The organism is Candidatus Kapaibacterium thiocyanatum (genome assembly GCA_001899175.1).
GTDB classification, from domain to species: domain Bacteria; phylum Bacteroidota; class Ignavibacteria; order Kapaibacteriales; family Kapaibacteriaceae; genus Kapaibacterium; species Kapaibacterium thiocyanatum.
In genome coordinates this window covers 193,319-250,989 of sequence record MKVH01000003.1, presented here as the reverse complement: position 1 = coordinate 250,989, position 57,671 = coordinate 193,319, and the positions used below count along the sequence as shown (strand labels likewise).

The following is a 57,671-nucleotide window of genomic DNA, read 5'->3' as shown; positions in this document are numbered from 1 at the left end:
TAGCAAAAAGATCTATAACGGATTACCATATTAACTATTTTATTCTATGGATAATACACTAATGTTGTCGACAAGTATGCCAACATCCCGTCCCATAATGGGTTAGCACGTCATTCACTCAACATGGTTAGAATTGCACTGGACTATTCTCCTCTCCATTCACTATTTTCGCGGCATGGACTTCATTCTCGACGACGCCACGGTACGGCACGGCGACATTCCCGCCCTTCAGAACGTATCGTGTTCCATTCCCGGCGGATCGTGTACGCTCCTCACGGGCCCTACGGGCTCCGGCAAGACGACGCTCCTGCGCCTGCTCTATGCCGACCTGCTGCCGAGTTCGGGCCACGTCGTCATCGACGGCGTCCCCACGACATCCATGAAACCTCCGGCCGTACGCGCCCTACGCCGCACGATCGGCATCGTGCAACAAGGCTGCCGTATGGTCGACGACTATACGGTGCACGACAACGTCCTCATGGCTCTGGCCATTCACGGCCATGACAAGGCTGACGCCAACCGGCGCTGCCTGGAAGTCCTTGCCGATCTCGACGTGAGCTATATCCGCAACAAGTTCCCAGGACAGCTCTCCGAAGGTGAACGGCACCTCGCAGCTCTTGCACGAGCCATCGCCGCACGTCCGGCCGTCCTCATCGCCGACGAACCGACGGGAGCGATGGACCGGGCCACGGCACTCGCCGTGTCCGCCAGACTGCGCACCCTCCACGAACAGGGCATCACCCTCGTCCTTTCGACGCACGGCATGGCCCTGACCGAGACGTTTCCCGATGCACGCCACCTCGCGCTGTCCGAAGGAATCCTGACAGTAAAAGAACCGTCCGCCGCTTGATATGTTGCGGCGCATGGGGATATTTGCCCCATGCCTACACCAACCCGGATCGCACTCGTCGGACATGGAGCGATGGGCCGTGAGATAGAACGGCTCGCTCCTCAGACGCCCTGTGCCATCACCCGTATCTACGACGAAGCGCGTCCCTTCGACGCCGCAACGGTCAATGATGACATCGACGTCGTCATCGACTTCACGCAACCCGATGCCGTACTCGCCACAGTGGAGACGGCAGCCCGACATGGCATCGACGTCGTCATCGGAACGACAGGATGGATGCAGCACATGGATAGGGTAAAGGGCATCTGCGACCGTCACGGCGTCGGCCTGATCCATGGTTCCAATTTCAGCGTCGGTGTGCAACTGTTCTTCCGTCTTGTTCGCGCGGCCTCCATCCTGGTGCAGGACGTGACCGAATACGACGTGATGATCCACGAATGGCATCACCGCCGCAAGAAGGACAGTCCGAGCGGTACGGCCCTCACGATGGCGGGCATCGTCCTCGACGAACTGGACAGGAAGACACGCATCGTGACCGATGCCATCAACGACACACCGATCGCAGCCGACATGCTGCACGTATCGTCGACACGCGGTGGCGAGATCGTCGGCAGGCACGTGCTGACGCTCGACTCGGCGGCGGACAGGATAGAACTCACCCACGACGCCAGGAACCGCAGCGGCTTCGCCCTCGGTGCGCTGCTGGCGGCCGAATGGATACACGGAAAAACCGGCGTATACGACTTTACCGACGTATTCCCCGAGATCATGAGCCAACGATGACACGACCTGCCCTTCTCCTCCCCCTCCTGCTCATCTGCCTGACGGCCGTGGCCGCCATTCCCCAGGAAGATCCGCCCGTGCTGAAGCTCGACCCTCCCGCCCTCGTCGTCGATGCCGACTCGGCCGGCTTCGTGGTGACGCGGGTGAGGTTCGTGAATACGGGCGGGGGTACCGCCACCGTGTCCAGCGTCACGGGCTCGTGCGGCTGCGCCTCGGCATCCGTCCAGCGCAATCATGCATCGGGCATCACCTATGGCGAACTGCGTCTCGGCATCAACGCACAGTCCTTCAAGGACTCGCTGAACAACGTCGACTTCACCGTCCACAGCAACGCCAGGAATTCACCCTCCGTCATACGCGTCGTCGTACGCAAGCACATCGCTGCAAAGGATACAACGCAATGAAACACTGGCTCGTGAAGACCGAACCCGAGACCTATTCCTGGGATCAGCTCGTGGCGGACAAGAAGACGCACTGGGATGGCGTACGGAACTATGCCGCGCGCAACAACCTGCGCGCCATGGAGAAGGGCGATTCCGTCCTGGTCTACCATTCCGGCGACGAACGTCAGGTAGTGGGCATCGCCACGGTCGTGAAGACGGCCTATCAGGATCCGACCACGGACGAGGATGCATGGGTGGCCGTGGATCTCAAGGCCGACAAGGCTCTGAAGGCACCGGTGACGCTGAAGGATATCAAGGCCGAGAAGCGTCTGGCCGACATCGCCCTGGTACGTCTCGGACGTCTGAGCGTCGTCGAGCTCACGAAGGCCGAATACGAGACGATCCTGCAGATGGGATCGTAGGGAGATCATGAATGGCACAAGGCCGACTCCCGCATGCGGGAGTCGGCCTTGTGCAGACAGTGTCTATGTCCGGTGCCGGAGCTTCACCCGCACCTATCGTTGCAATGCCTTCCTCAGATGCTCCACGTCCTGACGGATCTTCTTGTCCGTATCGATGTAGTTCAGGATCGTCTGGCACGAGTGCAGGACGGTCGTGTGATCACGCCCGCCGAAGTGCATCCCGATGCTCTTGAGGCTCATCTGCGTGAGCTGCTTGGCGAGATACATGCACATCTGGCGCGCGAGCACCACTTCATGTTTCCGTGTCTTCGCCGAGAGCAGGGCTACGTCCTGGTTGTAGAAACCGGCCACTTCCTGCTTGATGTCTTCGATCGTCAGCGTACGTGACGACGGCGAGTTCGTGACGCCGCGCACCACTTCCTTCGCCAGTTCGAGCGTCAGCTCACGTGAATCGAGCGACACCTTCGCGAGCAGGGAGATGAGGCAGCCTTCGAGTTCGCGGACGCTGCTGGAGACGTGGCGCGCCACGTATTCCAGGATATCGCCCGGCATGTCCATGCCCTCTTCCATGCTCTTCTGCTGGAGGATGGCCATGCGCGTCTCGAAGTCCGGCGGCTGGATGTCTGCCGTGAGGCCCCACTGGAAGCGGGAGATCAGGCGCTCGTCGACGTCCGCGAGGTCCTTCGGCTGCTTGTCGCTCGTGAGGATGAGCTGCTTGCCGGCCTGGTGCAGGGCGTTGAACGTATGGAAGAACATGTCCTGCGTCTTTTCCTTGCCGCCGAGGAACTGGATATCGTCCACGATCAGCACGTCGACGCTGCGGTAGAAGTTCGTGAAGTCCGCCACCTTGTTGGTCTGGATGGCGTTGATGTACTCCATCGTGAACTTCTCGGAATTCGTGTAGAGTACCTTGGCATTGCGGTTGCGTTGCAGGACCCTGTTTCCGATGGCCTGGACGAGGTGGGTCTTGCCCAGTCCCGTCGGACCGTAGATCACGAGCGGATTGTAGCGTGTCTTGCCTGGATTGTCGGCTACGGCCATGCCGGCCGACGTAGCGAGCTGGTTGTTCTCGCCGCGGATGAAGTTGTCGAACGTATAGCGCGGATTGAAGAACGTGGGATAGTGGGCGGCGTTGGCCGGCTGCCTGGCCGGTGCCGCCGCTCCTGCTGCATGCTGTTGCTCGCCGAAGGGCAGCGCGGGCTGTGACGGCGTGGCACGGAAGGCCGGAAGCTTGATCGTACGTTGTTCCGGCGAACCTTCACCATCGTCGACGATGACCTGATACTGCAACTTCGCCTTGGCACCCAGAACCTTCTGGATGGTCTTCTTCAGCAGCGAAGCATAGTGTTCCTCGATCCATTCGAAGAAGAACTGACTCGGTACTTCGACGGTGAGCTGCACTCCATCCCACTTCGCCGGGCGGATCTGCTCGAACCATGTCTTGAAAACCTGCTGGGAGACGTTGTCGCGGATGATCTGCAAACACTGAGCCCAGAGGGTCTCTGCGTTGTTCGACCCTCCGGTGGACGCTGCACGAGGCATGTCCTGCGCCGGTGTTTGTTGAACGTTCGGTGTCGATGTGGCGAACAAGTTAAGCGTCTCGGTCTTTTTCACCCAACCATACCCTCCGAGGAATCGCTTCCACAATAATCGTTGTTTTCGGATGCCGTGACGTCGACGTTCCCCTCATGTGCGAACACCGATCCTGCTACGGCTTCCCCGTGTATCAGGGGGTGCAAATTTGTCCACCCATGGAGGTTATCCACAAGGGAAAAAGTTGGTCGATGTGAAATTATTTCGCTTGCTTTTTTGTCATGCATCGTAACAAAAATGAATTCCAACGAGTTCGGGGATTTTGCGAGACTGGGCATGTGGTAGGGTCCTTCGATAGCCGCATCATTCCGTATCTTCGCGGCCCGGCAGTATACGATGATTCAGCATGAATGACACCGTTGAAGAGACGCGAAGCAGCGCGGCGGAGATGAGTTTCTTCGGCCACCTCGAAGAGTTGCGTTCGCGACTGTTCAAGACGGTGGCAGGGATTCTCGTTGCCTGTATCGGTACGGGCTACTTCCGGGAAGAGATCATGAACAAGCTTCTGCTCGGCCCGGCCGTACGCCACGGTATCTCGCTGCAGAATCTGGAACCGTTCGGACAGGCCTTCCTCTACTTCAAGGTCATCTTCTTCACGGGGTTGATCGCGTCCTCGCCGTGGATCCTGTTCCAGATATGGAGCTTCGTGGCTCCCGGACTGTACCTGCACGAGCGCCGATGGGCAAGGACGATCACCGTCCTCACCTCATTGTGCTTCCTGATGGGGGTGTCCTTCGCCTACTTCCTGCTGATTCCCAGCATGATGTCGTACATCAAGGCCGTGGCGAATCCCAACATCCAGGACAACATCTCGACAAGCTCCTACTTCTCGTTCTTCGTCAACATGCTGCTGGCCTCCGGCCTGATCTTCGAACTGCCGATGGTGACGTGGGTACTCGCCCGCATCGGTATGGTGTCGCCTGCCCTCATGAGCAAGTACCGACGCCACTCCATCATCGTCATCCTGATCATCGCAGCCATCGTCACGCCCACGCCCGATCCCGTCACGCAGTTGATGGTAGCCGTACCGCTCTACATCCTGTACGAGATCAGCGTCGTGATCGCACGCTTTGCCTACAAACGCCGGGACGAAGAGCCCGCTACTCCCTGAACCCTGCATGAAATCCGTCTCAACACTGAATGATATCGGCGCCCCGGTGGCGGAAGAACTGTCCCGCTTCGGGCCGTACATGCGCGAGCAGATGCGGTCGAAAACGGCGCTGCTCGACACCGTCGTACGCTATATCATGAAGCAGCAGGGCAAACGGGTACGGCCTACGCTCGTCTTCCTCTCCGCCGGACTGTGCGGCCCCATCAGCGACCGCTCCTTCGTGGGAGCCTCGATGGTGGAACTGCTCCATACCGCCACCCTGGTCCATGACGACGTCGTGGACCAGGCCGAAGAACGCCGCGGCATGGGCAGCATCAACGCCGTGTGGAAGAACAAGATCGCCGTGCTGGTGGGCGACTATCTCCTTTCGCGTGGGCTGCTTACGGCCGTCCACCACCAGGAGTTCGACTACCTGAACATCACCTCCGACGCCGTACGGCGCATGAGCGAAGGCGAACTCCTCCAGATCCAGAAGAGCCGCCAAAAGACGATCGACGAGGAGACGTACTTCCGCATCATCTCCGACAAAACGGCCTCCCTGATCTCCACATGCTGCGAAATCGGAGCCGTCAGTGCAACGAACGACCCCGACGCACGTCTTGCCATGCGCGAATACGGTGAACTGGTGGGCCTGGCCTTCCAGATCAAGGACGATATCCTCGATTACACCAGCCGCAGTTCCATCCTGGGCAAGCCCGTGGGCAACGATCTGAAGGACCAGAAGATCACCCTGCCCCTCATCCGGGCCTGCGCCGCCGCCCCGCGCGACGAAGCGAAGCGGATGCTCGGACTGGTGAAAGGACGCAAGCCTTCGTCGAAGGACATCGCTACCGTCATCGATTTCGTGGTGCGATACGACGGTATCGGCAGTGCCCAGCACAAGGCCGAAGAACTCGTGCAGCAGGCCATCGGCTACCTCGCATCTTTCCCCGATTCCGTCTACAGGAAGGCCCTGACGGATTTTGCTAACTTTGTCGTCGCACGAACGAAGTAGCGTCATTGTAAGGAACATCGATATGTCTGGAACGATCCGCGAACAATCGTTTGGTGGCGTGGTCTCGGTCGACGACCAACGCGTCTACGTACAGAAGGTCTATGCATGGATGGTGGGCGGTCTGCTCACCACGGGCATGACCGCATGGTTCGTCGCCAATACCCCTGCGCTGCTCGCAGCCATCGTAGGCACGCCGCTCTTCTATCTGTTCCTGTTCGCCCCCGTCATCATGGTCTGGGTGCTGTCCGCACGCGTCGACAAGATGAAGGCGTCGACGGCGATAGGGATATTCTTCGCCTATGCCCTGACGAACGGTCTGACCTTCTCCCTGCTCTTCCTCGTCTACGACCTCGGAAGCATCGCCCAGGTATTCGCCATCACGGCCGGCATGTACGGCGTAACTGCGGCCTACGGCTACCTTACCAAGCGTGACCTCACGGGTGTCGGCGGCTTCATGTCCATGGGCCTCATCGGCCTCATCATCGCAATGGTGGTGAACATGTTCCTCGGCAGCCCCTTCATCGACTGGGCCATCTCCATCATCGGCGTCATCGTCTTCACGGGCCTGACGGCCTACGACATGCAGCGCATCAAGAACGACTACGTCCTGCAGTACGAAGGGAAGTCGGTCGCGACGAAGGGCGCCATCATGGGTGCACTGTCGCTCTACCTCGACTTCGTCAACCTCTTCCTCTTCCTGCTCCGTCTGCTCGGCAACCGCCGCTGACGAGACCGGTATGTCCACAACAGCGCCCCGCCCATCACCGTCGTTCGCCGTCGAAGCCGCCAGGCTCCTCGCCGACGGACGGCAGGCCGATGCCGTGCGCCTGTGTGCCGACGGAATCCGATACTATCCCGACTACCTCGGTGGCTACATCGTCCTGTCCGATGCCTATGCGGCCCTGGGCTATGACGGTGACGCACGCCTGATCCTCGACGAAGCGCATCGGCGCTTCCCGTGGAACAGGACCGTCGCCCTCCGTCTCGACGAACTTGCGACGGCCGCGCAGGAATCCGGATCCACCATGACGGTCGAGCCGGATTCCGATACCATGCAGACAATGACCGCACCGGCCATCGATCTGGCTTACGACAATGCCGTCGCCGGGGAAACCGGCCCCGTATCCCTGACCATCGACGAGCCGACGACCGCCGATATCGCTCCGGACGAAGCCACGGACGATACCGTCGGGAACATCGATACCACCACGGAAATCGACCTGCCGTCGGATATGGCCCCGGAAACGGACGATTCCGATATCGATGTCATATCCGAAGTCATAACCACCGATATCATTCCAGATGGACACGCCGGAATCGATATCGAAGGTCCTGTCGAAGAACGATCCGATGCCGAACCGATAACGACCGTCGACGACGACGATGCGCCCTCCCGGCGGGTCCAGGACGAAGCCGTGCGCGAACCGTCCACCATCGGCACGGTCGCCGCCGACACCAGCTCTGCCGCATCTTCTACCGCGACCATACACGAGCTGCGGGCCGTCCATCATCAGGTATCCGAACGAACCGTCGTACGACGCGAAGTGCCATCCGTACTCCGCATCATCGATACTGCACCGACGTCGGACGATGCGCGCATCATCCGCAGCAGCGCCGTGCGCCTGATTCCCGGCCTCGAATACACCACGCTGCGCTTCGAAGGCATGAAGGCACGCGGTCGGCGCGCCATCCAGCCGCTCAGTGAACCACCGTCGTTCCGTGACTTCCACAGTCCGATGCGCCCCTTCGTCCGCCCCAGACCCCATCAGAACGTCGAGAGCGCTCCGGCACGTCCCGCTGTGAAGAAGCCGTTGAGCCTGGAAGAACTCGCCTCGCGTCTGGAAAAGGTCCGCATGCCCCGTCCGGGTGAAAGCACGCAGCCGCCCGTAGGACCGGTGCATACGCCGGGTACGGGACCGGCCCTCGTCACGGAGACCATCGCCCGCATCTACGAGCAGCAGGGAGCACTGGAAAAGGCCCTGGAAGCATACCGTGCCCTGCAACGGCAGAAGCCCGACAAGCACGCCTACTTCGAGCGGCTCATCGCCGACGTATCGAGAAAGATGCAGTCGTGATCCTGTGGCGGTATATCCTCCGGTCCCATATCGGCCCCTTCCTCTTCGGAACGGTGACGATCATGAACCTGTTCCTGCTGCAGTACCTGATGCGCTGGATCGACAAGTTCGCGGCCAAGGGCCTGGCCCTGCCCGTCATCATGGAATTCATCGTCCTGAACCTGTCGTGGATCGTCGTGCTCGCCGTTCCCATCGGCGTGCTGTTCTCCACCCTGATGGCGTTCGGCGCCATGTCGGCGGCACACGAAGTCACCGTCTTCAAGGCAAGCGGCATGGGCCTCTTCCGGATGATGGTTCCCGTCATCGTCGTGGGATCGATGCTGTGGATGGGCGTGTACTGGTACAGCGACAACATCCTGCCCGATACGAACCTGCGCCTCAGCACGATGATGAGCGACATCGAACGGGTGAAGCCGACGTTCGTGCTCGAAAGTGGCCAGTTCACCACGCAGATCGAGAGCTTCACCATCCTTGCCCGTGAGGTCGACAGCAACGGCGTCCTTTATGGCGTCACGATCTACGACAATTCCCGTGCGGACCGCCGGAACGTCCTGAGTGCGGATACAGGACGGATGGGCTTCTCGCCATCGCTCACGAAGCTGGTGCTCCAGTTGTATCACGGCGAGATCCATCAGATCAACAAACGCCGTGCGGCCGACTATCGCGTGATCACGTTCGATCGCCACCAGGTATCGATGCCTGCCGACAGGTTCTTCTTCGAATCAAGCGATGGTACCGGCAGCTCCCGTGGCGACCGCGAAATGCGGATATCCGACATGGAAGTGATCGTCGATCGTTCGACAACGTCGATGTCCGATGCCGACCACGCGCTCGACTCCGTCCTTCACGATCATATCGTCTGGCTCGCCGGATCGTCCGCCTCGGACCACGGCACCGTGCCCGGTGAACCGGATATCGACGCCGTCACGCGCGCCGCAGCGCAGATCTCCACGATACGGTCCAAGCTGGAGCCGGAGGCATTCAGACGTCAGTCCGAAGAACAGACAGTACAGAAGTACGGCGTGGAGATCCACAAGAAGTACGCCATTCCTGCGGCCTGCATCCTCTTCGTCCTCGTGGGATGTCCCATGGGCATTCTTACGAAGGGTGGCAACTTCGGTATCTCGGCCGCCATTTCACTCGGCTTCTACGTCCTGTACTGGGCATCGCTGATCGGCGGTGAAAAGCTCGCTGATCGTGGATACCTCGATCCTGCCCTGGCCATGTGGCTCGGCAACATCCTCATCGCCATCATCGGCATCTTCGTGACCATCAAGGTCAACTACGAAACCACTCCCCTGAAGGGCATCATGCTCTGGCTGCGGAACCGCCGCACCGCTACGGAACGATGAAGCCGATGTAGTCCCGGGTCATCGGCTCGGGATTCGACGTCGGTTCCAGCGCCTCGGCGAAGAACGTGATGCGCAGCGTATGGATGCCCCGCACGCGCGGTACGATGAGATGGGAAACCATGGAGGTTTCTTCGGGACCGAGGGTCAGGGGAAAGACTGGATAGTCCGGCTTGACGGTCATCATCTTCAGCGTACTGTCGGTCCAGTATCCCATCGCCCGTGTGAGATAGGGATGCGTCGACGTGTTCCTGAGACGGACGCCGGCGGTGAATTCCTTGTCCAGTGCGACCCGACCGAAGGCATCACGCTCGACGATCACGTCGGCACCCGACATCCTGTCCGTCGGACTCGGCAGCGTCACGACGAAGTCCTGCTTGCCGAAGCTCGTGACGACCGACACGCGTGCGCCGGCCATCCTGACGTCGATCCTCGACGAGGCATATACCGGTACGACCAGTTCACTGTTGGGACGGCCTGCGGGCCCCAGCGAATCGGGCATGATGGAGGGCTGCAGGAGAAGGTCCCTGTAGCTGGAAGAAAGGCTCGTGACGTCGACGCCCAGGATGCGCACGGCAAGGTCACTCGTATTCCTGAATCTCAGCTCGATGGGGGCGACGCCGATCATGTTCGCCGTCATGGCTTCCTCCCACGTCGTCACGAGATCGAGTGCCCGTTCCGTCACTTCCGTGTTCTTGTACTTCCTGTCACCGTCCACGTCGTTCGGCTGCACGCAGGAGGCGAGCAGCACCATCGGCGCGACGATGCAGATACCGAGAATCGATCGTATGGATCCTGTCGTCATGATCGCACTTACCAGGAGAGGACGATACCGAGATTGGCCGAGAAGGCATAGGTCGTTCTGGTACCGTCGCTCGTACCGTACCATAACGACGACCCTTCCGCGCTACCGCTGAAGGCGAGGCGCCGGGAGACGGATATCTGTACACCGAGCGTCGAGCGCAGCATGGGACCGAGGAGCGTACCACCGACGAGACCGCTGACGTATGGTTGCACCATGTCATTCAGCATGGGCGGACCGATGAGATACTTCGCGGAGATACCCGCCCACCACAGAGTGGCCTGCTGATCGACGGTCGTCGTGACCGTCGTGACGTCACCCGTGATCGGATCGCGGGTACGCATCGGGCTCAATTGATAGTACTGTGCATACCGTTGCCGTCCGATCTCCCCACCGATCCATAACGCGGGCGAGGCATGCCACCACCCTCCGATGGCGAGTGCCGGATCGGGACTGGTCGGAAGGTCGACGTCGGGATAGGATCTTGAAACCTGTCCCCTGACTTCGACCATGAAGTTCGACGGTCTGCCGCCATCTTCCGTGATCTGCAGTATGGTCTGACGCAGTACGCCGGGACGGTCGCTCGGCGTGAACCCACCCCCTGCGACGTCCATTCCGGTAGCATCCGTGATATCAGCTTCCGCCTCTGCCTGCGTGGCTGCGTCCATCGATATGGTCGTTTCGTCCGGTGCTGGCTTGTCGGTCCCACCATGCGCCACGGTCCTGCGTGCCGACGCTCCGTCATCCATGCGGGCCAGCGTGGACCTGCGTATGCTTCCACCTCCGCCACCACCATACACATGGACATTGCGCAGATGGTCGGGCATGCCGAACGTGAACGTACGGTCGCGCGTTGCGTCCGGTCCTGCCGATGTGGGAACGGCATCGTTCTCTGCGGAGACATTCGTGACCGCTGCCTCCTGCCGATTCTCCGGCTGAATCGCGGAAAGGGTGGTGAGTCGTCGTTCGTCCCGGGTGGCGGCCTTCGTCGCATCTGCGACGTCCTGGGGCGTATCGACGCCATGATGCCGTGATACGGCTTCGTCCGTCGTCGTGGGTCTCTTCGTCGTCAGCGTGGCATTCCGGCGTGCGCTGATCGCCAGCCACAGGAGTGCGATGACGGTGACGAGCATCGTGATCAGGGCCGTGACCAACCATGGCAGGAAGCGATTCCGCGGCTGTTGCGGTACCGGCAGTGATTTCATGAGTGCTGCGCGCATTTCATCGGGGGGCGAGACGATGGCCTTCCTGAGTTCGTCACGTATGGCTACGTGCTGCGCGACCTGTTCGCGCAGTACGCCATCCTGTGCCATCGCCCGGATGAGTCCGTCGTATTCCACCGCACCATCGACTTCGTTGTCCAGGTATTCATGGACACGCGGGTCGAGCCACGAGGCTCCATGATCATTCCTTTGCATGATCACTCCCAAGTATGGTGTCGAGTTCCTGCAGATACGGGGCAAGGATTTCCCGTATCATTCCCCTTGCACGATGCGCACGCATTCTGGCCGCTCCCACTCCGATGGAGAGAGTCGTGGCGATGTCCTGGTATGACAAGCCGAGTTGTTCCCGCATGACGAAGACTTCCTGCAGATCGTCGGGCAGGGATGCCTGGGCCGCTTCGATCAGCCGCAGGAGTTCCGTCGTACTGTAGTCGACGACATGGTCCGCTATCGTGTCTGCGTCGATGATATCCATCGTTCGACGTGAATGTTGCCTGTAACACGCATTACGGGCGATCCTGAACAGATAGCCTGCAGGTTGCGTGATGGTGGACGAGATAGCGGCCTCGTAGAAACGGAGGAAGACGGTCTGCACGATATCGTCGATCTCAAGGTTGTTGCCACCGAGAACACGGCGGCAATACGTGTAAACCTTTGATGCATAACGATCGTAGAATACTCCGAACGCCGCGTGGGCCCGCGCGGGATCACGCATGTTCTGGACCAGTGCGATATCGTCTTGACCTGTGTACATCACGGGTAATGAAGCATAGATCAGCGACGACCGAAAACGTCACGGGAAATATCGCGTTTCGACGTTTTTTTTTTCGGTCCGGAATCAGCGATCACCAGACGAAGGCTTCGAGGGCGTTATTCGCCGAACGGAAGGCATCGTCGATGGTGGCTCCCGTGGCCGTGAGGTGCCCCATCTTCCGTCCTCGCCGGGAATCCTTCTTCCCGTACAGATGCAGGGAAACGTCGGAAACCTTCAGGGCTTCGATCACGCTGTCGGGAATACCGCTGCCGTTGCGTTCACCGAGCAGGTTGATCATGCAGGCGGCGGGAACGCGCATGTCGGGTGAGCCGAGCGGCATGTTCGTCACGGCACGTACGCAGTTCTCGTACTGCGAGGCATGACAGGCCTCGATGGTATAGTGCCCGGAATTGTGCGGCCGCGGTGCGATCTCGTTGAAGAGTATCCGGTCGTCCAGCGTCAGGAACATCTCCACGCCGAAGACTCCCACGCCCTGGATCGTTTCCACGCAGGCCACGGCGATATCCTGGGCCTGCTTGCGCAGATGTTCTTCGATCGGTGCGGGAGAAAGCACACTGACGCAGATATGGCCCTGCTGGATGGTCTGTACGCACGGGTAGACGGCGACTTCACCGCGACGATTCCGGGCGACCATGACGGCGAGTTCCTTGGTGAAGGTCACGAACGACTCCGCGAGCAACGGCCTCGGCTCCTCCCCTTCCATGAACCGGCGCCATGCCATGTCGATCTCGGTATCGCGCTTGATGGTGGCATTGCCGTAACCGTCGTACCCGTACTTGCGCGTCTTGGCCACGAAGGGATAGCCGTGACGCTCCCCGAAGTCGACGAGGTCCTGCCTGCTGCCGATCTCCGCGAAGACCGGCGTGGGTATGCCCGCCTTCGAGAACGTTTCCTTCTGGATGAACTTGTCCTGGACCAGACGCATGGTGTCGGGCGACGGCCAGACGAGACGGCGTTCGGCGATGGTGTCGAGGATATCGGGATCGATGAATTCGTTTTCGAGCGTGATGACGTCGCTGGCCTTGATGAAGGCCTCGAGCTGCTCCGGATCCTTCCAGCCACCCGGGAATTCGAGCTTCGTCATCACTCCGGCCGGTGAGTTCTCGCCATGCTCGATCACGGCTATACGCAGCCCCATCCGATAGGCGGCCTGCGCCGTCATCTTGGCGAGCTGGCCGCCACCGAGAATACCGAGCGTGAACGGTTCCGAAGGATTGTAGATCGATGGAAGCATGGGGAGTCTTCAGGATAATGTTTCGATGACGACGACGGCGACGGCGACGGTGGACGTATGGCTCAGCGTGACGTGGACGACGTGACTGCCCCACTGCTCCTGCATCTCTCCATGCAGCTCCAGTACGGGCTTGCCGCTGGCCTCGTTCCGCACACCCACCTTGCCGAAGGCCATGCCCTGGCGCATTCCGGTACCGATGGCCTTGGAAAAGGCTTCCTTGGCCGCGAAGCGGGCAGCATAGTGCAGGAACTTCGTTTCGCCGAAGTGCTCGCAATAGTCGATTTCCGTCTGCGTGAAGACACGCTTCATGAACCGCTCGCCGTATTCGTCGAACGAATGGCGAATCCGCGCAACGTCGACGATGTCCGTTCCGATACCTGTGATCATGATGGCTGCCGGGACTGTTGTCTGAATTCGACGAGCCGCTCCACGATGGCAGGCAGGGCCGTACCGCTCGTCATGCGGATACTGTGATGGGCGTATTGGCTCAAGGATGTGACGTTCGGATTGATCTCCACGACGAAGGCGCCATGGCGGCGTGCCAACAGGGGCAGACCCGCAGCAGGATATACTTCGGCACTGGTACCGATGCTCAGGAAGACATCGGCGTCGGTGGCCGCTTCCTCCGCCTCCCTGAAGACATCCTCCGGAAGGTCCTCGCCGAACCAGACGACGTTGGGACGCAGGAGGCCGTCGCAATGACGGCAGCGTGGCAGGCCCTCGGCGGCATCACCGGCATTCGGTTCGTCGGCAGCGGCTTCGCCACAGACGCTACACTTGTTCTCGACGAGGTTGCCATGCACTTCGAGCACCGTCCGCGAACCCGCACGCTGATGGAGGCGGTCGACGTTCTGCGTGATGACGGTAATGCCGGGAACCCAGCGCTGAAGCTCGGCCAGCGCACGATGTCCGGCATTGGGCTCCACACCGTCGATCACTTCCCTGCGATAGCGATACCACTCCCATACGCGCTGCGGATTGGCCAGAAAGCCATCCATCGACGCGAGTTCCTGCGGCGAGAACTTCGCCCAGAGTCCATCCGGGTCCCGGAACGTCGCCACTCCGCTTTCCGCACTGATACCTGCGCCGGTCAGTACGGCGACGTGACGCGCCTCCGAAAGGCGCTCGGCGACGGTATCGAACGGATCGATCTCAGGCATTGTTCAACTGGTCCTCGAGAAGCAGGTAGGCCTTGATGAGGTCGTCGAGCCCACCGTCCATCACGGAGTGGATGTCGGTGATCTTCGTTTCCGTACGATGATCGTTCACCATGGTATAGGGCTGGAAGACGTAGGACCGTATCTGCGAACCCCATTCGATCTTCTTCTTCGTACCTTCGATGGCTGCCTTCGCGGCCTCTTCCTCTTCACGACGCTTCTGATAGAGCCTGCTCTTGAGCATCTTCATCGCACGCTCGCGGTTCATCAACTGCGACCGTTCCTGCTGGCAGGCCACGACGATACCCGATGGGATGTGGCGCAGACGGACGGCCGTTTCGACCTTGTTCACGTTCTGGCCTCCCTTGCCGCCCGAACGGAAGGTATCCATCTCGACGTCGGCAGGATTGATCTCGATCTCCACTTCCTCATCGACTTCGGGATAGACGAAGACCGAGGCGAAGGACGTATGACGACGTGCGTTGCTGTCGTAGGGGCTGATACGTACCAGACGATGTACGCCGTTCTCGGCCTTGAGATAGCCGAAGGCGAACTTGCCGCGGATTTCCAGCGTACCGCTCTTGATGCCGGCCACGTCGCCTTCCTGTTCGTCGGCCAGCAGCACTTCGAAGCCTCTCTTCTCCGCCCAGCGCGTATACATGCGCATGAGCATCTCGGCCCAGTCCTGCGCCTCCGTGCCACCGGCACCGGCATTGATCGTGAGGATGGCGTTGCGGTCGTCGTCCGGACCAGACAGGATCTTCCGCAGTTCGATATCGTCCACGGCCGTCTGGCACCGCTCGAGCTCGGCAAGGATTTCCGGCTCCATGGATTCGTCACCGGCCTCGTCGGCCAGTTCGATCAGGGCCTGGACGTCGTCCACGGCCTGGCTGGCGGCTTCCCAGGCACCCACCCAGTCCTTGAGGTCGGCGATTTCCTGCATGATCTTCTGCGCCTTCTGCTGGTCGTCCCAGAAGTCGGGCGCTTCGCTGAGATTCTCCCGCCCCGCTACTTCGTCGCGTTTGCGGTCGATGTCAAAGGAACCTCCGCAATTGGTCCACGCGTTCGCGGAGTTCGGCTACATTGTTTTTCTGGGGTTCGAACATGATGTCGTCTCTCGAAGGAATTGCTGACAAACGGCAAAGATACGGTGTTGGCGGCTAACGCCTCCCGGACCGCGCCGGGGCGGATATCGCCGAATGGAGGCCATCCCGTAACCTTCGTTGACTCGCATGGTGGGCCTCGAACCATGTCGTCCCGATTCCCTTTGACGATTCTCCGGGCTTCCGATGAAACACGTCCGCATTCCTTGCCTGTGTATCTGCCTGCTGGCGGTATGTCGCCTCGGTGCCCAACCCTTCATCCTGACGTCCTTCGTATATCCCGACGGCTGCAGCAACACCTGGACGCAGGTACAGGGATTCGTCCAATTTCCCTGTCCCGGCCCACCGGCCTGCTCCACCGTCGTCATGGCCGACTATCACTGGCGCTACGGATGCCGGGAAGTCGCGGATATCAAGATCCTGGGCTGACGGCCGTGAGCATCGGCGGAGAACGTTCGCAACGGAACGATTCACCGATTGAGCTCGGGGTGACGAATCCGGTCCTGAACGTCATGGTCAGCGGGATTGACGTCACGCAACATGCGTTACGCGGAAAGCGCAATCTCCATTCCCATCCGAAGCACGTCGGGTGGGTAGCGTTCGATCGAAATCGTGAACGGCCCTGCCGCCATTCCGGCACAGGCGCTACTGGACATTCTTCCTGCAGGCAATCATGTAGAACGGGTAGCTCTCGTGCACTTCCGCGATATCGAGCAGTCCCGCCCTGCCGAACTCACGTCGGACCGCATCCTCGTCGTAGAAATACATCTTCACACCTCCGAACATCTCATAGCGATCGTCGCTCAGGAATGTCCCCTGTCCGTAGGTATGCGCCCGTTTCGTGATGGCCGTGAAGACCATGTAACCACCATCCGCAAGCTGGTCGTAGCAATCGCGAACGAGCTTCGCCCGCTCGTCGCTATCGAGCAGATGGATCAGGGCGTAGCAGAAGATACCGTCGTACCGTATGTCGTCGAACGGCATGTCGGTAACGGAACCATGGTGAATCATGATATCCGTTCCGTAGTGTTTCGCTGCCAGTTCGATCGCCGTACCCGAGATCTCTATTCCCGTCACGCTCATGCCCGCGTCGAGAAAGACCTTCGCATTCCTGCCGTAGCCGATGCCCGGTATCAGGATGTTCTTCGACGACTGTCGAAGGAAGATATCCTTCGCGAGTATGGCGGAATGTGCGGGCTCGAAGCCCCACATCTCCTGCTTCTCCTGAAAATTCGTTTCCCAGAACTCCGCCATCACCATCTCCTACCGTTCGGATGTATTGAAGACAAGACTCGTCGCATCTCCAGCCCGGACGCCGGAGCACGGCACGAACGATCTAGAGCAGCGGGCTCGACAACGTGATCATCCATCCGAACGATCCGCGGCGCGTTGCGATGGGACCGCACGGCCACATGGCATCGAAGCGCAGGTAGAAGAGATCGCTGATGAAGGTCGGGATACGCGAGACGGCGAAGCCGGCCTCCGTGTAGATTCCCGGTGTGGAATCGTAGATCTCGCCGGCGACCCACGGTGCGGCGCGCTGCGTCATGCTCACGGCACCGACGATGCCGATGAGGTCGAGACCACGACCATTGTAGGTAGGCAATCCCACGATGCGCCACCACATGTCGGAGAAGTTGTGCTCGGCATGTGCGCCCACGTACTCCGTACCACCGTAGGCATTGATGGGCACGGTGGAGAAGTCCGTGCTACGACCGAATACGGGGAATCGCCGCATGAGATTGAACTGGTACTGGATCGGCGTATTCGTCGTCTGCACGCCACCGATGATTCCGAGCGTCAGTTCCATCGGATAGTATCCCGTGGTGAAGGTGGGAACGTGGACGTTCAGATTCGTCTCGATGCTCCAGAACACTTCTTTCGTCGCGGTGGCCTCGCCCACACCGCCATTCACGGAACCGTGGACGGGCCAGCCCGTTCCCATGAAGTTGTCCATGAACGTCGGTTCACCGACGTCGATGGTGGCGAACAGCGTACGATAGTCTCCCGGTGTGGCGAGGATGCTCCGACGGTCCATGCCTTCGATGACGGGCATGACGATATGGCGATTCCACGAGCCGGCGAGCGTGAAGCTCGTACGGTCGTCGGACAGGATGATGGCCGCATCCGAGCCGTCGCGCCGATAGAAGTCGTAGTATCGGGGATACAGCAGGTTGCCGACGTTGAACGTCTTGAACCGTCGCAGGATTTCGCGTGCCTGCTGGACGGTGGCGAGACGCGAGCCTACACCGAAGGCCAGGTCGAGCGACCAGTCCCTGCTGACGTGGGTGCTCCACATGAGACCGACGGCTCCGACCCTCGTATCCTCGCGGCCGAAGGCCGCCATCGGCATGAGCTTGAATCCCTTCCACGAAATGTCTGCCTGGGCTCCGAGCATGAAGCCCGTGATCTGCGAGAAGTTGATGATCGGAGTGACGTTGAAGCCGACACCACCGATGTTGCCGAGACTCACGGTTCCCGCCGTGCTGTCGTTACGACGGCGGCGGCCGGTACCGAGACTGTCGGCCGCCTGCACGCTGTCGATACGACGGTAGATGGCGGTCTCTTCCGGACTCTGCTCGGCGAAGGCATGCTGGTCCCAGAAGGCGCTACCACTCGAGTCCGCTCCCTTGTCGACGGTGATGTAGGTCGAGCCTTTCATGATGATGGTGTCGGAGCGCCCCTTGTTCGGTGCACCGAGCGCGACCTGCATGATCCGTGCGCTGTCGGGACGAAGAACGGAGTCCGGAATGACGTCGTTGACGGCGACTTCGGTGACGTAGGTATGAGCCAGGGCCTTGGCCTCGAGTTCCATCAGCCCCTTCACGACGTCGATCTGGAGACGTGCCGAGAGCTGTTGATAGGTCGGTGCCCAGATGGAATCGTTGACCTTCTCGTATCGCTGCTCGAAGCGGAGATCCTTGAGGAAGGGGAAGGCCGTCTCTTCGGTAGGAGCGAACTTGGCCTCGATCACGTGCCACGTCTTGTCCACGATGACGAGCGTTCCTTCGAAGCCGGGGAAGATGCGTGCTCTCGGTTCGAAGGCGATTTCATAGACCATCTGATTGCCGAGCATCTTCTTTCCCACCATCCTGTACCGGTATTCGCCGAGGGCGTCGCTCGCGAGCGGCGTCACGAGCCGGGTGTTGAGGATCCGGAACTCGTCGGCGGTGAAGTCGAAGAACTCGTCGAAGACTTCCGTGTTCGATGCCGCCGCGACGTTCTTCGTCTGACGTCTGTTCAGGATCCTGACGTGCTTGGCCGCCGTAGGCTTGCGCTGCTCGTATACCTTGGAGAAGGTCTCCGTGATGGCGGCCTGATCCATGTCCGCATCTCCGAGCTTCGTGAGAAGACCGCTGCCTTCCATCTCGAAACGGAGCTTCGAATAGAGCGTACTGACGATCGTGTTCACGCGGTCGGCATTCTCCTTCTTGCGCTGGATGGCACGCTTGATGACTTCTTCGGGGGTGATCTCTCCCGTGACGTCGACCGTCGCCGTCGTGACGCCTGTCGGACGAAGGGCGATGCTCAACGTCGTGGTGGCCGGAGTGATGGTCACGATCCGTTCGCCATATCCGAGACTGCGGACACGCAGCGTATAGGTACCGGACGGTAACGGCAGGCGGAACGCACCGCCCGAACGTGCATAGGTCCCCTTCGTACTCCCTTCCACACGGACCGCCGCTCCGGATATTCCCGCACCCGTCGAACTGTCCACCACCATACCGGTCCATACGATCTGCTGTTGTGCGAGGGAAGGCAGGGCGCTGGCGGCGAGAAGGGACAAGGACAACCACAGGCGAAGAACGGAAACCTTCATGAAACCACTCTGATATGTACGGATATCGGATTCACCGGGCGGAGTGTACGGCTCGAACATACGGTGTGTTACAGGAGCAGCGAACGACTTCTTTTTCTAAGTTCGTCTCGTCCGGGCTGCATGCAGCGGCATCCGGACGAGTTCATTCACAGGTTATGGGGAGAGAAGATGAAACGTCTCATCGTAGTAGTGATGGCACTCGTATGTGCCGGATCCATGATGTACGCACAGGATGTGCGTCGGTCGAAGAACGATCTGGGGATGCTGTTCACGCTCAACGGCCTCGGTAATCTGAGCGGAGGAGCATACAATGGGGGAGTCGGCGCACAATGGTACGTGGCCGACGACATGGCGCTCCGACTCGGTCTGGGCTTCGCTTCGATGAAGAACGAAGACAAGTCCGGAGCCGTCACGAGAACGGAAACGAATACGCTCGTCTCCGTCAATCCTGGTTTCCGCCTCAACCTCGCCCATAACAGCAACGTCGTCGGCTATGCCGGTGTACAGGCCATGATCGGCATGTCGTCCGGCAAGGTCGAAGCCGGCGGTACGACGGAGCTTACGGGTACGACGATCGGCGCGGGCGTCTTCCTCGGTGCCGAATGGTTCCCCTGGAAGAACGTGAGCCTCGGCCTCGAATACGGCCTCGGCTTCATGTCGTCGAGTTCCAAGACGAAGGTCGGCAGCACCGAATCGGATGGCCCAACGACGACGACGATCTATCTGGGAGCACCGGTCTCCGCCAATACGGGTAACGGCGGTGGTATCGTCACCAATCCGATTTCGTTCAATCTGTCGCTGTACTTCAACTGATTCCCCATGCGGTACGGTATACCGCATGACGATACATCGATAGGCTATGGCAAGGGGCGTTCTTCCTGATCGGAGGGCGCCCCTTTGACGTACCAGCCCACGGTATCGTCGAGCCTGTACCGCATCGCGATCCCGATCAGCAATGCCGTCATACGTTCGAGCGTACGACTCAGGATGAGACCGCCGACATACCACGGCCGGAACCCCATACGCCGGATCAGGTCCTCGATGACGTAGGCGGCTTCCCGGTCGTCGCTGGCCACGAACGTATCGAAGACTTCGCCGTCGGACGGTGACCGCTGCAGTGCCGCGGCACTGATGGTGTTGAGCGCTTTCACGACGGACGACGAGGGCAACTGCGAAGCGAGATGCTCGGCCGCACTTTCGTCGTGCGGCGTCACCACATCGTCCATCGACGGCGTCAGAGGATTGGTCATACTGATGACGATACGACCTGCGAGACCCGCCAGCACCGATGCCGGAAGATCGCGCTCGATATCGTACGGCACGGCCAGGATGACGACGTCGGCCAGGGTGATCGCTTCTTCTGGACTCGACACGACGACGATCGATGGATCCGTCGATACGACCGGCCTTCTGTCGTGTACGACGACATGATATCCCGCTGCAGCCGTGCGCCGGGCCAGTGCGGATCCCATCGTTCCGGCGGCACCGATGATGGCGATCCGTGGTTGGGCGGACATAGTTGTTCCGTTAGTAGTTTGAACCCGTTCGACCACGACGGCATCGGAACGCGATGCCTGCAGCAACGGGAGACCCCTATGACGTTTCAGATACGTGTTTTCGTGGTAGTGCTGACGTTCGTATCCTCTCTGACGGTCCGTGCCGGACAGTCACCGACGTTCGTGGACGACATCGCACCGATCGTCCATGCGAAGTGCACGTCGTGCCATCGCGAAGGAGAGATCGCACCCTTTCCCCTCGTCACGTATCAGGACGTGGCGGCGAATGCATCGCTCGTCAAGTTCGTCACCGCATCGCGATACATGCCTCCATGGAAACCCTCGCATGGCTCGATGGACTTCCTCGGCGACAGGTCCTTGACCGACGACGAGATCGACCTGATCGCACGATGGGTCGACGCCGGCAGCCCGCAGGGCGATCCGTCGCATACTCCCCTGCCGCCGACCTTTCCTGAAGGATCCCAGCTCGGCATTCCCGACCTCGTCCTCGAAATGTCCGAGGAATGGGAGATCGAGTCCGACAACCGCGATGTCTATCGCTTCTTCGTTCTTCCCACCGAGCTGCTCGAGGACAGGAGTATCGCCGCCCTCGAATTCCGTCCGGGCAATCCGAAGGTCGTCCATCACGTTCTCTATTTCCTCGACACGTCGGGCACCGCCCGCAGACTCGATGCGGAAGATCCCGGTCCCGGTTATTCGGGATTCGGCGATCCCGGTTTTACGAGTGCCGCCAGTTATCTCGGCTGGGTACCGGGAAGCCAGCAGCGCTTCTTCCCTTCGACCATCGGTGCACGGATGCTGAAGGGATCCGATCTCGTGATCCAGGTACACTATGCCCCGTCGCTGACGAGAGAACGGGACCGCTCCCGCATCAACGTCTTCTTCCACAAGAACCGGAACGTACGCGTACTGCAGCAGTTCGTGATGTCGCCCGACAACCTGCCAAGGGACACGAACTTCGTGATATGGCCGAATACCGTACGCCGCTTCACGACGCGGCATACGGTGCCGCTCGACATCAGTCTCCTCGGCATCGCGCCCCATATGCATCTGCTCGGACGCAACTGCAGGTCCTATGCCGTCACGCCCGATGCCGACACCATCGATCTCGTCCGCATCGGTGATTGGGATTTCAACTGGCAGGGCAGCTATGCCTACAGGCATCTCGTGAAGATTCCGCAGGGTTCGGTCCTGCACTACGAAGCGGAATACGACAACACGGCCGACAACCCGCTGAATCCCAACCATCCTCCCGAGATCATGCGATGGGGTGAGTCGACGGTCGATGAGATGCTGCTCTGCTACTACTTCTGGTTGCCCTATCGTGCAGGCGACGAATCGATGTCCCTGGAAACGGCGACCTCCGTACCCGACGCATCAGCAACGACGCCGTTCGCCGCGACGTGTGCACCCAACCCCGCATCGGAAACGATGCACGTCACCTTCGTCCTGCAGTCGTCTTCCACGATCAGGATGGATATCGTCGATGCCATCGGCAGCAGCGTGCGCAGCATCACGAATGGATCCCTGTTCGCCGAAGGACTGCATCACGTTTCCGTCGATGTGAAGGGTCTGAGTGGCGGCGCGTACTTCGTGCGTATCGCCACGGCTACGTCGACGACGACGCTTCCCGTCCACGTCGTCCATTGACGCGGCGATTCGTCACGCCGTCGGCGGTACTTCGCGTGCGAGCATGCCATATCGATCGCGACGCATGACGTCTTCGTGATATCCGATGGTGGCTTCTTCCACACCGAGATGCTGGAGCAGCGACACGGAGACCTGGATGGAGGATTCGTACTCTTCCGTGACGACGATGTTGGCGCCTGCCGCCGAAATGGCCTCGGCATCGCGTGCATACCTGGTGCGGGCGATGATGTGGATGTCGGAGCGCATCGTCCTGATCGAACGGATGGAATGCGCTACCGCCGTCTGATCGCTGATGGCCACGATCACGGCACGGGCCTGCCCGATGCCCGCCATCTTGAGATCGTGCATGTCGGTCGAATCTCCGAAGCGGATCGGCTCTCCCCTCTCCCTGAACTTCTGCACTGCCTCGGCATTCATCTCGAGGACACGGTACGGAATGGCCGTTTCGCGCAGGACACGTGCGACGTTCTGGCCGTTCACACCGAAGCCGATGACGACGACGACGGGACCGTCGGCTTCTTCGGTCTCGTTCGACGTCTGCACCGGCGCTTCGTCCTTCGTCCGGAAGCGGCGCAACGGCACGATGCCCAGCGCGGGTATGGCCCGTTCGGCGAGCCTCGGCGCCACCGAGATGAGCAGTGGCGTCACGGTCATCGTCACGATGATGGCGACGAGCATCGCCTGAAAACCGTCATCGGTCACGAGACCGTTGACACGTCCGGTCTCGGCGAGGACGAAGGAGAATTCTCCCACCTGGGCGAGCACGATGCCGCTCATGACGGCCGTGCGGATGGGCAGACGCAGGATCAACAGGACGACGGTGACGACGAAACCCTTGACGCCGAGCAGGATGGTAGCTCCACCGAGAATCTGGAAGAGGTGTTCGGGATGGACGTCGAGGAGCAGTCCAACGGAAATGAAGAAGATGCTGGTGAATGCATCGCGCATCGGTTCTACGACCCGGCCGATGCGATGCCCTTCGTCCGTACCGGCGATGATCACACCGGCGATGAAGGCGCCGAGGGCCATGGACATTCCGGCGATGGACGTGATGTAGGCACTGCCGAAGCAGAGCACCAGGGCGCCGAGTACGAGCACTTCCGGTGCGGAGATACGCCCTACGGCGCCTACGAAGCGCGGCAGCAGATAGCGGAACCCGCCGATGATGCCCAGACCGAGCAGGAGCAGCGTACCGAGACGGAACAGGATGCCGACGGGGTCGCTCGCGGCACCGGGTATCAGCAGGGATACGATGATCATGAGAGGCACGATGGCCATGTCCTGGAAGATCAGGATGGCCATCGCCGTCCGTCCATGCGGCAGGGCCAGCTCACGCCGCTCCTTGAGCAGCTTCGAACAGATGGCCGTACTGCTGACGGAGAAGGCGATGCCGAGAAAGATCGACGTCTGGAAGGACACATCGACGCCGGCGACGGGAAGCAGCACCAGCGCGAGGGCACCGACGAGCACGATCGTTCCCGCGATCTGCAATGACCCGCCGAGCAGTACCACACGCCGCATGGCGCGCAGATCGGTGATGGAGAATTCCAGGCCGATGGTGAACAGCAGCAGGATGACGCCGAGTTCGGAGAGCGTCTCGATCAGCGTGTCCTGCGATACGATGCCGAACGTCGTAGGACCGAGCAGGATTCCGGTGGCGATGAAGCCGATGACGGATGGAATGCGCAGACGCTGGAAGAGGAAGATGATCAGGATGGCGAGACCACCGATGATGATGATCTCGTCGAAGAACTCGAAGTGATGCATGGCCGGGCTCCCTCCGTTGTTTCTGCTGCGCGTCTATCGCCGTCCGAATACTGCCGACCCTATCCTGATCATCGTCGAACCCTCTTCGACGGCGAGCTCGAGATCGCCCGACATGCCCATGGACAAGACGGTCGCCGATGATGGAATACGACCGTCTTCGATGGCCTTGTCCCGAATCGTGCGGAGCGACCGGAAGCATGCACGGACATCGTTCTCGTCCTCGCTCAGGGCCCCGATGGTCATGAATCCGCGAACGCGCAAGGAAGCACACGTACCGATATACTCCAGGAGATCGTCGACATGTTCCGGCGCCGCACCATGCTTGCTTTCCTCGCCGGACGTATTCACTTCCACGAGGATGTCGAGTCCCGTACCCCGCTTCTGCAGTTCCTTGTCGAGTTCCTTCGCGAGCGAAGGACGATCGACGGATTGTACGCATACGGCATGGCGGACAGCATCACGAACCTTGTTCGTCTGCAGATGGCCGATGAAGTGCCATGTGATCGGTGCATCCTGCAATGCCTCGGCCTTGGGAACGAATTCCTGCATGCGGTTCTCGCCGAAGAGCGTAGCACCGGCAGCGATGGCCTCGCGCAGACGTTCCGGCGATACCGTCTTCGTGGCGAGGAGAAGATCGACGTCGGACGCCGCACGCCCTGCATTCATGCAGGCGCGCCGGATCCGTTCCCGTACGTCGGAGATGGCTGTTGCAATGGACATGGTGCAATGTACCTCGGTGACAGGACCATCTCACCGTCGGACCAGACTCGCCAGCATGCGCCATGACGACGGTGCGACGATACCACCGGTCACGAGCAGGAGAATGTAGACCGGCACGGCGGCGATACGCGCCACCAGTCCCATGGTCGTCTGGTCGGACGTGAAGAGGACGGTCGAATAGACGGCCGCGCAGACGCCGATACAGTAGGCGATGCGCAGCCAGTTGTAATGGATGGGATAGATGCGTTGCAGAGCCCAGTACAGGACGACGACGCTTCCGACATAGGCGATCACCTTGGCCCACGCCGCGCCCATGAAGCCCATGGACGGCAGCAGGACGAGCGTGGCCACGACGTTGAGCACGGCCGCGACACCCGTCGCGAGAGGGAAGTATCCCGTGCGCTTCTCGATGTGGAGACCCGCGGCCATGTTGATGAACATCCCGTTGAAGTAGTAGGCGAACATCACGACCGGAACGATGACGAGGCCGCTCCAGTACTGCGGATTGATGAAGCGTCCGCCGACGAAAGGCAACTGCACCACATAGGGAATGAAGGATACCGTCAGAAGGAAGATGGTACCGCATACGGCCGTGAACAGGGTCAGGATTCTCGCGAACGTCGTCTTCGCATCCGGGTCTTCGCGATGCGTGAGATAGAACGGCTTCCAGGCGTATTCGAAGACCGTCACGAACAGCATCATCGGGAGGGCCAGGCGGAAGTTCGTCTGATACATCCCTACCGCCGCGTTCCCGAGCATCATGAGGAGGAGCGGACGATCGGCGACGAGGACCATGATGGACGAGAAGCTCGCCGGCACGGTCGGAAGACCGAAGCCGATCATCTCGCGGAAGACGCCGCGGTCGAACCGCACCTTCAGCGCCTTCACCACATCGGGCACGAAGAACATGAACGTCGCGACCGACGACAGCACACCCGACCACAGCACACCTTCGACGCGCAGGCCCATGATGACGACGAACAGGACGTTCAGGGCGACATTCACGACGACGCTGAACAGACGCAACATCGCGAAGCGGCGTGGACGCTGCTCCATACGCAGCCGTGCGAACGGTATCAGAACCAGGGCATCGAACAACGGCACCAGGGCGGCCACCAGAATCAGCGACGTACCATCGCCATCCAGACGCAGGAACGGAGAACCGGCCACCGGACCCGCGAAGAGCATCGTCAATCCCGTCACGATCAGGGCCAGCACTCCCACGGTACGATAGGCTACGCCGTAGACCGTCGCCGTACGGGCAGCATCGTTCCTGTCGAAGAACCTCATGAAGGCCGGCTCCATGCCGAGCGAATAGGCGATGTTGACGAAGGCGATCATGGCATAGATCGCCGACACGTCCCCGATCTCACCCTTCGTGAGATAATTCGTGTACAGCGGAGTGAGGAGGAAGGACAGGAACCTCTGCAGTATGGTGCTGACACCATAGACGAGGGTATCCGACGCGAGTGACCGAATCTTTGCTTGCATGTAACCTGTTGTGTGCCACGACTCGCAGGGCTATTTTTCGCCCTTTCCGGACAAAACTACCAACGCTTCCATGAACACGTTCACGCAGACCATCGACCGCATCGTTCGGTTCTCCCTGCCGCTCCTTGCCGCCCCTGTCCTTCTGACGGCCCAGACGGCTACGACGCCGGAGGCCCAGCAGCTTCTCCAGCATGTACAGTATCTGGCTTCGCCCGAACTCGAAGGACGCGGCCCCGGAACGGAAGGCAATACGAAGGCCGCCGCCTACATCGAGGATCAGTTCAGGAAGGCCGGTCTCAAGCCGGGCGCCGGAGCGTCGTTCCAGCAGTCGTTCACGATGCCCGTCGGTATGAAGCTCACCGGTACGAACAGTGTCATGTTCGACGTCCTCGTCGAACGTCCGGGCATACCACTGGACCAGCTCAAGCCCACGAAGATCGGCTGGAAGCTCGGCATCGACTACCAACCCTATGCCTTCAGCGAATCCGGTACCGTGACGGGTGCCGTCGTCTTCGCCGGCTACGGCATCTCCGCACCGGACAAAGGATATGACGACTACGCCGGTATCGACGTCAAGGGCAAGATCGTCCTCGTCCTGCGCGGCGTACCCAAGTGGGCCGACAAGGACGAAGCCCTCAAGGCCCATGGAGCCCTGCGCAAGAAAGCCACGATCGCACGCGACAAAGGTGCCGTCGCCGTCTGCTTCGTGAACCAGCAGGGAGACCTGAGCGACGTTCTCGAACCCTTCGGTATGGAACGATTCGGCAAGAACTCCGGCATCATCGCCGTCCAGGTGCGCCGTACGCCCTGCGCCCGCATCTTTCCCCCGAAGGAAACGAGTCTCTTCGTAGCCGAAGGCAGTATCGAGAAAACGAAGAAGCCTGCGTCGTTCGCGCTGAAGAACACGACGGCAACACTCACCGTCACCATCGAAGGTGTGGATGCCACGACGTCCAACGTCATCGGCATCGTTCCCGGTACCGATCCCGCCCTCGCGAAGGAAGTCGTCGTCGTGGGTGCCCACTTCGACCACCTCGGTCTCGGCGACGAGAACTCCCTCAGCACGGCGAAGGGTCCGGCCATCCATCCGGGTGCGGACGACAATGCATCGGGTACCGCAGGCATGATGGAGCTGGCGCGCCGCTTCGCTGCCGCCCCGGGCAAGCGCACGATCGCCTTCATCGGCTTCAGCGGTGAGGAGAAGGGCCTCGTCGGCTCGAAGCACTTCACCAACAATCCCACCATCGCACTCTCCGACGTCGTGGCGATGGTGAATCTGGATATGATCGGGCGCCTGAAGGACAACAAGCTGAACATCCAGGGTACAGGCACGGCGACGGAATGGCCGGACATCATCGAACGCGCCAAGGCCGATCTCCCCTTCGTCATCAGTACCACGGCCGACGGCTTCGGACCGAGCGATCATTCGTCCTTCACGGCGAAGAACATCCCCGTCCTCTTCTTCTTCACAGGTCTGCACACGGACTATCATCGTCCGTCCGACACCTACGACAAGATCAACTACGACGGTCAGGCCCAGGTCGTGACCATGGTCGAGCGTACGGTGCGCGATATCGCAGCACTGCCCGTGCGCCCCGTCTTCACCCAGGCGCCGGCTTCGCCTGGCAAGCAGCAGTCGGCCAGCGCCGGCTTCAAGGTCACGCTCGGAGTCATCCCCGACTATTCCGACGATCCGCAAGGTCTCCGCATCACCGGCGTGAAGCCCGGCAGCCCCGCGGAAAAGGGCGGGCTGCAGGCCGACGACATCATCACGAAGATGGGCAGCACGACGATCAAGAACATCTACGACCTGACGTCCGTGCTGGGCGAACGTAATCCCGGCGACGTCGTCGACGTCACGGTGCTCCGCAACGGAACGTCGAAGTCGATGAAGGTGACGCTGACCGGCAAGTGATGCCCGGAGCATACGCTCCCGAACCTAGTCGTTCGCCATACACCACGTCATGACCGCCAGGGCCGCGGCACAGTGGTTGAGTTCCTTCGGGTCGAGCTTGTCGATGGTGTCGCCTTCGGTGTGATGATACCAGAAATACCGCGAGCCGTCGACCTGGAGGGACATGACCGGTGTGCCGCGTTGTTCCAACGGGCCGATGTCCGCCCCGCCTTCCCCTTCCTTCACGTAGGTCACGCCGATCGGCGTCAGCAGGGATACGGCATCCTGGAGCTTCTTCATGAGCGGTGCCGGAGCCTTGGCCGTAAAGCCCTGTGGAGCGAACGTACCCTCGTCCGATTCGATGGCGAGAATATGACGCTCGTTCCTCGTGCTGTCGGCATAAGCCTTGCCACCGCGCAGACCGTTCTCCTCGTTGGTCCAGAACACGACGCGAATCGTCCGTCGGGGCTTCAGCCCCAGCTCCCTGATGGCAGACAGTGCTCGCCATGCTGCGAAGCAGCCACCGGCATCGTCCATCGCACCCTGCCCCACGTCCCATGCGTCGATATGGCCGCCCATGACGACGACTTCGTCGGCCCGTTCCGTGCCGGGAATCTCGATGACGAGATTGCGTGACGGAGCATCGGGCTCCCAGTGCGCCGACATCGACAGTTCCAGTTCGGCTTCCTCTCCCCTGTCCTGGATGCGCTGCAACTGCATCGCATCCTCCATCGTGATGGCGGCGGTGGGGATCTTCGGCACGGTAGAATCGTAGCCCATGCCACCCGTATGCGGCGTCTGGATACCGTACGGCCCGACGGATCGCACCAGGGATGCGATGGCTCCGTACCTGGCGGCTTCCACGGCGCCGGAATAGCGGTACCGGACCGTCGCTCCGTAGTCCGTGAACGGAATGTTGTAGACGACGATCTTCCCCTTCGCCCGGTCGGCGTTCTTCCTGAGATCGTCGAAGTCCTTCACGACCAGGACCTTACCCTTGAGGGGACGTCCGTTCGTCCCGATACTGCCTCCCAGTCCGAGCATCGGCAGTTGCCGGCGTGTCGGAGAGACCATCTGCACGTATTCGCTGCCGCGTTTCCAGTTCGGCACCATGACCGGCTGGCTGCGGACGTTCCAGCCCTCGCGTCGGAATGTGGATTCGATCCACGACAGGCCTTGCTCCAGGATCTCCGTACCGCTCAGACGCCGGGGAAACCGGTCGCAGAATTCGCCCACACGGTGGTACAGCGAACTGTCGGCCGTAATGGTCGCCACGAGCCGTCCGGCATCGCCACGGAACCTGTTGGCCAGCTCGCCGGCAGTGGCGGCCGACAATGAGCAGAGCGTTGTGAAACCGACGACGAGCAGACGACGATACGACATTGATACCTCCCGGAGTTCGGCCGGGAAAATACGTCAAACCGGCCGTCACACGCGAAGGTCGTATCTTTGCACTTTCCAGCACCCGGAGATCGCATGAGTCTGCAGATCCGCGCCCTTGCCCAGGGCGATACGATGCCCTTCATCAAGGCACAATGGGAGTTCTACAGGAACGACCCGTACTGGGTGCCGCCCATGATCATGGATCGGAAGAAGCTGCTGAACACGAAAGTCAATCCCTTCTACAAGCACTCCGAAATCCAGTTGTTCCTGGCCGAACGCAACGGCAAGGTCGTCGGCCGGATCGCCGCCATCACCAACGACAACCACAACAAGGAGCACGAAGACAACATCGGCTTCTTCGGTTTCTTCGAGTGCATCCAGGACCAGGGCGTAGCGACGGCCCTGTTCACCGCCGCCGAACAATGGCTGCGGGACCGGGGCAAGACGCACATGCGCGGCCCGGTCAACCCCTCCACGAATGACGAATGCGGATTGCTGGTCCACGGCTTCGACGGCCCCCCGGTCATCCTGATGAACTACAATCCCCCCTACTACCAGCAGCTCATCGAAGGCGCCGGATACGGCAAGGCCCAGGACCTGCTGGCCTACCTCCTCAAGAACGAAACCTACCTGAGCGACAAGGTCCAGCGCCTGCGGGCCCTCGTCACCGAACGCTACGGCCTCACCTTCCGCAACATCGAGCTCAAGGACAAGGAACAGTTCCGGAAGGACGTCGTCACGCTCCGGGAGCTGTACAACGCTTCGTGGGAGAAGAACTGGGGCTTCGTGAAGATGACGGACGAGGAGTTCGACTTCCTCGCCGCCGACCTCAAGCCCATCGCCAACCCGGACTTCGCCTTCATCGCCGAAGTCAACGGCAGGCCTGCAGGCTTCTGCCTCGCGATTCCCGACATCAACCAGACCATGATCCACAACCGCAAGGGCGGCCTGCTGGGCGGCGTCTATCACCTTCTCACCAAGAAGAAGAAGATCGACCTCGTCCGCATCATCGTCCTCGGAGTCCTCCCCGAGTTCCGCCGTTCGGGTATCGATGCCATCATGTATCAGGAGATCGGCGACCGTGCCGCGAAGCACGGCATCATGAAGGGTGAAGCGAGCTGGATCCTCGAGGACAACGTCATGATGAACCGGGCCCTCACCACGACCATGCACGGCGAGGCCTATCGCCGCTACAGAATTTTCGAGAAGAAACTCTAAACCTCACAAACGCTTCGAAACAATGGGCAGAGCATTCGAATTCCGCCGGGCACGCAAGGAAAAGCGCTGGGCCAACATGTCCAGGGCCTTCACACGCCTGGGACGCGAAATATCCATCGCCGTCAAGACCGGTGGCCCCGATCCAGAAACGAATCCGCGCTTGCGCGCGGCCATCCAGAACGCCAAGACGGCGAACATGCCGAAGGACAACGTCGAGAACGCCATCAAGAAGGCAGCCGGCAAGGATGCCGCCGATCTCGCCGAAGTCAATTTCGAAGGCTATGCCCCGCACGGCGTCGCCATCTGGGTGGAAACGGCTACCGACAACAATACCCGGACCGTGGCCAACATCCGCTCCTATTTCAACAAGAGCGGCGGCTCGCTGGGAACGACGGGATCGCTGGAATTCATCTTCGATCGAAAGGGCGTCTTCGTGATTCCAACCGCCGGCGTCAACATGGACGACCTGGAAATGATGCTCATCGAACATGGAGCCGAAGACATCCAACAAGCTGACGACGAGGTAACCGTCTATACCTCTTTCGCGGACTTCGCCCCCATGCAGAAAGCCCTCGAAAGCGGTAACGTGAAGGTCGACAGCTCCGAACTGAAGCGCATCCCGAATACGACGGTGACCCTTACCGACGAGCAGGCTGAAGACATCATCAAGCTGATCGACCGCATCGAAGAGGATGACGACGTTCAGAACGTGTTCCACAACATGAACGAAAGCGAATAATGTGCGGTATCGTCGGCGTCTTCAACCACCCGCAGGCCTCCGTTCTCACCTATTATGCCCTCCATGCCCTGCAGCATCGCGGACAGGAAGCATCGGGCATCGTGACCCTCTACTTCGACGAAGCGAAGCGGAAGCACCGGTTCGGCGTTCACAAGGGCGAAGGACTCGTCCTCGACGTATTCTCCGACCATCACCTTTTCAAAGAGACGCTGCCGGGCCGCTCGGCCATCGGTCACAACCGGTATTCGACAACGGGCAGCAATTCGCTGGCGAACATCCAGCCCTTCCACTTCAACTACACCAAGGGTAACTTCGCGCTGGCCCATAACGGCAACCTCACGAATACGCGCGAGCTGCGGACCAGCCTGAAGAACGAAGGCGCCATCTTCCAGACGACGACGGACAGCGAACTCTTCCTGCACCTCATCGCACGGAGCAGGCAGCAGACGCAGATCGAACAGATACGGGAGGCCGTACGCACGGCCAAGGGTGCCTACTCCCTCGTCATGCTGTCCGAGAATGCCCTCTACGCCTCGCGCGACCCGCACGGCTTCCGGCCATTGTGCATCGGACGCATCAAGCACGACGAAGGCTATGCCTATGTCGTCGCCTCGGAATCGTGCGCCCTGGACATCCTCAGCGCCGAGTACATCCGCGACGTCGAACACAACGAAATCCTCCAGCTCGACCAGCGAACGATCGAGACCGGCGAGTTCACCTCGCACTACATCGAGGAATCGATGGAACGGTCCCATCACTGTATCTTCGAATACGTCTACTTCTCCCGGCCCGACAGCAAGATCTTCGGTGAGAACGTGGACAAGGTCCGCCGGAAGATGGGCAAGATCCTCGCCACGGAAAGCCCCGTCGAAGGAACGAAGGAAGACAAGGTCGTCATCATCGCCGTCCCCGACAGCGGCAATACCGCTACGCTCGGCTACGCGCGCGTGAACGACAAGACCTATCCGTCACGCTACGAGATCGGCCTGATCCGCAGTCATTACGTCGGACGGACGTTCATCGCGCCCGGACAGGACAAACGCGAGTTCAAGGTCAAGACGAAGTTCAACGTCGTACGTGGCGTCCTCGAAGGCCGCAAGGTCGTCGTGGTGGACGACTCCATCGTCCGCGGAACGACGTCCCGTTCGCTCGTCAATCTCATCCGCGAAGCCGGCCCCCGCGAAGTCCACCTGCGCATCACCTCGCCGCCCGTCAAGTATCCGTGCGTCTACGGCATGGACTTCCCGAGCAGGAGCGAGCTCATCGCGAACAACTACGGGACGACCGACGAGATCGGTGCAGCGCTTGGCGTCGATACGCTCCGCTATCTCAGCGTCCAGGGACTGATGGACGCCGTACCGCATACACCGGGCTGCGGCTACTGCACCGCATGCTTCACGGGCGACTATCCCGTCCCCGTCGATCCCGCCGCCGCCAAACTCGTTATGGAAGACTGATCATGACCGATACGGACGAAGGCCCGCAGATACCGTCGCCGGGGAAGAAAGGCTGGAAGATCATCTTCGGTGGCATCGGCCTTCTGGCTCTCACCGCACTCATCCTGTCCCTCATCTACCGTCAGCAACCACGACCCACGGAACTGCTCGAGCGCAAGAAGCGTGCAGCGGCCACGCACGTCGTCTATACCGTCGTCTTCTCGAAGGTCGACGATGCCACGGCACGTCGTGCGCTGGACCGCATCGTCAGGGACGTCACACCCGACTCCGCGGTGACGGATCTCGTCATCGGCTCCACCGTCACGGATCCCTGGTGCGCTTCGGTGAACGAATACCAGCGCATGATCCTCAAGGCATGCCGTGAAACGGGCGACATGAGGATCAGCAAGCAGACGCAGGTCATGTCGATGATCGCTGGCCTGCTGACGAAGTCGACGAAGCCCGCAACGATCTACCTCCTCGGCTCCCTCACGGATGCCGAGCCTGCGGACTACGTCAAGCGCACGGAACAGACGGCGGCTGGGATCGCCCTGCGCAACGAAGTGATCGGTCCAGTCCGTGTGGTCTCCTTCCTCGACACGACGAAGACCATCAACGCCCGTTACCTCTCCATCCTGCGGGACAAGGGATTCGGTGTGGAGCAGGACAGTACCGTTTCGCGGTGATGAATGGGTACCGGCTGACCGCCTGGAGCCATCGTCTTCGTTGAACGTCTTCGTCCTTCTCGATTCCGACTGCTCTGCTCTTCAAGAAGGAAACTGCGGATTGGTCGTCGTTGAACGGGATATACACTCGTTCTGCGCTACCCGGATTCTGACCGGTTTCATACTGTGAAGTATATGGTATACATAGCCAGCGACAGCCCATTGGACGACGTCGGGCCTATCCCTATGCTGGCCCTCATCGTGCCTGTACAATGCCAGGCATCCATCCGGTCTTGCACGCTATCTGACGCCAATACTCGTGCTTGACGTCACTTCGCGATGATCACGATCTCGGTACGCCTGTTCAGGCCGCGACCGAACTCCGTGTTGTTGTCGCCGATCGGCCGCGAAGGACCATAGCCGACGGTCTGTATGCGCTTGGGGTCGATGCCCTTCTGCACGAGGTAGGCCTTCACCGTCTCGGCCCGGGCGAGCGACAGCGTCTTGTTGATCTTCGCCGTGCCGCGATTGTCCGTATGCCCTTCGATACGTACCTGGACGGCAGGACGACTCTTCATGAAATCCATGAGGACGTCGAGTTCCTGCACGCTGTCCGGAAGCACGGCGCTGGCCGTGGGAAAGAGAAGATTCTCGATGATGAACTTGCGGCCGATCTCCACGATGGGAATGATCTGCTTGACGAGTTCCCGCTTGCGTTCGTCGAGAATCGAGACGTTGATGGAATCGCGGATGACCTTCGAATCGCTGCGATAGGACACGGCATAGAGATTCGTGAGCTGCGTCGAGTACTGGTCGAGGATACGCGAGAACGATTCCTTGATGTTGAAGACGGCGCCGCGTGTGGCGTCGGCCATCTCCTTGTATTCCGTCAGGATGGGCGGTACGATGCAGAACAGGCGGAGCTTGTTCTCGCGCATGGATTCGATCGTCGTTTCCGTCGTCATGTAGGTACGACCGTTACCACGCTCGCCGAACTGGTGATAGGGCGCGTCCGTGATGATCACGGCCACGCGATTCGCGGCAGGATTGAACTTGATCTTGGTTGCCTCGCGGATAGCTTCCAGAGCGTTCTCCTTCTCGTCGAAGCCGCCGCTCGCATAGACCTTGCTGAGCCAGCTCAGGAATTCCTTCACGTCCGTCGTCGGCTGGTGCACCCGCTCGATGATATCGGAGAAGAGCACGAGGCCGATCCGGTATTCGATACCGCGATTCTTCAGCGATTCGACGAAGGTTTCGACGTTGTTCTTGACGCCGTTGATGTAGGCCTGCATCGTGCCCGTCACATCGATCAGGAAGATGAAGTCGACGGGAATACGCTCCCGGATGGTGATCTTCTCGACGGAAAGGACCGGTTTCGGTACGCCATTCTCGACGACCGTCAGGGTTCGGGGATCGATGGTATCGAGTACGCGCGCACTGTCGTCGAGCACTTCGACGATCAGCTTGACCTTCGGGAACTCGGTGATGTCGACGTTCTGGATGGTCATGCGCACGCCTTCCAGAGCGGAGCGTACGCGTGCATCCTCGGCAGCGCGGCGGACCTTCTCGAGCGAGTCCTGCTGCTTTTTCTGGGCGGATCCGTTCATGGACGTGATGACCATGAGCAGAAGGATCAGCCCTGCCCCTCGAACGATGTTGGCGACCATGGTGACGCATGGCCTGTCGATACGGAAAAGCCCCTTGAAGTGTACCTTCGAAGGGGCTTCGGTTGCGAGCATGAGGATATCAGAAGTTGAGTCGAAGCACCGGCGAAATCATGAAGAAGTTTCGTATTTCGAACGGACGTGTCGTACGCAGGGGCGTCGAGTAGCGTCCTTCGACATACAGCCAGTCTCCGAAGATGGGAAGATAGACACGACCGAGCAGGATCTGATTCGACACCTGAACACCTACGCCGAAGGGGAAGGCATTCTGGTTACGGTATTCGATCTTGGCATAGATCCAGTCCTTGAATTCATCCGGCTTCCAGGTACGCAGTCCGCTGACGCCGTTGATGGCCAGGTACTCACGGCCATCCTCGGTGGTATCGTGGAATACCGCCGCTTCACGAACTTCCGCATAGCTGACACCGATATCGAAGCGGAAGAAGTTCTCCGGGACCTTCGGATCGAGCCACCAGTTGTAGAACAACGTGACCTGACCCGTCGAGCGCAGGATCGCTGCCGTACCGTAGGGATCCACGTTGTATGACGGCGCCGTGATCCTTCTGTTACCGACCGGCATCGTGAAATACGTCTTGCTGTCGATGCTCGTTGCCGCGTCGATCGACTGCATCGGCAATTCGATGTTGACGCCTACACCGGCCCTGGGATGGAAGGGCATGTGGAAGTCGAGGGCACCGACGAACTTGCCGCCGTAGCCGGCATTGAGTTGTCGACCGGGTATGAACTCGAGAAGTTTCTTGCCGCCATCGATGCCGCCCGTCAGACGATAGCCGAAGCCGAGACGAGCATTGATGAGATACGGGATGGCGCGGCGCGATTCCATGTCGGTGTTCGGATAGAGCGGACGCTGCAGGGCCACGCGACCTTCACCCGACGACCAGTAGTGGTAGCCGACCTGATCCGTACCGAGCGACGACTTGATCCAGAAGCCCGACTTGCCGATCTTCAACGACTGTTCGAAGGCCGAGAGCGTGAAGGCATGCGTCACGTTCGTCGGTTCCATGTAGTTGATGATCTCCGCGATCAGGGGTGCGCTCGGCGGTGCCGACGGAGGGATCTCCTGATAGCAGTAGGGGCGCTTGGGGTCGGAAATACGATAGGCGAGCTTCTTCATGTAGGAAGAGATCTCGGATGCCACCATACGCTCGGATCCACATTCGATGAGGATCAGTTCGTAGACGGGTTCTTCGCCTTCCTTCAGGGGAGCGCTCGTGACCAGGATGTTACCGCCATCCAGGTTCTCCTTGCGATATCCCATCAGGGCGAATGTTTGGACGATCTGTACCTGGAGGTCCGGTTCGCAGATCTTCCAGCGAGGGAAGTATTGCAGGATCTCGGGATCGATCGTCTTCAATGCCGTGAGGACGGTATCATACGATGACGACTGGGCTGCGACCGGCGCACCACCCGCCACCATAGCGACCAGCAGGGCAAGCAGAGTAAACCGTAGCTTCATGTGCTTTTCTCGTTCGATTCGTTGTGCGCGTTGGGAAATCAGAAGTTGACGATGAAGCGTACTGCCGGCATGACGACGGCGGAAGCTTCCCAGGGACGCGGATCGCGAAGAACCGGTGCGAAGATGCGTGTATCGAAACGGACCGCGAACTGGCTCACGATCGGAACCTGCAGCCAGGCCGTACCGAGAACCGACTCATCGAAGTAGGACAGCGAGAAGCCCACGGGTGTGGACCAGCTCGTCGTCATGAAGTCGATGCGACCGGAGATGCCGCCGAACGTTTCGTTACCGGCCTTGCTGTACATCACGGAGTCTTGCCCGTTGACCTGCTTCGTCTGATTCGCCCACGTTTCCATGTTGTAGACCGTACCACCGAGGCGCATACGGAACATGAAGTCGTCATCGACGGCAATGGCGAACGAATACTGGAACGAGGCGTGGAAACGTACGAGGTAGTCCTCGTAGCGTCCACGATCGGAATTGAACGGCATGTAGTCCGACTGCTTCGCATCGTTGAATACGTAGGAAGCGGTGAGGTTGAAGACGCCCGATTCGGAGATGACGCGGATCGGGAAGTCGAAGGCACCGTTGATCCCCATACCGGCATGCGTCATCTTGCGCGTGTTGCCGAGGTCGGCCGAAAGACCGGCCCATCCGCTCGTCGGGAGGATGACGCCGAGGCGCGAAGCGCCCCATAGTGCGTTGAGCGAGAGACGCTCGCTCCAGAGCGACGGATAGTTGATCTCCTCGAGGCCATAACGGAGTTCGACACCGTACTTGGGCAGGGTGTTGTTCAGAGCGAAGGTCGAATCAGGCTCTGTACCATCGATCGAAGCGGCACGCTCGTAACGGCGGTAGGAGATACCGTCCGCAAGGCTGACGATGACTTCGTTGTTGTTCTGATAACCCTGGGGCAGACCTTCGGAGATACGGATGAACATCGGAGCATCGTCTTCCGTGAAGCCCTTCGTATTACCGAAGGTCTTCTTCACGAAGCGGATACCTTCTTCACCGATACCTTGAGCTTCGGGCGTCACGTTCTCGAAGTTGCCCTGGATGATCTGGTTCTCCAGGTATTCGTACAGCGTGGAGGCCGACGTTTCGAGGACGTCCTTGCCCTTCTTGGCAACACCGCCGATGAGGATCGTCTCGTCGAGATCCTTGTTGAGGTCGTTGGCAAGGTAGATGTCGCTGGGGGGATCGAGATCCTGACGGAGGCCGTAGTAGCTTTCCGTCGTCTTCTGCACGAGCAGACCGATGACCTTGAAGGGCTCACCGGGAACACGGCGCGTCGTAACGACGAAGGCCTTCTTGAACTGGGCACGTTCCCATGCGACTTTCTGGGAATAGTAGCGTTCGTAGGCCTTGCAACCGGGCGAGCGCAACCAGATCTGGTATTCCTTTTCTTCCACGCCTTCGCCACCGGAGAGGACGTATGTTTCGATGTCGTCCTTGTACCGGCACTGCTTTGCATCGTCCGGCATGACCGGTTCAGCAGGCCCAAGGAGCATATTCAGTTTCGTAACTGAATTGTCGTCTTCGTTCACCTTGAATACCGACACCATACCATAGCGCCAGTTCTTGAACTTCCCTAGAAGCGCCCTTACCTGGGAGTTCTGCTGGGCCGGTGCCACGCCAACGGCGAGGACGGCAAGGAGTACCGTGCATACCGTGGTTCGTACTTGCGTCATACGTTGCCCTGATCCTACGTGTGATGTGTTTGTTCGTCCCTGAAGAATAACGTCGCAGTGCCTCTTGCCGTCAAGAGGCACTGCGTTTCACGTTTCTTAATTCGATACGGAGAGAGGAACCGGCTTTTGTCGCGGCTTCGATGTTGCACCCTGTGCACGTGCCGTCGCCGAAATCGACAACTGGATGTTCCCCTTGACCTGCCCCTTCGTCAGCGGAATCTTGCCGCCAGACAACTTCAACGTCACTTCATATTCCTGGCCACTGATCTTGCGCGGCTTGCCTACCACCGACACCTTGTAGGTCTGGTTGGTGCGCATGTCGCGCACCGTGGAGCTGGTCACCTGGGCATCGACATCTCCCACATCGGCCTTCTCGTCGGCACTGATGGCGGGCGGACGTACGACGATACCACGGACCTTGAATTCCGGATCGTTCTGGTTGACGATAGGATCGACCTTGAGATCCTGCGTGAGGATCATCGGACGCTTGAGGCCGACATCACCCTTGCCCTGGAAGAGTTCCACGACTTCGCCACTCTGCGGATCCTTCCAGAGAACGGTCAGGTTGACGGCATCGGCACCCGGCGGAACGAGGACGTTGTCGCTCGCACCCACCGCCAGCTTGCGCAGCGGCTGGATCTGTGCACCGGTACCCATGTTGAAGTTCATCACGAACTCGTCGGGCTTGATGGTGTTGCCCGAAGCGGGCGTCGCCACGAATTCGATGGGATCGCCCCATGACGCTTCGAGAGCCGAGCGTACTTCCTCTTCGTTCGTCAGCTTCGACGAATAGACGAAGACAGAACATTGGACGACTTCGGATTGCTTGGGCCCGTTCTTCTGTGCAAGCTCGAAGATGTATGGCTCGTCACGCGGCGCCAAGGCTCCGGCGACCGGAATCGAGAGCTCCTTGTTGACCCACTTGCCGCCTGCACCACCGACGCTGGCGGTACCGCTGCCACCACCGACGGTTGCCGTACCCGGATTCTTGAGGATGACGGTCTGACCGTTCGCCGGGGTGACCTGCATGGGCAGCGTGATCTTGCTGAGCTTGTCGAAGACGCGCACGACCGTCTTGAGGTCGGCGATCTTCGGATCCGTGATCTGGGGCTGCGGCTTCAGAACACGGATGTTGTATTCGATATAGCCTCGGTTCTGGTCGAAGTTATCCGACATACCGGGCGTCACGAGCTTGACGATGTAGCCATAGAGATCGACCTTCGAACGCGTTTCCACGTCCGGAGCGTCTTCCTTGAGCTTCTGCAGCGTTTCGTCGAACTGGCGCAGATCGGTACGTGCCACTTCCGCCGTCGGCAGGACGGCCATGTTCTTCTGCAACTCGTCGCGGACCTTGAGCAGGTCCTTGACCTTGAGCTGTACGGTACCGATGTTCACCTTCTGTTCGGGATCGATGTCGAGGGTCGATCCTTCCGGATTGTAGACACCGAGAACCTTGTTGGTACGCGAGCTGAAGCGCAGCTTGTACCAGCCTTCTTCCTTGGGTTCGAAGTTCACGACGAAGACGCGCTTCTTCGATGCCTTGGGACCGAGGGAGTCCGTCTGGCCACGCGAATAGTAGAATTCGGCGTCGTTCACGTGGGACGGCTTGAAGCCCGTGGGCTGCGGCGTCTCGTACGTGGCATTGGTCATGAGGGCGCGGATGTTCGTACCCATCGCCACCGGATCGGCCTTGTACTGATTGAATATCTCTTCGAGCTGACGTTCCATCTCGCCGAGCTTGAGCTTGAGCTCCGTGTTCGCCCGCTTTTCGAACGACGAGGAGTCGGGCACGGTTTCGTCACCGGCCGAACGGCTGTAGAGAATGTCGTACTGGAGGTCGGAAACGTTGGAAAGACGGACGAAACGCTTCAGCCGCTCGAGATAGTCGGCAGGCTCTTCGCTTTCGTTCATCTTCAGCGAGGCGGTGACGTCGGTGATACCGACTTCGATCATGTAGCGGCGTTCCGGTTTGATGTCCGCGCCGATCGCCTCCTTGACATTGATGCCTGGAGGAGGAATCGTGATCTGATCCTGGGGACGTGTGTTGATGCCCTCGGTACCTGCGCCAACCTGTAGTTGAGAGAGGATACTCTCAACGATCTTCATGGATTCTTTCTGCTTCGCAATGAGATGTTCTTCGGCCTCATCGCGCTCCACGATGATGATGAGGAGCTCGAGGATGACGGCGAGATACAATACGAAGTAGACTTTCCCTGCTCCGCCCTTGGACATGTGTCCCTCCTGAATTCACCAGAATGTGCCCCTTGAACGGGCTTTTTCAGGACACGAAAGGGAATCTCGAGTTCACAAGATTCCCTTTCGGTCGGGTCATCGTTCTGACCGTTCTTACTTCTCGCTCGAGACGTTCGTCGTGGTGGCGGCTTCCGTCGAGGGAGCGGCCGACTTGACGGACGTCATCTTGCCGTTCTTCGTAGCGCAGCACGAAGCGTTGGCCTTGGCGTTCTTGGTCTTGGTAGCGCAGGCCGTCTTTTCGGCTTCCGTGCACTCCTTCTTTTCGGCAGCGGAGCATTCGGCGGATGCCTTCTTCGTCATCGAGGCGTTCTTGACGGTGCAGCAGGAAGCGCCCTTCTTGGATGCCTTCTCGGCCTTCTCGTCGCACTTCGCACTTGCGGTGACTACGGCAAAGCTCATGCCGAACATCATGGCGGCAACGGCGAACAACTTGTTGATCTTCATGGTATCTCCCATAGGAAATGTGTGATGGGATGAGAATGCCCGGTCATCTCCATAAGCGGGCTCAATTTATCGGAAACAGGTTTCTTCTGCAAGAAAAAATGTACCCCGGATCGCACCGATCGGGCAGCTGGCCGACTGGACCACTGCCACGAATGTTTCAGACACTTTTTCGCGCATCATTATTGTATGAAACGAAGCGGCCCCGTCTACCAGGACGGGGCCGCACCGCATATTACACATATGAGCCGAGCGGAAGTACCCTTACGAGCAGCCGCTGGTGGTACCGCAGTTCTCGCAGACCGTGCAACTGCCGTTGCGCTTCACCTGCATGGAGTTGCAGACGCTGCACGATTCGCCCGTATATCCCTTTTCGATGGCGATATCGCGCTCCGTCGTCTGACGCCTGGCCGGCTGGGCGGCCGATGCCGTGGAGGCTGCAGGCAGACCACCGACGACGTCGGCGGTGTTACCGTGGCCATGGTTTCCATGCTTGGGTTCTTCGTCGACGGCCTTGACGTGAACGAAGTCCGTACGGTTCAGATAGTCGTATCCGAGGGAGCGGAAGACGTAGTCCAGGATCGACGTGGCATTCTTGATGGCATCATGGCCTTCGACGAAGCCGGCGGGTTCGAATCGCGTGAACGTGAACGTATCCACCAGTTCCTCGAGGGGGATGCCGTACTGAAGGGCCTTCGATGCGAGCACTGCGAAGCAGTTCATGAGTCCCTTGAACGAAGCGCCTTCCTTGTACATGTCGATGAAGATCTCGCCGAGCGTTCCGTCTTCGAACTCACCCGTACGCAGATAGATCTTGTGACCGCCCACGGACGCTTCGCGGAGGAAGCCATGACGGCGCTTGGGAAGATGACGGCGTTCGGCGCGATGGTAGACGCGCTCGACGATCTGCGTATGGACTTCCTTCGGTCCCTTGGTCTCGTCCAGCGTGTCCTCGTCGCCGAGCATGACGATTTCGTCGTACTGCACGTTGCTGGTGTTGAGGGGCTGCGACAGCTTGGAACCGTCGCGATACAGGGCGATGGCCTTGAGCATCATCTTCCACGATTCCGTATGGACGTGGCCGACCTGCTCGACGGTGGCTTCGGACGGCATGTTGATCGTCTTGGAGATGGCACCGCTGATGAAGGGCTGGGCCGCAGCCATCATGTTGACGTGAGCCATGTATCCGATGTAGCGTTGTCCGCGCTTGCCGCACTTGTTGGCGCAGTCGAAGACGGGTAGGTGTTCGTCCTTGATGTGGGGAGCACCTTCGATCATCATCGTACCGCAGATGTAGTCGTTGGCGGCGGCGATGTCCTGTTCCGAATAGCCCAAGGCGCGGAGGAGGTCGAAGGACGGCTCCTCGGGATCCCAACCGTTGAGGTTGAGCTTGGCCAGGGCGGCATCACCGATCGTATAGCGGTTGAAGACGAAGGCGATGTCGAAGGCGGCATCGAGGTTCTTCTCGATGGTCTCGATGGTCTCGTCCGTGAACCCGCGCTCCTTGAGGGACTGACGGTTGATGACGGGGCAACCGACGAGCGTTCCGTGACCCTTGCAGTACTTCTCGATGTCGTCGATCTGCTTGTCCGTATAGCCAAGGGTTTTGAGCGCCTTGTGCACGGACTGATTGACGATCTTGAAGTATCCCCCGCCGGCCAGCTTCTTGAACTTCACGATGGCGAAGTCCGGCTCGATCCCCGTCGTATCGCAGTCCATGACAAGACCGATCGTACCCGTGGGTGCGATGACGGTGGACTGCGCATTGCGATACCCATACTGCTCACCGAGCGCCAGAGCACGGTCCCATGACTCCCGTGCTGCACCAAGCAGTTCGGCAGGAGCGAGATCCTCCCGAATGCCCTTCGGCGTGATGGTCAGCCCCTCGTACTGTCCTTCCTCCACATCGTATGCTGCACGCCTGTGGTTACGGATCACGCGAAGCATGTGTTCGCGGTTACGTTCATACTTGGGGAACGGCTCCACGTCGCGGGCCATTTCGGCCGACGTGGCATAGGACTCACCCGTCAGCAGGGACGTGATGGCGCCGGCGACGGCGAGTGCCTTCGGGGAATCATAGGGAATACCCGCCACCATGAGGATGGTGCCGAGGTTGGCATAGCCGAGGCCGAGCGTCCGGAACTCGAAGCTCTTGCGGGCCACTTCCTTGGACGGGAACTGGGCCATCAGCACGGACACTTCGAGAACGATGGTCCACAGCCTCGTGGCGTGACGGAAGTCGTCCACGCGAAACAGGCCGGTCTCCTCGTCCACGAAATGGGCGAGGTTCAACGAAGCGAGGTTGCAGGCCGTGTCATCGAGGAACATGTATTCCGAGCACGGATTGGATCCGTTGATACGACCGTCTTCCGGACACGTATGCCATTCGTTGATGGTCGTGTCGAACTGCAGACCGGGATCGGCACTCTTCCAGGCGCTCATGTTGATCTTGTTCCACAGGTCGCGTGCACGTACGGTGCGGCGCTTCGTGCTGTCGGTACGCCATACGAGATCCCACGTGCCGTCGTTCATGACGGCTTCCATGAATTCGTTGGTCACGCGGACGGAGTTGTTGGAGTTCTGTCCGCTCACCGTGACGTAGGCTTCCGACTCGTAATGGGTGTCGAAGCTCTGGAAGTTCAGGTTCGTGAAGCCCTGCTCCACCAGCGACAGCGTACGCATGATGTAGCTGACGGGCACACCGCGATGCGTGGCTCGGCGGATGAGCAGGTCGAGGTTGGCATTCGTTTCGGGATCGGCGCCATTGGCCGATGCCTCGTTCATGATGGCTTCCAGGAAGGTCGAGCAGATCTTGGAACCCGACACCAGGGCCGCCACCTTCTCCTCTTCACGGGCCTTCCACTCGATGAACTTCTCGATATCCGGATGGTCGATGTTCAGGATGACCATCTTCGCTGCACGACGCGTCGTACCACCGCTCTTGATGGCACCGGCTGCACGGTCGAAGATCTTGAGGAAGGACATGAGGCCGGACGATACGCCACCACCCGAGAGGGACTCGCGCTCGCCACGGAGATTGGAGAAGTTCGAACCCGTACCCGAACCGAACTTGAAGATGCGCGCTTCGCGCGTCACCAGATCGAAGATGCCGCCATCGTTCACCAGATCGTCTTCCACGGACTGGATGAAGCAGGCATGAGGCTGAGGATGCGTATAAGAATCCGTCGACTTCGTGAGCTTCTTCGTATCGGGATCGACGTAGTAGTGGCCCTGCGGACGCCCGGTGATGCCGTAGGCGAAGTTGAGACCCGTATTGAACCATTGCGGCGAGTTCGGCGCCGCCATCTGACGCAACAGCATGTAGGCGATCTCGTCGTAGAAGACCTGGGCATCTTCCGCCGTATCGAAATAGCCGTACTTCTCGCCCCACCAGCGCCAGCAACCGGCCATACGGTGTACGACCTGGCGGATGGACGTCTCGGGACCGAGAACGGGGCTGCCCTTCTCGTCGACGACCGGATTACCGGCGATATCCACCTGCGGAACACCGGCCTTGCGGAAATACTTCTGCGCCAGGATGTCCGTGGCAACCTGCGACCATTGCGCCGGAACCTCGATGTCCTCCATCTTGAAGACTTCGGATCCGTCGGGATTGCGCAGGATGGACGAACGGCGCGTGTACTGGACCAGATCGTACGGGCTGGCAGTCGACGACGTAAAGCGTCGCGTGATCTTCATTCAATCCTCCGTGTGAGCTTTGTTTGTTCTGCGGCGTTGGGTTCTCCCCCCCAGCTTCACGCAATGATGGCGACAGACACAGCGTCCTGGCGACGACTCCGCCATGAGGCGAAAGGCCACCAACTGATAACAGGGAACAATGTGTTGATACCGACGAAGGCGAGCGTCGTGACCGGACTGTGAGGCAGCAAGACTCAGAGGACCAATGTATCGTACCGTCTTTGTTCCCGACGTGCAGTACCGGGGATACTGCGCGGTGTTGACGAAACGTGCTAGAAAGGTCTTGGCCGCCGCGTGTGGATTTTCCTCTTTATGCTGCGAGTCTGTCCGGTTGCGACGGGTGGCAAAATAGGGTGCCCGTTCTGTCCGATCAATGCATCCAAGGTCCGTGTGGATAAAATGTTTCCGACCATGTCGTGGCGAATAGTTCTCCACACCGGCGGAAGCCGCTCCAGACCTCGAAAGACGGTGCTTCTCCGTAGTTTCGGACCGCTATCACGGGAATGTTATGGATTCATTGTACACCGTCGATGTATGGTTGTTCTACGCCATCAACCATGGCTGGTCCAACGGCGTGTTCGACACACTGATGCCCATCGTCACATCCAGTACCTACTGGCGTCCGGTATACGTCGCCGGCATCCTCGCCCTGCTCATATGGGGCGGTGCGCGCGGGCGCTGGTGCGCGGCGGCGCTTCTGGTGACGGTAGCCATCGTCGACCCCGCCAGCCACCATCTCCTGAAGGAACCGATACAGCGGCTGCGTCCCTACCTCGCGCTCGGCGATGTCCATCAACTGGCTGGCAGTGGCGGCGGCTCGTTCCCCTCCAACCACGCGTTGAACAATGCCGCGGCAGCCATGATCCTTGCCTGGTTCTATCCGCACCGGCGCATCCTGTGGTGGAGCATCGCCGTGATCATCGCGCTATCGCGCGTCTACGTGGGCGTACACTATCCGAGCGACGTGCTCGGCGGCTTCGTGATGGGAATGCTGGCAGGCTGGGTCATGATCGCCATCGTACGCCGCGTCAATACCACCGTTCCCGAACGGCTCAGATTCACGCCAGCAGCCTGACGGCATCGACGCCGCTCTGACACGCCCCCTCCATCGTCGCCGGCAGACCGGTCGCCGTCCAGTCCCCCGCCAATGCGGCATTCGGCCACGGTAGCGCGGCGGACGGACGCAATGGCTCGACCTCAGGCGTGGCCAGGAAGGTCGCCATCCGTTCCTTGAGAACGACGCCATGGAGCAACACGGCATTCCGGGCCGACGGGAACAGGCTGCGCAACTCCTGGTCGCAGACCGTCACGATCTCTTCCGACGAACGTCCTGCAAGCTCCGATCCGGCACTGACGGTCACGGCCACGTGTCCGGGATAGGACGTCACGACGTTCGGATCGGCCTTCGTCAGCAGCCGCCTGTTGAACACCCACTGGATCGTCGTGTCCAGCGTCGCCACGAAGTCGTGCTCCAGCCATTGCTGGTCATACCACAGATAGACGCTGACGATGGGGCTGGGCTCGGGCACGGAACCCAGGGGAAAGGTATTGCCGTCGACCGTGATGCGGTGAAGGGACCGTGCCGGCACGGCGAAGACGATGCGATCCACCACGATGACTTCGCCCGTCGTCAACAGGGCGTCCGCGATGCGCCCGTCCGACGTGGTACAGGCCTCGACGGACGTGCTGGTCAGTACCCGTCCCCCGCCTGCGGTGAGAAGATCTTCCAATGGTTCGACGAAGGCGGAGAGACCTGCCGACGGCAGGTAGAGACAGGAGTTCTCGGCATCGCCGAAGAAGGCCCGGCGCAGGACGGTGAGAAGAAGGCTGGCCGCCGCCTTGTCCATCGGAGCATTGAGCGTGGCCAGGATGATGGGTTCCCAGAGACGATGGATGACGTCGTAAGGCTGGCCTTCGGCACGGAGGAGATCGAGGCAGGTCATACCGTCGGTGCGGATCCCGCCATACTGCATGCGTGCGGCGAACCACAGGGCCGCGATGCGGGAACGCAGCGGCAGGTGCTTCAGACGCCAGATGCCGAGCGCCACGCCGAACTTGCCGGGAGCCTTCGACGCATCGAGCATGTCGGTACGGCCTGCAGCATCGGCGAAGGCCACCTTCAGTGCCGGCTGCCTGTGGATCAGATGGTCCGTTCCCAGGATGCGTAGCGTACCCAGCATGGCGTGATAGCATCCCATCATGGCATGCTGTCCGTTGTCGATGACTTCGTTCGTGGTGCGGTCCATGAAGGAGCGGGCACGTCCGCCGAGGTAGGGGTGCCCTTCGACCAGCGTCACGGTCCATCCCTCGCGCGCCGCTTCGGCGGCGGCGGCGATACCGGCGAGCCCGCCACCGACGATGAGGATATCAGGCATGGCGTAAATTTATGGCTATCCGCAACAACACTCATGACCTCCGATCACCATGATTACCTGGCAGGACTTCGAAAAGGTCGAAATACGGGTCGGCACCATCGTCAAGGTCGAACCCTTTCCCGAGGCCCGGAAACCGGCCTACAAGCTATGGGTGGACCTCGGCGGAGGCGACGTACGGCGCTCCAGCGCCCAGATCACCGACCTCTATTCTCCGGAAACCCTTATCGGAAAACAGGTTGTCTGTGTGTCCAATTTTCCGCCCAAGCAGATCGGCCCTGTCGTGAGCGAGGTGCTCGTCACCGGGTTTCACCGGGAAGACGGTGCTGTCGTGCTCGCCGTTCCCGACGCTTCCGTCCCGAACGGTACGCTCCTGCGATAGGGGCCATGTGCCTGATTCTGCACGAAGATCGGCCTCGTTTTTGCTATGGTGGGCTAGAACAGAACGCCGTATCTTTGCTGTCTTCGCGGAAGTGGCGGAATTGGCAGACGCACCAGACTTAGGATCTGGCGGTTCACACCGTGAGAGTTCGAGTCTCTCCTTCCGCACGATGTGTATTTCTACAGGGAGTCTTTCGTTGGAACGCAATCTCATCGACCTCGACGGTTGTCGCCGGGAGGTTCGTATCACGCTGTCGGATGCTGAATTGCGTCCACATTACGATCAAGCCTACGTCCAGGCCCAGGCCGGCATCGCCGTCAAGGGATTCCGCAAGGGCAAGGTCCCCCTCAACATCATCAAACAGCAGTTCGGCCGCGGCATCGAGAACGAAGCACTCGACTCGATTGCCGATGCCGAATTCCGCTCCTTCGTCGCCGCCGAGAAGATCAACGTCGTCGGTCAGCCCGCCCTTACGGATATCCAGAAGGAACAGGGCAACGTGACCTTCACGATCCGCTTCGAAGTTCTCCCCGAATTCGAACTCGGCAACTATCGCGGCCTCGTCGTCAATCGTCCTGTCAAGGCCGTCACCGATGCCGATGTCGATGAGGAGATCGCCCGCATCGCACTCCGCGCCGCCAGCTTCGAGCCTGCGGAGCAGATCACGGACTACATGTACGTAGCCACGATCACCATGCACGAACTCGACCGCGAAACGTCCACGCCGCTCCTCGGCAAGGAAGCCCGCGAAGAACGTGTCTTCCTCGACGACGAGAACCTGGACATGCATCTGCGCAACTCGCTCATGAACCTCAAGGTGGGCGACAACTTCTCCTACGTTGCCGAGACGTCCGACGAAAACCAGACGCCTCCGAGCTTCCGTGTGACCGTCACCGACATCCAGAAGGTCGTGCCCGCCGAATTCACCAACGAATTCGCCGAGCAGGTCACGGGTGGACGCTTCACCACGACGGAGGAAGTGCGCCACGACATCGAGCACCAGCTCCAGCACTACTACGAGGACGCTGCCCGCGACCAAGTGGAGAACCAGATCGTCGACCAGCTCGTCCAGGCCCACAGCTTCGAGATTCCCGGCTCCCTCGTCCATGGCGTCATCCATCAGCTCTTCGACGATTTCAAGAAGAGGAATGAAGGTGCACCCGGCCTCGAACAGCTCACGGCGCACGACCTGGAGCCGCAGCTCAAGCCCACGGCCGAGCGTATCGTACGGTGGGAAATCATCCGTAACAAGATCATCGACGCCGAATCCCTGCAGATAACCGACGAGGATATCGCCTCGGCCGCCGTCAAGTACGGCATGCCGGAGGACCAGATGCGCATGCTCATGCGCCAGAACCGCGGCGTCGGCGACCAACTTCTCGCCGAGAAGGCGCTGCACACGCTGGTAGACTATGCGATCATCAACGACGTCAACGTGGACTCGGAACAATCACTTGTCTAATGAACCTGTTGCTGAGGACACATGCATAACCAGCTCGTCCCGATGGTCGTGGAGCAGACAAGCCGTGGCGAACGTGCCTACGACATCTATTCGCGTCTCCTCAAGGAACGTATCATCTTCATCGGCACGCCGATCGATGACTATGTGGCCAGCCTGACGATCGCCCAGTTGCTCTTCCTGCAGAGCGAGGATCCGGGCAAGGACATCTCGCTCTACATCAACTCACCCGGTGGCAGCGTATCGGCCGGCATGGCCATCTACGATACCATGCAGTTCGTCAAGCCGGACGTCTCGACCATCTGCGTCGGCATGGCCGCGTCGATGGCCCAGGTCCTGCTCTGCGCCGGCGCCCACGGCAAGCGCTTCGCCCTGCCCAATTCGCGCATCATGATGCACCAGCCCCTGGGCGGTACGCAAGGCCAGGCCGCCGACATCGAGATCTACACGAAGGAAATGCTCCGCATTCGCGATACGCTGTACGGCGTGATCTCGAAGCATACGGGCAAGGACTACGAGATGATCAAGAAGGATGCCGACCGGGACAACTACATGTCGGCCGAAGAGGCCATGAACTATGGAATCATCGACAAGGTGCTGGAGCGTCCGACAACGGAAATTTCAGCGTAAGTTGACGTCGATTCCTGGGGGATATTAATGTCGACAACCGATAACACTGGACAACCCGAGGAGCTGCATTGTTCGTTCTGCGGACGCAGCTCACGGGAAGTCACGAGCCTGATCGCAGGTAAAGGCGTCTATATCTGCGACATCTGCGTACAGAACTCCGTCGAGATCCTACGCAAGAATCAGCCGGCAACGACGCTGCGCACGGATCTCAAGTCACTCCCGCGCCCATCGGAAATAAAGCGCCAGCTCGACTCCTACGTGATCGGGCAGGACAAGTCCAAGGAAGTCCTTTCCGTTGCAGTGTACAATCACTACAAGCGGATCCAGGCCGAGGACATGGTGAGCCCGTTCGACGACGTCGAGATCGAGAAGAGCAACATCCTCCTGCTGGGGCCGACAGGTACCGGCAAGACGCTGCTCGCCCAGACCCTCGCCCGCATCCTCGACGTTCCGTTCGCCATCGCCGATGCCACGACGCTGACCGAAGCCGGTTACGTGGGTGACGACGTCGAATCCATCATCGTGAACCTGCTGCAGAATGCCGACTACAACGTCGAGCGTGCCGAACGCGGCATCGTCTACGTGGATGAGATCGACAAGATCACGCGCAAGAGCGACTCCGCCAGTATCACCCGCGATGTCTCCGGCGAAGGCGTCCAGCAGGGCCTCCTGAAGATTCTCGAAGGCACGGTGGCAGGCATCCCCCCGAAGGGCGGACGCAAGCATCCGGAACAGCCGCTGATCTACGTGAACACGCGCAACATCCTGTTCATCTGCGGTGGAGCCTTCGAAGGACTCGAGAAGATCATCTCCCGTCGCAGGCGCACGTCGACGATGGGCTTCACGGCCACCCTCGCAGCCGCCGCGGAAGACACTCCGGCACTGCTGAAGTTCGTGGAACCCGATGACCTCATGAAGTTCGGCTTCATCCCCGAATTCATCGGCCGCCTGCCCGTCATCACGTCGCTCGATCCCTTGAGCGACGAAGCCATGCTCGACATCCTGACGAATCCGCGCAATGCCCTCGTGAAGCAGTATCAGAAGCTGCTGCTGCTCGAAGGCGTCCAGCTCGAATTCGAAGCCGAAGCGCTGATCGCACTCGTGCATCGCGCCAAACTGCGCCGCACGGGCGCCCGCGCACTCCGCGGTGTGATGGAAGAGATGATGAATCCCATCATGTACGGCCTGCCCGATCAGCGCAACGTCCGCAAGTGCATCATCACGCGCGACGTCGTGGAACGCGGCGCACCGCCGCTCTTCGAGCTGTCGGACGAACCGCAGAAGCGCTCGACGAAGTCCAAGGCCCAGTAAGGCCAGACACACCATCAGACATCACATGCCGACGCCGGTCCGTTCGTTCGGACCGGCGTTCTTCATTTACGGGCATACATAGGGGAAGACCGTCCGCTCATGCCGTGCTACGGCAGCAGCATGGCCGTACGTACGATCTGGCCATCGTCGGTCGTAAGGACGAGGCCATACCATCCGTGTGCCACTCCGTCGGGAATCGGCAGCGACATCGTACCACCGCCGCTCTGCGGCAACGATACCGTATGGACGACGGCTCCGGCGAGCGTCGTCATGCGCAGCTCCCCACTCCTGCCATCGGGCAGGTAGACGACGATTCCACTGCCTGCATTCCACACCGCCGGAATCGGCCGCTCCTCGACCGTTCGATTGTCGAAAGCGCACCGGTCGGCCTGGAGCAGACCGGGAAGGATACGCAGTTCGACGTCGCCGTTGGCCATGCTCACGACCGCAGGCAGAAGGGGGCTCGTCCGTTGGGGACCAAGCAGGACCTCCGCGCGAAGGATCGTGACGACATCGCCCATCGCCGTGGGAACGACGTCCAGACGTTCGATATCGACGAGTCCCGGTACGATGGTCGTGCCGGCCACCGATGCACCGGCAAGCCCTTCATCGGCGTTCGAGACATCGACCTGGGCCCTGTCCGTACGCACCTGGACATGCAATGGCGCCGCCGAACCGACGAGCAGCGACGTCACGGAATCGGGAGCGAGAGCATACCTCGGTCGGAGCCGCACCGGAATGTCGATACGGGTACCGACGTCGGCACGGATCGTATCGATGGAGACATCGGCACACAGCACTCCGCGAAGGGAAACGTCGATGGTCGTATCGACGGGCGACAGCCATTCACCGTCATGTTCGAGATGGATGTTCAGCGTACGCGTGCCCAGAACGCGCGGTGCGATCTGCAGCGGCAACGATACGCTCATACCGGAGTCGATGGCGATGGGCAATGACGCTGTCGTCGACAACGATGCTTCGTTCACGGGTATCGTGATGGACGTCAGCCGCAACGTCGAGTTTCCGGCATTGCGTATGGTGATCGTCGTATCGACGGCTGTACCGATACAAACTGCACCGGCACCGATACGCGAGGTGGCGATGTCCATGATCGGCACCACCCCGCGTCCGGTAAGGACGATGGGCTGCAGAACTGCACACGGAGCGGCAGTCGTAGCCACGATCAACGTCGCACGCCTCGTCTCGATATCGCTCGGCGTGAAGGTCACGCGCACGTCGAATCGCTCCGACGGCTGGAGGACGAAGGGGAAGGCCCTTCCATCGGCAGGTACGGCGGCATAATCCGCCGCTGATGTTCCGGCAAGACGCAACGAGGTGACCGTCATCGGCGCATCGCCGACGTTCGTTACTTCGACGGTATCAACGACCGTCGTTCCCTTCCGTACATCACCGAGCTCCAGCGACGGCGTGGACGGTGCGAGCTGCCGTGTTCGGACCACGACATGCACCGTACGTTGCTGGTCGCCCGCCTCGACGGAGTGGATGGTGAGAGGCACGACGATATCCGAGGCCTGGACAGCTTCGACGACGACGGGAATCGTCACCCTGCCCCGCGCCGAGATCGTGAAGCCATCGCTCGACGTCATACGGATACGTCCACCCGGATCCGTTACCGTCACGGAATCGATCGATACGGAACATGGCGTGGGATTGTAGATGCCGAGCATCCGCACAGTGCGCTCATTGGGGCATACGGTATCGAACTCGACGGTATCGACGGCGATGGTATAGGCTGGACGTACGACGTTGACGCGAACGGTCACGTCACGCTGTTGCGGCCGGGCCGGACTCGTGATGCGTAGCTTGCCGACGGCGACACCCGGACGACGACCGAATGCCACGAGGGGTAGTTCGTTGCGCGATGCGCGGCCGATCCTGCGCGCCACGATCGAATCGGGGATGGCCTTGAACGTCCCGCCCGCATCGTCGATCCATAGAGCGGCCGTCAGTTCTACATCGCATCCACCAAGATTCTGGACGATCAGGTCGTCGTCGACCGAATCGCCGATACATACGTCACCGAGATCGATACTGTCGATGGCCGGTACGAAAGCGAACTCCGCCGGACGTCCGACGATCGTCAGCGTCAGCGTATCGCGCAGTTCCACCCACGTCGTATCTCCCGGGGCGAGCACTTCTTCATCACGTACGTGTACTGCGATGCGTACCTGCTGCTGACCTTCCGTCGCAGGCGATACGGCCACGCGGATCCTGCCGCTTCCGTTCGCTGCGAGCATCGGCAAGGGCTGAAGAACCTGTGCGAGCGTCGGCGATGGGGTATCGATGATCGTGGCACCGACGACCTGACGACAGCGGGGACCATCGAGGTCGACGGTGACGTCCACGGTATCCGTCTCACCGGGGCAGACAGGCACGGTGAGATGGTCTCTCGCCTTGATGCGGGCCGCCACACCAGGTACGATGATGCAGACGGAGTCCTTCAGTACGGTATCCGCACCGTTGCGGACGACGGTAACGGGAATCTCGTACGTGTGGTCGGCGAGACGCGGCGCGACAGCGAAGGAAAGAAGACCCACACCCGTCGCTCTGGCCGCGAGCGGGTCCTGGATGACGGATACATCGGTATCGATGGCCTGGACACCACGTGGCTGTGCACCGACGACGAGGCGAACCGATGCCGCACGCACCGTATCGAGGTTCGTGACCAGATAGATCGTCTGGACGGTATCGGGTGCATAGACGCTCCATGACGGGTCGCCGCACGGACGCTCGGTGATCGCCTCCACTTCGAGACATCCGCCTTGCCCCGCCAATGCCAGGCCGCCATCACCGCCGGGATTACCGCCTCCGCTTCCACCACCCGTGAGCACGCTGAGTGAATCGGCGATACCGATTTCCGTCGCAGCCACGATACGGCGAAGCCCCGCAGGCTGGTCCTCCGAATCCCACAACAGCAGGATGGCGCTGTCGGTATATCCTGCCGGCGAGATCGGACGTCCCTTCCATAACGTTCGATACAATCCGGGTATGCCGCGCGTCGGGTCGTCCGTCCAGTTACCGAAGATGATCTCATCGGGTTCGATCAGCTCCGTACCGCGCAGGTTACCGCGTGCGACGAGTCCCGGTGCCGTCGGCGTACCCTCCAGTGCGAGCCAGAACGCGGGAAGACCAGGAGCCACCTTCCGTTCGTACTTCGTTTCCACCCCCGAGTAGCCATAGGCCGTCGCGATGGGAGCACGGTCGTTGGCCCCGATCTTCGTGTCCACCAGCAGCAGCGCACCGATATCGTGCGGACGCGTACCACGGTTGTCGACGGTGATCGTGAATCTGATGAAGGCACCACCCGAGCGGAGCACGGGCTCCATCGTCAGTGTGGCCCTGATCGTGTCCTTCTCGGCGACGGTCAGCGCCTGGACGTCGACGTTGATGCGCGGACGGCCGGCAACGGTATCGGGATACATCCGCTTCACGGCGAGAGGATGCGGTGGTGGTGCGGTACGCGTCGTCGTGTCTTCTTCGTAGGCCATCTGATAGACCACACCGTCGACGTAGAGGTGGACGTGCGACGTATAGTTCACCGGACGATTCCCCGTACCGTCCTCACGATAGATGATCGTCGTCGGCGTACCCGTGTACTTCGTCGAGATCGAGAAGTGACCGTTATTGGTGAATCGGCACGACAGGAGATACGGCGGCAGTGCATCGACGATCGACAGGCTCGACTGCGCAGAGGCCTGGATGCCGGCGAGTGCGACGAGAGAAACGATGAGAACAGAGCGGACGAGATGGTTCATGGATTCCGTCCTCATCTGTCGAGTGGTGTCACGACTTCGACCAGCACGGTACGATTGTAGAACCGGCCTTCGGGCAGATCGTTGTCGAAAAGAAGATTGGGTCCGAGCCCCCGGGACTCGATGGCATTCGGAATGATCCGTGCCTTGATTGCGTCGGCGACCGAAGCCGCACGGCGACGGGACAGGTCTTCGTTGTACGTCGGATTACCGGTACGGTCCGTGAGACCGGTGATACGCACCGTCGACGTCGTACGGCAGCGGGCCCGGATGAGGTCCATCACCGTCGTGTTGAACGTGCTGATGGTCGGCGTGTCGTAGTCGAAGAAGATGAGACTGAAGCGTTCCACGGTGGAGTCGTTGACGATTTCATCGTCGTATCGGGCCGAGCGGATCATCGAGCGTACGGGGATCGTTCGTGTGGCCTTGCGCGACGTTCCATCGTTCTCCGTCGCCGTGAGTTCTGCGACGAGGTCGACGCGTTGGGCTGTTCCCAGCACGGAAGCGATGTCGTCGGCGTTCAGCGTCCATGCGACGGTTTCCTGCGATGCTACGTGGTACGGCTTGTCCATGAGCACACGTCCGTTCGGTGCCATGATGCGGATCGTGGCGGCATCCGTGAATGCCGAAACGGGCTGCGTGAGAGGAATCAACCGGACGATGTCGGGGTCTGTTTCGCGGCGGATGGTCCGGCGTTGTATGGGAGCTACGATGGCCGGATCGTTCGTCGTGATTTCCACGCGTCGGTTCTCGGCACGACCGTCGTCGGTGTTCCGGTTGGAGACGACGGAGGGCAGTTCACGCGCTGCGACGTCCATGCGCGACGGTTCGATATTCCATATGCGCTGGAGATAGTCACGTACAGCGACGGCACGTTCCATCGAGAGCGAAGACGATGCTTCGCCGTCGGCGGGTTCCCGGTGTCCCGTCAACGTGATCCGTGCACTCGGCCGCTCGCGCAACCGTTGACCGACGATGTTGAGCATGTCGTGATAGGATGCGAGGCCACTGTCCGCTGCCGTCAGCGGATCGAACGATTCCGTTTCTCCCTTCCGGTCACGATATCGCGCAGGAATGACGGAACTCGCATGATCGAAGAAGACGTAGGGCAACAGCGGGAACAGATCGCTGCGACGCGTTTCCGTGATCGTGATCGACGATGCACCTTCGATGTTCAACGCGAGGTTGGCGGGCATGGAAGGAACGGGCGGTGGAGGCGGAGGTGGAGGTGCGGCTTCGGTGACGATCACCGCTGCAGGCGCGTTCAGTACATAGCCGAGCGTCACTCCTGCGCGGATGGTATGGACCTTCCAGTCGAAGGTCGAGAGGACGTTCGTCAGACCATACGTGAAGCCTACTTCGGGATGCAGGCGCCAGTTGCCCGATAGGGTCAGGTCCATACCCACGGCTGCCGTGATGCCGAGACGAAGCTGGCGGTTGACGTCTACCGACGTCCGTTCGAACGATCCGGCCAGGATGACGCGGGACGACGATCCGTTGGAGAACTTCAGATTGGAGGGCGAGAGAATGTCTTCGCGCTGCTCGAACGCCGTTCGCATCGCATAGCCCACCTGCGGTCCGGCAGCGACGTAGACATCGGGCACGACGAAGTACTTGCCGAGCGCTTCGAGTCCGATGTAGTCGAGATCCGTCGTCAGGGCGTATTCGGATACCAGCGGTACGAGCGTTCCGTCGGCGAGCCGTACACGCGGCGTCGTTCCCGTCGGCGACGTGAAGGAACCATCGGCACGATAGTAGAACAGTCGTCCCGACAATCCCCATCGATCGCCGATACGGGCAAGGACGTCGTTACCGATCATCAGACCTGGTGTCAGTGCATCGCTGAACGTCCCGCATTCGTCAAGGCCGCTCGACGTGGAGAACGATCCGCGATGCATGTTCAGCGTGGCAGCTCCCATCACACCGATTTCCAGGTCGTGGAACTGCGCCTGCAATGGAACGACGCAACACAGCATTACAACAAGAAGAGATTGCTTCATCAATGATCTCACCGAAGAACGTGCAGGAGGGTTACGACGTCGCCCGCATCGGTACGGCGAAGCCGCACGACGCAGACACCGTCGGGAATACCGGCGGCCGGCATGGAAGCGGCAGCACCGGCGGGAGACGACGGAAGAGGAAGTGAATGCAGAAGGATGCCGCGGATGTCATAGAGCTCGACATGGGCAGGGGCGTTCAGGACATCGTCGACGACGATGTCGATTTCGTCACGGCCCGCTCCGGCATATCGCGCCACGAGCGTCTGTCGTCCGGCAACGACACCGGCATCCGGGCCGCATGCACCGGCGATGAACACCGTCGCTTCGTTCACGTCGAGACAGACATCGATGAGCGGATCGGACAA

46 protein-coding genes and 1 tRNA gene (1 of these 47 cut by a window edge) are annotated in these 57,671 nt (G+C 60.3%); 22 read left to right on the top strand and 25 right to left on the bottom strand.

The genetic code is table 11. The annotated features are described in order from the left end of the window. Positions 1-175: 175 nt before the first annotated feature. The 4 genes from BGO89_04715 to BGO89_04700 are packed head-to-tail and all read left to right on the top strand — an operon-like array spanning position 176 to position 2,438. Entirely contained in the window at positions 176-850 is a 675-nt protein-coding gene (locus BGO89_04715; protein ID OJX60870.1) for a hypothetical protein, read from the top strand. 30 nt (positions 851-880) lie between these two features. Further along, a complete protein-coding gene (locus tag BGO89_04710; protein OJX60869.1) occupies positions 881-1,633 on the top strand; it encodes a 4-hydroxy-tetrahydrodipicolinate reductase in 753 nt (250 codons plus the stop codon). Continuing rightward, entirely contained in the window at positions 1,630-2,037 is a 408-nt protein-coding gene (locus tag BGO89_04705) for a hypothetical protein (GenBank protein OJX60868.1), read from the top strand. Before BGO89_04710 ends, BGO89_04705 begins: the two co-directional genes overlap by 4 nt. Beyond that, on the top strand, positions 2,034-2,438 hold the full coding sequence (locus tag BGO89_04700; protein ID OJX60867.1) for a ubiquinol-cytochrome C reductase: 405 nt from the start codon (positions 2,034-2,036) through the stop codon (positions 2,436-2,438). Before BGO89_04705 ends, BGO89_04700 begins: the two co-directional genes overlap by 4 nt. Positions 2,439-2,531: 93 nt before the next feature. Here the strand turns inward: BGO89_04700 and BGO89_04695 are convergent, their stop codons facing one another. After that, positions 2,532-3,980, bottom strand: coding sequence for a hypothetical protein (locus tag BGO89_04695; protein OJX60866.1), 1,449 nt, complete (start codon positions 3,978-3,980; stop codon positions 2,532-2,534). Positions 3,981-4,419: 439 nt separating this feature from the next. Between BGO89_04695 and BGO89_04690 the strand changes: the two genes are divergently transcribed. From BGO89_04690 to BGO89_04670, 5 genes are read left to right on the top strand one after another with little or no spacing between them, the layout of a single operon-like run. Further along, entirely contained in the window at positions 4,420-5,142 is a 723-nt protein-coding gene (locus tag BGO89_04690; GenBank protein ID OJX60865.1) for a twin arginine-targeting protein translocase TatC, read from the top strand. Between the two features lie 7 nt (positions 5,143-5,149). Then, positions 5,150-6,136: a polyprenyl synthetase gene (locus tag BGO89_04685; GenBank protein ID OJX60864.1), complete on the top strand. Its 987-nt coding sequence runs from the start codon at positions 5,150-5,152 to the stop codon at positions 6,134-6,136. A 22-nt stretch (positions 6,137-6,158) separates the two neighbouring features. After that, positions 6,159-6,863, top strand: coding sequence for a hypothetical protein (locus BGO89_04680; GenBank protein OJX60863.1), 705 nt, complete (start codon positions 6,159-6,161; stop codon positions 6,861-6,863). A 10-nt stretch (positions 6,864-6,873) separates the two neighbouring features. Further along, positions 6,874-8,211, top strand: a complete 1,338-nt coding sequence (locus tag BGO89_04675; protein ID OJX60862.1) for a hypothetical protein — start codon at positions 6,874-6,876, stop codon at positions 8,209-8,211. Continuing rightward, entirely contained in the window at positions 8,208-9,563 is a 1,356-nt protein-coding gene (locus BGO89_04670; protein ID OJX60861.1) for a hypothetical protein, read from the top strand. The genes BGO89_04675 and BGO89_04670 overlap by 4 nt, the downstream gene beginning before the upstream one ends. On the opposite strand, the gene BGO89_04665 is transcribed toward BGO89_04670, so the two are convergent. From BGO89_04665 to BGO89_04635, 7 genes are all read right to left on the bottom strand, one after another. Then, positions 9,550-10,365, bottom strand: a complete 816-nt coding sequence (locus BGO89_04665) for a hypothetical protein (protein OJX60860.1) — start codon at positions 10,363-10,365, stop codon at positions 9,550-9,552. The genes BGO89_04670 and BGO89_04665 overlap by 14 nt on opposite strands. 8 nt (positions 10,366-10,373) lie before the next feature. Then, positions 10,374-11,780, bottom strand: coding sequence for a hypothetical protein (locus BGO89_04660; protein ID OJX60859.1), 1,407 nt, complete (start codon positions 11,778-11,780; stop codon positions 10,374-10,376). Next, complete coding sequence (locus BGO89_04655; protein OJX60858.1) at positions 11,767-12,339, bottom strand: hypothetical protein; 573 nt, start codon at positions 12,337-12,339, stop codon at positions 11,767-11,769. The genes BGO89_04660 and BGO89_04655 overlap by 14 nt, the downstream gene beginning before the upstream one ends. Before the next feature lie 91 nt (positions 12,340-12,430). Next, complete coding sequence (locus BGO89_04650) at positions 12,431-13,594, bottom strand: 5-(carboxyamino)imidazole ribonucleotide synthase (GenBank protein ID OJX60857.1); 1,164 nt, start codon at positions 13,592-13,594, stop codon at positions 12,431-12,433. Between the two features lie 9 nt (positions 13,595-13,603). Next, complete coding sequence (locus tag BGO89_04645) at positions 13,604-13,981, bottom strand: holo-[acyl-carrier-protein] synthase (GenBank protein ID OJX60856.1); 378 nt, start codon at positions 13,979-13,981, stop codon at positions 13,604-13,606. Continuing rightward, positions 13,978-14,754: an NAD-dependent protein deacylase gene (locus BGO89_04640; GenBank protein ID OJX60855.1), complete on the bottom strand. Its 777-nt coding sequence runs from the start codon at positions 14,752-14,754 to the stop codon at positions 13,978-13,980. The genes BGO89_04645 and BGO89_04640 overlap by 4 nt, the downstream gene beginning before the upstream one ends. Beyond that, entirely contained in the window at positions 14,747-15,694 is a 948-nt protein-coding gene (locus BGO89_04635) for a peptide chain release factor 2 (protein ID OJX60854.1), read from the bottom strand. Before BGO89_04635 ends, BGO89_04640 begins: the two co-directional genes overlap by 8 nt. Positions 15,695-16,040: 346 nt before the next feature. Here BGO89_04635 and BGO89_04630 point away from each other — a divergent pair, with 346 nt between their 5' ends. Then, positions 16,041-16,283, top strand: a complete 243-nt coding sequence (locus BGO89_04630; protein OJX60853.1) for a hypothetical protein — start codon at positions 16,041-16,043, stop codon at positions 16,281-16,283. Positions 16,284-16,499: 216 nt separating this feature from the next. Here BGO89_04630 and BGO89_04625 read toward each other — a convergent pair whose 3' ends face one another. Further along, positions 16,500-17,108: a methyltransferase gene (locus BGO89_04625; protein OJX60976.1), complete on the bottom strand. Its 609-nt coding sequence runs from the start codon at positions 17,106-17,108 to the stop codon at positions 16,500-16,502. An 82-nt stretch (positions 17,109-17,190) separates the two neighbouring features. Continuing rightward, positions 17,191-19,734, bottom strand: coding sequence for a hypothetical protein (locus tag BGO89_04620; protein OJX60852.1), 2,544 nt, complete (start codon positions 19,732-19,734; stop codon positions 17,191-17,193). Positions 19,735-19,794: 60 nt separating this feature from the next. On the opposite strand from BGO89_04620, the gene BGO89_04615 reads away from it, so the two are divergent. Then, positions 19,795-20,487 (top strand): hypothetical protein, encoded by a 693-nt coding sequence (locus tag BGO89_04615; GenBank protein ID OJX60851.1) that lies wholly within the window; start codon positions 19,795-19,797, stop codon positions 20,485-20,487. 44 nt (positions 20,488-20,531) lie between these two features. Here BGO89_04615 and BGO89_04610 read toward each other — a convergent pair whose 3' ends face one another. Next, positions 20,532-21,191, bottom strand: coding sequence for a hypothetical protein (locus BGO89_04610; protein OJX60850.1), 660 nt, complete (start codon positions 21,189-21,191; stop codon positions 20,532-20,534). A gap of 18 nt (positions 21,192-21,209) precedes the next feature. On the opposite strand from BGO89_04610, the gene BGO89_04605 reads away from it, so the two are divergent. After that, positions 21,210-22,841: a hypothetical protein gene (locus BGO89_04605; GenBank protein OJX60849.1), complete on the top strand. Its 1,632-nt coding sequence runs from the start codon at positions 21,210-21,212 to the stop codon at positions 22,839-22,841. 12 nt (positions 22,842-22,853) lie between these two features. Here the strand turns inward: BGO89_04605 and BGO89_04600 are convergent, their stop codons facing one another. The 3 genes from BGO89_04600 to BGO89_04590 are packed head-to-tail and all read right to left on the bottom strand — an operon-like array spanning position 22,854 to position 26,819. After that, the gene (locus BGO89_04600) at positions 22,854-24,608 is read right to left on the bottom strand and encodes a hypothetical protein (GenBank protein OJX60848.1); all 1,755 of its coding nucleotides are present in this window, start codon (positions 24,606-24,608) and stop codon (positions 22,854-22,856) included. Positions 24,609-24,641: 33 nt separating this feature from the next. Beyond that, on the bottom strand, positions 24,642-25,328 hold the full coding sequence (locus BGO89_04595; protein OJX60847.1) for a YggS family pyridoxal phosphate enzyme: 687 nt from the start codon (positions 25,326-25,328) through the stop codon (positions 24,642-24,644). A 30-nt stretch (positions 25,329-25,358) separates the two neighbouring features. After that, positions 25,359-26,819, bottom strand: a complete 1,461-nt coding sequence (locus tag BGO89_04590) for a hypothetical protein (GenBank protein ID OJX60846.1) — start codon at positions 26,817-26,819, stop codon at positions 25,359-25,361. Between the two features lie 91 nt (positions 26,820-26,910). Here BGO89_04590 and BGO89_04585 point away from each other — a divergent pair, with 91 nt between their 5' ends. Beyond that, the gene (locus tag BGO89_04585) at positions 26,911-28,734 is read left to right on the top strand and encodes a hypothetical protein (GenBank protein ID OJX60975.1); all 1,824 of its coding nucleotides are present in this window, start codon (positions 26,911-26,913) and stop codon (positions 28,732-28,734) included. A gap of 24 nt (positions 28,735-28,758) precedes the next feature. Here the strand turns inward: BGO89_04585 and BGO89_04580 are convergent, their stop codons facing one another. Continuing rightward, positions 28,759-30,096, bottom strand: coding sequence for a hypothetical protein (locus BGO89_04580; GenBank protein ID OJX60845.1), 1,338 nt, complete (start codon positions 30,094-30,096; stop codon positions 28,759-28,761). Between the two features lie 93 nt (positions 30,097-30,189). On the opposite strand from BGO89_04580, the gene BGO89_04575 reads away from it, so the two are divergent. Genes BGO89_04575 through BGO89_04560 form a run of 4 tightly spaced genes read left to right on the top strand, consistent with a single transcriptional unit; the run spans position 30,190 to position 34,175 of the window. After that, positions 30,190-31,314, top strand: a complete 1,125-nt coding sequence (locus BGO89_04575) for a hypothetical protein (GenBank protein ID OJX60844.1) — start codon at positions 30,190-30,192, stop codon at positions 31,312-31,314. Between the two features lie 22 nt (positions 31,315-31,336). Then, positions 31,337-32,053 (top strand): transcriptional regulator, encoded by a 717-nt coding sequence (locus tag BGO89_04570; GenBank protein ID OJX60843.1) that lies wholly within the window; start codon positions 31,337-31,339, stop codon positions 32,051-32,053. Further along, positions 32,053-33,510: an amidophosphoribosyltransferase gene (locus tag BGO89_04565; GenBank protein OJX60842.1), complete on the top strand. Its 1,458-nt coding sequence runs from the start codon at positions 32,053-32,055 to the stop codon at positions 33,508-33,510. Before BGO89_04570 ends, BGO89_04565 begins: the two co-directional genes overlap by 1 nt. Before the next feature lie 2 nt (positions 33,511-33,512). Then, positions 33,513-34,175 carry a hypothetical protein gene (locus tag BGO89_04560; GenBank protein OJX60841.1) on the top strand — a complete coding sequence of 221 codons (663 nt, stop codon included), beginning with the start codon at positions 33,513-33,515 and terminating at the stop codon, positions 34,173-34,175. A gap of 308 nt (positions 34,176-34,483) precedes the next feature. Here the strand turns inward: BGO89_04560 and BGO89_04555 are convergent, their stop codons facing one another. From BGO89_04555 to BGO89_04530, 6 genes are all read right to left on the bottom strand, one after another. Beyond that, positions 34,484-35,893, bottom strand: a complete 1,410-nt coding sequence (locus BGO89_04555) for a hypothetical protein (GenBank protein OJX60840.1) — start codon at positions 35,891-35,893, stop codon at positions 34,484-34,486. Between the two features lie 7 nt (positions 35,894-35,900). Continuing rightward, positions 35,901-37,256: a hypothetical protein gene (locus BGO89_04550; protein OJX60839.1), complete on the bottom strand. Its 1,356-nt coding sequence runs from the start codon at positions 37,254-37,256 to the stop codon at positions 35,901-35,903. A 77-nt stretch (positions 37,257-37,333) separates the two neighbouring features. After that, complete coding sequence (locus BGO89_04545; protein OJX60838.1) at positions 37,334-38,986, bottom strand: hypothetical protein; 1,653 nt, start codon at positions 38,984-38,986, stop codon at positions 37,334-37,336. A 96-nt stretch (positions 38,987-39,082) separates the two neighbouring features. Further along, a complete protein-coding gene (locus BGO89_04540; protein ID OJX60837.1) occupies positions 39,083-41,218 on the bottom strand; it encodes a hypothetical protein in 2,136 nt (711 codons plus the stop codon). 114 nt (positions 41,219-41,332) lie between these two features. Continuing rightward, on the bottom strand, positions 41,333-41,695 hold the full coding sequence (locus BGO89_04535; GenBank protein ID OJX60836.1) for a hypothetical protein: 363 nt from the start codon (positions 41,693-41,695) through the stop codon (positions 41,333-41,335). Between the two features lie 249 nt (positions 41,696-41,944). Continuing rightward, entirely contained in the window at positions 41,945-45,379 is a 3,435-nt protein-coding gene (locus BGO89_04530; GenBank protein OJX60835.1) for a ribonucleoside-diphosphate reductase, adenosylcobalamin-dependent, read from the bottom strand. Between the two features lie 508 nt (positions 45,380-45,887). Here BGO89_04530 and BGO89_04525 point away from each other — a divergent pair. Further along, positions 45,888-46,454: a hypothetical protein gene (locus tag BGO89_04525; protein OJX60834.1), complete on the top strand. Its 567-nt coding sequence runs from the start codon at positions 45,888-45,890 to the stop codon at positions 46,452-46,454. Here the strand turns inward: BGO89_04525 and BGO89_04520 are convergent. Further along, complete coding sequence (locus BGO89_04520; protein ID OJX60833.1) at positions 46,438-47,754, bottom strand: hypothetical protein; 1,317 nt, start codon at positions 47,752-47,754, stop codon at positions 46,438-46,440. The two genes, BGO89_04525 and BGO89_04520, sit on opposite strands and share 17 nt — an antisense overlap. 49 nt (positions 47,755-47,803) lie before the next feature. Between BGO89_04520 and BGO89_04515 the strand changes: the two genes are divergently transcribed. The 4 genes from BGO89_04515 to BGO89_04500 all read left to right on the top strand — a co-directional run bounded on the left by BGO89_04515 (position 47,804) and on the right by BGO89_04500 (position 51,533). Next, complete coding sequence (locus BGO89_04515) at positions 47,804-48,133, top strand: tRNA-binding protein (protein ID OJX60832.1); 330 nt, start codon at positions 47,804-47,806, stop codon at positions 48,131-48,133. Between the two features lie 85 nt (positions 48,134-48,218). Further along, a tRNA-Leu gene (locus BGO89_04510) sits at positions 48,219-48,303 on the top strand. Between the two features lie 1,313 nt (positions 48,304-49,616). Beyond that, positions 49,617-50,222: an ATP-dependent Clp endopeptidase, proteolytic subunit ClpP gene (locus BGO89_04505; protein ID OJX60831.1), complete on the top strand. Its 606-nt coding sequence runs from the start codon at positions 49,617-49,619 to the stop codon at positions 50,220-50,222. Positions 50,223-50,249: 27 nt separating this feature from the next. Further along, positions 50,250-51,533, top strand: coding sequence for an ATP-dependent protease ATP-binding subunit ClpX (locus tag BGO89_04500; protein ID OJX60830.1), 1,284 nt, complete (start codon positions 50,250-50,252; stop codon positions 51,531-51,533). 107 nt (positions 51,534-51,640) lie between these two features. Here BGO89_04500 and BGO89_04495 read toward each other — a convergent pair whose 3' ends face one another. The 3 genes in view from BGO89_04495 to BGO89_04485 are tightly spaced (at most 32 nt apart) and all read right to left on the bottom strand, a layout consistent with a single transcriptional unit that may run on beyond the window. Continuing rightward, positions 51,641-55,324, bottom strand: a complete 3,684-nt coding sequence (locus BGO89_04495; protein OJX60829.1) for a hypothetical protein — start codon at positions 55,322-55,324, stop codon at positions 51,641-51,643. Further along, entirely contained in the window at positions 55,321-57,282 is a 1,962-nt protein-coding gene (locus BGO89_04490; protein OJX60828.1) for a hypothetical protein, read from the bottom strand. The genes BGO89_04495 and BGO89_04490 overlap by 4 nt, the downstream gene beginning before the upstream one ends. Positions 57,283-57,314: 32 nt before the next feature. Further along, on the bottom strand, positions 57,315-57,671 hold the end of the coding sequence (locus BGO89_04485) for a hypothetical protein (protein ID OJX60827.1). 2,658 nt of this gene lie beyond the right edge of the window; only the last 357 of its 3,015 coding nucleotides appear in the window; its start codon lies off the right edge, out of view; it ends in the stop codon at positions 57,315-57,317.

Coding starts and splice junctions, on each gene's coding strand:
- BGO89_04525 (OJX60834.1), top strand. CDS start 45,888: ATGGATTCATTGTACACCGTCGATGTATGGTTGTTCTACGCCATCAAC.
- BGO89_04695 (OJX60866.1), bottom strand. CDS start 3,980: ATGCCTCGTGCAGCGTCCACCGGAGGGTCGAACAACGCAGAGACCCTC.
- BGO89_04650 (OJX60857.1), bottom strand. CDS start 13,594: ATGCTTCCATCGATCTACAATCCTTCGGAACCGTTCACGCTCGGTATT.
- BGO89_04580 (OJX60845.1), bottom strand. CDS start 30,096: ATGTCGTATCGTCGTCTGCTCGTCGTCGGTTTCACAACGCTCTGCTCA.
- BGO89_04645 (OJX60856.1), bottom strand. CDS start 13,981: ATGATCACAGGTATCGGAACGGACATCGTCGACGTTGCGCGGATTCGC.
- BGO89_04690 (OJX60865.1), top strand. CDS start 4,420: ATGAGTTTCTTCGGCCACCTCGAAGAGTTGCGTTCGCGACTGTTCAAG.
- BGO89_04550 (OJX60839.1), bottom strand. CDS start 37,256: ATGGTGGCGGGTGGTGCGCCGGTCGCAGCCCAGTCGTCATCGTATGAT.
- BGO89_04595 (OJX60847.1), bottom strand. CDS start 25,328: ATGTCCATTGCAACAGCCATCTCCGACGTACGGGAACGGATCCGGCGC.
- BGO89_04535 (OJX60836.1), bottom strand. CDS start 41,695: ATGGGAGATACCATGAAGATCAACAAGTTGTTCGCCGTTGCCGCCATG.
- BGO89_04640 (OJX60855.1), bottom strand. CDS start 14,754: ATGCCTGAGATCGATCCGTTCGATACCGTCGCCGAGCGCCTTTCGGAG.
- BGO89_04575 (OJX60844.1), top strand. CDS start 30,190: ATGAGTCTGCAGATCCGCGCCCTTGCCCAGGGCGATACGATGCCCTTC.
- BGO89_04500 (OJX60830.1), top strand. CDS start 50,250: ATGTCGACAACCGATAACACTGGACAACCCGAGGAGCTGCATTGTTCG.
- BGO89_04625 (OJX60976.1), bottom strand. CDS start 17,108: ATGGCGGAGTTCTGGGAAACGAATTTTCAGGAGAAGCAGGAGATGTGG.
- BGO89_04560 (OJX60841.1), top strand. CDS start 33,513: ATGACCGATACGGACGAAGGCCCGCAGATACCGTCGCCGGGGAAGAAA.
- BGO89_04530 (OJX60835.1), bottom strand. CDS start 45,379: ATGAAGATCACGCGACGCTTTACGTCGTCGACTGCCAGCCCGTACGAT.
- BGO89_04540 (OJX60837.1), bottom strand. CDS start 41,218: ATGTCCAAGGGCGGAGCAGGGAAAGTCTACTTCGTATTGTATCTCGCC.
- BGO89_04490 (OJX60828.1), bottom strand. CDS start 57,282: ATGCTGTGTTGCGTCGTTCCATTGCAGGCGCAGTTCCACGACCTGGAA.
- BGO89_04520 (OJX60833.1), bottom strand. CDS start 47,754: ATGCCTGATATCCTCATCGTCGGTGGCGGGCTCGCCGGTATCGCCGCC.
- BGO89_04590 (OJX60846.1), bottom strand. CDS start 26,819: ATGCAAGCAAAGATTCGGTCACTCGCGTCGGATACCCTCGTCTATGGT.
- BGO89_04710 (OJX60869.1), top strand. CDS start 881: ATGCCTACACCAACCCGGATCGCACTCGTCGGACATGGAGCGATGGGC.
- BGO89_04675 (OJX60862.1), top strand. CDS start 6,874: ATGTCCACAACAGCGCCCCGCCCATCACCGTCGTTCGCCGTCGAAGCC.
- BGO89_04610 (OJX60850.1), bottom strand. CDS start 21,191: ATGTCCGCCCAACCACGGATCGCCATCATCGGTGCCGCCGGAACGATG.
- BGO89_04600 (OJX60848.1), bottom strand. CDS start 24,608: ATGCATCACTTCGAGTTCTTCGACGAGATCATCATCATCGGTGGTCTC.
- BGO89_04545 (OJX60838.1), bottom strand. CDS start 38,986: ATGACGCAAGTACGAACCACGGTATGCACGGTACTCCTTGCCGTCCTC.
- BGO89_04555 (OJX60840.1), bottom strand. CDS start 35,893: ATGCTCGCAACCGAAGCCCCTTCGAAGGTACACTTCAAGGGGCTTTTC.
- BGO89_04630 (OJX60853.1), top strand. CDS start 16,041: ATGAAACACGTCCGCATTCCTTGCCTGTGTATCTGCCTGCTGGCGGTA.
- BGO89_04505 (OJX60831.1), top strand. CDS start 49,617: ATGCATAACCAGCTCGTCCCGATGGTCGTGGAGCAGACAAGCCGTGGC.
- BGO89_04700 (OJX60867.1), top strand. CDS start 2,034: ATGAAACACTGGCTCGTGAAGACCGAACCCGAGACCTATTCCTGGGAT.
- BGO89_04705 (OJX60868.1), top strand. CDS start 1,630: ATGACACGACCTGCCCTTCTCCTCCCCCTCCTGCTCATCTGCCTGACG.
- BGO89_04685 (OJX60864.1), top strand. CDS start 5,150: ATGAAATCCGTCTCAACACTGAATGATATCGGCGCCCCGGTGGCGGAA.
- BGO89_04655 (OJX60858.1), bottom strand. CDS start 12,339: ATGTACACAGGTCAAGACGATATCGCACTGGTCCAGAACATGCGTGAT.
- BGO89_04635 (OJX60854.1), bottom strand. CDS start 15,694: ATGCAGGAAATCGCCGACCTCAAGGACTGGGTGGGTGCCTGGGAAGCC.
- BGO89_04615 (OJX60851.1), top strand. CDS start 19,795: ATGCAGCGGCATCCGGACGAGTTCATTCACAGGTTATGGGGAGAGAAG.
- BGO89_04495 (OJX60829.1), bottom strand. CDS start 55,324: ATGAGGACGGAATCCATGAACCATCTCGTCCGCTCTGTTCTCATCGTT.
- BGO89_04515 (OJX60832.1), top strand. CDS start 47,804: ATGATTACCTGGCAGGACTTCGAAAAGGTCGAAATACGGGTCGGCACC.
- BGO89_04570 (OJX60843.1), top strand. CDS start 31,337: ATGGGCAGAGCATTCGAATTCCGCCGGGCACGCAAGGAAAAGCGCTGG.
- BGO89_04660 (OJX60859.1), bottom strand. CDS start 11,780: ATGCAAAGGAATGATCATGGAGCCTCGTGGCTCGACCCGCGTGTCCAT.
- BGO89_04680 (OJX60863.1), top strand. CDS start 6,159: ATGTCTGGAACGATCCGCGAACAATCGTTTGGTGGCGTGGTCTCGGTC.
- BGO89_04715 (OJX60870.1), top strand. CDS start 176: ATGGACTTCATTCTCGACGACGCCACGGTACGGCACGGCGACATTCCC.
- BGO89_04665 (OJX60860.1), bottom strand. CDS start 10,365: ATGACGACAGGATCCATACGATCGATTCTCGGTATCTGCATCGTCGCG.
- BGO89_04620 (OJX60852.1), bottom strand. CDS start 19,734: ATGTTCGAGCCGTACACTCCGCCCGGTGAATCCGATATCCGTACATAT.
- BGO89_04565 (OJX60842.1), top strand. CDS start 32,053: ATGTGCGGTATCGTCGGCGTCTTCAACCACCCGCAGGCCTCCGTTCTC.